This window comes from Klebsiella sp. 4_1_44FAA (assembly GCF_000238715.1).
GTDB classification, from domain to species: Bacteria; Pseudomonadota; Gammaproteobacteria; order Enterobacterales; family Enterobacteriaceae; genus Klebsiella; species Klebsiella pneumoniae.
Genome location: NZ_JH414800.1, coordinates 294,775 through 350,921, shown reverse-complemented (window position 1 = coordinate 350,921; position 56,147 = coordinate 294,775). Strand labels below are relative to the sequence as shown.

At 57.8% G+C, this 56,147-nt stretch carries 53 protein-coding genes and 3 pseudogenes (2 of these 56 only partly in view); 33 read left to right on the top strand and 23 right to left on the bottom strand.

What is annotated here, in order from left to right; all coding sequences use genetic code 11:
- A protein-coding gene (locus tag HMPREF1024_RS13730) for an EamA family transporter (protein ID WP_004900391.1) crosses the window boundary here: on the top strand, window positions 1-456 show its 3' portion. Its footprint begins 441 nt before the window's first position; 456 of the gene's 897 nt are visible here — the last part of the coding sequence; its start codon lies beyond the left edge, outside the window; the stop codon is at window positions 454-456.
- Window positions 457-551: 95 nt separating this feature from the next.
- On the opposite strand, the gene HMPREF1024_RS13735 is transcribed toward HMPREF1024_RS13730, so the two are convergent.
- Window positions 552-761: a DUF1471 domain-containing protein gene (locus tag HMPREF1024_RS13735; protein ID WP_002916131.1), complete on the bottom strand. Its 210-nt coding sequence runs from the start codon at window positions 759-761 to the stop codon at window positions 552-554.
- A gap of 705 nt (window positions 762-1,466) precedes the next feature.
- On the opposite strand from HMPREF1024_RS13735, the gene mrkA reads away from it, so the two are divergent.
- The 5 genes from mrkA to mrkF all read left to right on the top strand — a co-directional run bounded on the left by mrkA (window position 1,467) and on the right by mrkF (window position 7,002).
- The gene (gene mrkA / locus HMPREF1024_RS13740) at window positions 1,467-2,075 is read left to right on the top strand and encodes a type 3 fimbria major subunit MrkA (protein WP_002916128.1); all 609 of its coding nucleotides are present in this window, start codon (window positions 1,467-1,469) and stop codon (window positions 2,073-2,075) included.
- Between the two features lie 95 nt (window positions 2,076-2,170).
- A complete protein-coding gene (gene mrkB, locus HMPREF1024_RS13745; protein ID WP_000820818.1) occupies window positions 2,171-2,872 on the top strand; it encodes a type 3 fimbria chaperone MrkB in 702 nt (233 codons plus the stop codon).
- 11 nt (window positions 2,873-2,883) lie between these two features.
- The gene (gene mrkC, locus HMPREF1024_RS13750) at window positions 2,884-5,367 is read left to right on the top strand and encodes a type 3 fimbria usher protein MrkC (RefSeq protein ID WP_009308595.1); all 2,484 of its coding nucleotides are present in this window, start codon (window positions 2,884-2,886) and stop codon (window positions 5,365-5,367) included.
- The gene (mrkD, locus tag HMPREF1024_RS13755) at window positions 5,358-6,353 is read left to right on the top strand and encodes a type 3 fimbria adhesin subunit MrkD (RefSeq protein WP_009308594.1); all 996 of its coding nucleotides are present in this window, start codon (window positions 5,358-5,360) and stop codon (window positions 6,351-6,353) included. The genes mrkC and mrkD overlap by 10 nt, the downstream gene beginning before the upstream one ends.
- A gap of 13 nt (window positions 6,354-6,366) precedes the next feature.
- Entirely contained in the window at window positions 6,367-7,002 is a 636-nt protein-coding gene (gene mrkF / locus HMPREF1024_RS13760) for a type 3 fimbria minor subunit MrkF (RefSeq protein WP_002916122.1), read from the top strand.
- Window positions 7,003-7,036: 34 nt separating this feature from the next.
- Here mrkF and mkrJ read toward each other — a convergent pair whose 3' ends face one another.
- From mkrJ to HMPREF1024_RS13790, 6 genes are all read right to left on the bottom strand, one after another.
- The gene (gene mkrJ / locus HMPREF1024_RS13765; protein WP_009308593.1) at window positions 7,037-7,753 is read right to left on the bottom strand and encodes a phosphodiesterase MrkJ; all 717 of its coding nucleotides are present in this window, start codon (window positions 7,751-7,753) and stop codon (window positions 7,037-7,039) included.
- 143 nt (window positions 7,754-7,896) lie between these two features.
- Window positions 7,897-8,469 carry a transcriptional regulator MrkI gene (gene mrkI, locus HMPREF1024_RS13770; protein ID WP_002916079.1) on the bottom strand — a complete coding sequence of 191 codons (573 nt, stop codon included), beginning with the start codon at window positions 8,467-8,469 and terminating at the stop codon, window positions 7,897-7,899.
- 17 nt (window positions 8,470-8,486) lie between these two features.
- Window positions 8,487-9,191, bottom strand: a complete 705-nt coding sequence (gene mrkH, locus HMPREF1024_RS13775) for a transcriptional activator MrkH (RefSeq protein WP_004152886.1) — start codon at window positions 9,189-9,191, stop codon at window positions 8,487-8,489.
- Between the two features lie 382 nt (window positions 9,192-9,573).
- Complete coding sequence (locus HMPREF1024_RS13780) at window positions 9,574-10,452, bottom strand: aldo/keto reductase family oxidoreductase (protein ID WP_002916061.1); 879 nt, start codon at window positions 10,450-10,452, stop codon at window positions 9,574-9,576.
- A 118-nt stretch (window positions 10,453-10,570) separates the two neighbouring features.
- Window positions 10,571-11,800, bottom strand: a complete 1,230-nt coding sequence (locus HMPREF1024_RS13785; RefSeq protein ID WP_002916058.1) for an amino acid permease — start codon at window positions 11,798-11,800, stop codon at window positions 10,571-10,573.
- 123 nt (window positions 11,801-11,923) lie between these two features.
- A complete protein-coding gene (locus tag HMPREF1024_RS13790) occupies window positions 11,924-12,385 on the bottom strand; it encodes a multidrug/biocide efflux PACE transporter (RefSeq protein WP_002916056.1) in 462 nt (153 codons plus the stop codon).
- A 102-nt stretch (window positions 12,386-12,487) separates the two neighbouring features.
- On the opposite strand from HMPREF1024_RS13790, the gene HMPREF1024_RS13795 reads away from it, so the two are divergent.
- The 3 genes from HMPREF1024_RS13795 to ompK26 all read left to right on the top strand — a co-directional run bounded on the left by HMPREF1024_RS13795 (window position 12,488) and on the right by ompK26 (window position 15,598).
- Entirely contained in the window at window positions 12,488-13,357 is an 870-nt protein-coding gene (locus tag HMPREF1024_RS13795) for a LysR family transcriptional regulator (protein WP_004185510.1), read from the top strand.
- A 118-nt stretch (window positions 13,358-13,475) separates the two neighbouring features.
- Window positions 13,476-14,654, top strand: coding sequence for an acetyl-CoA C-acetyltransferase (locus HMPREF1024_RS13800; protein WP_002916052.1), 1,179 nt, complete (start codon window positions 13,476-13,478; stop codon window positions 14,652-14,654).
- Between the two features lie 248 nt (window positions 14,655-14,902).
- Window positions 14,903-15,598 (top strand): KdgM family porin OmpK26, encoded by a 696-nt coding sequence (gene ompK26, locus HMPREF1024_RS13805; RefSeq protein ID WP_004143995.1) that lies wholly within the window; start codon window positions 14,903-14,905, stop codon window positions 15,596-15,598.
- Window positions 15,599-15,733: 135 nt separating this feature from the next.
- On the opposite strand, the gene HMPREF1024_RS13810 is transcribed toward ompK26, so the two are convergent.
- A complete protein-coding gene (locus HMPREF1024_RS13810) occupies window positions 15,734-16,909 on the bottom strand; it encodes an oligogalacturonate lyase family protein (protein ID WP_009308592.1) in 1,176 nt (391 codons plus the stop codon).
- A gap of 143 nt (window positions 16,910-17,052) precedes the next feature.
- The gene (locus tag HMPREF1024_RS31975) at window positions 17,053-17,184 is read right to left on the bottom strand and encodes a hypothetical protein (protein WP_032412328.1); all 132 of its coding nucleotides are present in this window, start codon (window positions 17,182-17,184) and stop codon (window positions 17,053-17,055) included.
- Window positions 17,185-17,394: 210 nt separating this feature from the next.
- Here HMPREF1024_RS31975 and kduD point away from each other — a divergent pair, with 210 nt between their 5' ends.
- On the top strand, window positions 17,395-18,156 hold the full coding sequence (gene kduD / locus HMPREF1024_RS13815) for a 2-dehydro-3-deoxy-D-gluconate 5-dehydrogenase KduD (RefSeq protein WP_002916003.1): 762 nt from the start codon (window positions 17,395-17,397) through the stop codon (window positions 18,154-18,156).
- Between the two features lie 295 nt (window positions 18,157-18,451).
- Window positions 18,452-19,873: a sugar porter family MFS transporter gene (locus HMPREF1024_RS13820; RefSeq protein WP_009308591.1), complete on the top strand. Its 1,422-nt coding sequence runs from the start codon at window positions 18,452-18,454 to the stop codon at window positions 19,871-19,873.
- On the opposite strand, the pseudogene HMPREF1024_RS13825 reads toward HMPREF1024_RS13820, so the two are convergent.
- Window positions 19,870-20,864, bottom strand: a pseudogene (locus HMPREF1024_RS13825) (LacI family DNA-binding transcriptional regulator). The gene HMPREF1024_RS13820 and the pseudogene HMPREF1024_RS13825 sit on opposite strands and share 4 nt — an antisense overlap.
- Before the next feature lie 94 nt (window positions 20,865-20,958).
- On the opposite strand from HMPREF1024_RS13825, the pseudogene HMPREF1024_RS31300 reads away from it, so the two are divergent.
- From HMPREF1024_RS31300 to HMPREF1024_RS13840, 4 genes and pseudogenes are all read left to right on the top strand, one after another.
- Window positions 20,959-21,092: pseudogene (locus HMPREF1024_RS31300) on the top strand (hypothetical protein).
- Window positions 21,093-21,104: 12 nt separating this feature from the next.
- The gene (locus HMPREF1024_RS13830; RefSeq protein WP_009308588.1) at window positions 21,105-22,346 is read left to right on the top strand and encodes an MFS transporter; all 1,242 of its coding nucleotides are present in this window, start codon (window positions 21,105-21,107) and stop codon (window positions 22,344-22,346) included.
- Between the two features lie 19 nt (window positions 22,347-22,365).
- Window positions 22,366-23,799 (top strand): glycoside hydrolase family 32 protein, encoded by a 1,434-nt coding sequence (locus HMPREF1024_RS13835; RefSeq protein WP_032409538.1) that lies wholly within the window; start codon window positions 22,366-22,368, stop codon window positions 23,797-23,799.
- A gap of 121 nt (window positions 23,800-23,920) precedes the next feature.
- On the top strand, window positions 23,921-25,264 hold the full coding sequence (locus HMPREF1024_RS13840) for a carbohydrate porin (RefSeq protein WP_009308584.1): 1,344 nt from the start codon (window positions 23,921-23,923) through the stop codon (window positions 25,262-25,264).
- A gap of 59 nt (window positions 25,265-25,323) precedes the next feature.
- Here the strand turns inward: HMPREF1024_RS13840 and HMPREF1024_RS13845 are convergent, their stop codons facing one another.
- The 5 genes from HMPREF1024_RS13845 to HMPREF1024_RS13865 form a co-directional block, all read right to left on the bottom strand.
- A complete protein-coding gene (locus HMPREF1024_RS13845) occupies window positions 25,324-26,610 on the bottom strand; it encodes an ABC transporter substrate-binding protein (protein WP_009308582.1) in 1,287 nt (428 codons plus the stop codon).
- Window positions 26,611-26,626: 16 nt separating this feature from the next.
- Window positions 26,627-27,754, bottom strand: a complete 1,128-nt coding sequence (locus HMPREF1024_RS13850; RefSeq protein WP_004211903.1) for an ABC transporter ATP-binding protein — start codon at window positions 27,752-27,754, stop codon at window positions 26,627-26,629.
- A 12-nt stretch (window positions 27,755-27,766) separates the two neighbouring features.
- On the bottom strand, window positions 27,767-28,669 hold the full coding sequence (locus HMPREF1024_RS13855) for a carbohydrate ABC transporter permease (protein ID WP_002915996.1): 903 nt from the start codon (window positions 28,667-28,669) through the stop codon (window positions 27,767-27,769).
- On the bottom strand, window positions 28,662-29,552 hold the full coding sequence (locus tag HMPREF1024_RS13860; RefSeq protein WP_002915995.1) for a carbohydrate ABC transporter permease: 891 nt from the start codon (window positions 29,550-29,552) through the stop codon (window positions 28,662-28,664). Before HMPREF1024_RS13860 ends, HMPREF1024_RS13855 begins: the two co-directional genes overlap by 8 nt.
- A gap of 451 nt (window positions 29,553-30,003) precedes the next feature.
- Window positions 30,004-30,330, bottom strand: a complete 327-nt coding sequence (locus HMPREF1024_RS13865) for a cupin domain-containing protein (protein WP_002915993.1) — start codon at window positions 30,328-30,330, stop codon at window positions 30,004-30,006.
- 139 nt (window positions 30,331-30,469) lie between these two features.
- On the opposite strand from HMPREF1024_RS13865, the gene HMPREF1024_RS13870 reads away from it, so the two are divergent.
- Entirely contained in the window at window positions 30,470-31,183 is a 714-nt protein-coding gene (locus tag HMPREF1024_RS13870; protein WP_002915992.1) for an aspartate/glutamate racemase, read from the top strand.
- On the opposite strand, the gene HMPREF1024_RS13875 is transcribed toward HMPREF1024_RS13870, so the two are convergent.
- Window positions 31,149-32,075, bottom strand: a complete 927-nt coding sequence (locus tag HMPREF1024_RS13875) for a LysR family transcriptional regulator (protein ID WP_009308578.1) — start codon at window positions 32,073-32,075, stop codon at window positions 31,149-31,151. The genes HMPREF1024_RS13870 and HMPREF1024_RS13875 overlap by 35 nt on opposite strands.
- 136 nt (window positions 32,076-32,211) lie before the next feature.
- On the opposite strand from HMPREF1024_RS13875, the gene lysA reads away from it, so the two are divergent.
- Complete coding sequence (gene lysA / locus HMPREF1024_RS13880) at window positions 32,212-33,474, top strand: diaminopimelate decarboxylase (RefSeq protein WP_009308577.1); 1,263 nt, start codon at window positions 32,212-32,214, stop codon at window positions 33,472-33,474.
- On the opposite strand, the gene HMPREF1024_RS13885 is transcribed toward lysA, so the two are convergent.
- Window positions 33,467-34,468: a LacI family DNA-binding transcriptional regulator gene (locus HMPREF1024_RS13885; protein WP_004229436.1), complete on the bottom strand. Its 1,002-nt coding sequence runs from the start codon at window positions 34,466-34,468 to the stop codon at window positions 33,467-33,469. The two genes, lysA and HMPREF1024_RS13885, sit on opposite strands and share 8 nt — an antisense overlap.
- A gap of 299 nt (window positions 34,469-34,767) precedes the next feature.
- Between HMPREF1024_RS13885 and HMPREF1024_RS13890 the strand changes: the two genes are divergently transcribed.
- The 4 genes from HMPREF1024_RS13890 to HMPREF1024_RS13905 all read left to right on the top strand — a co-directional run bounded on the left by HMPREF1024_RS13890 (window position 34,768) and on the right by HMPREF1024_RS13905 (window position 38,857).
- Window positions 34,768-36,105: a PTS sugar transporter subunit IIC gene (locus HMPREF1024_RS13890; RefSeq protein WP_004174520.1), complete on the top strand. Its 1,338-nt coding sequence runs from the start codon at window positions 34,768-34,770 to the stop codon at window positions 36,103-36,105.
- A gap of 7 nt (window positions 36,106-36,112) precedes the next feature.
- Window positions 36,113-37,540: a glycoside hydrolase family 1 protein gene (locus HMPREF1024_RS13895; protein ID WP_009308576.1), complete on the top strand. Its 1,428-nt coding sequence runs from the start codon at window positions 36,113-36,115 to the stop codon at window positions 37,538-37,540.
- A 67-nt stretch (window positions 37,541-37,607) separates the two neighbouring features.
- Window positions 37,608-38,381 (top strand): GntR family transcriptional regulator, encoded by a 774-nt coding sequence (locus HMPREF1024_RS13900; protein ID WP_002915985.1) that lies wholly within the window; start codon window positions 37,608-37,610, stop codon window positions 38,379-38,381.
- On the top strand, window positions 38,378-38,857 hold the full coding sequence (locus HMPREF1024_RS13905; RefSeq protein WP_009308575.1) for a GNAT family N-acetyltransferase: 480 nt from the start codon (window positions 38,378-38,380) through the stop codon (window positions 38,855-38,857). The genes HMPREF1024_RS13900 and HMPREF1024_RS13905 overlap by 4 nt, the downstream gene beginning before the upstream one ends.
- On the opposite strand, the gene galR is transcribed toward HMPREF1024_RS13905, so the two are convergent.
- The gene (gene galR / locus HMPREF1024_RS13910; RefSeq protein ID WP_009308574.1) at window positions 38,818-39,834 is read right to left on the bottom strand and encodes an HTH-type transcriptional regulator GalR; all 1,017 of its coding nucleotides are present in this window, start codon (window positions 39,832-39,834) and stop codon (window positions 38,818-38,820) included. The two genes, HMPREF1024_RS13905 and galR, sit on opposite strands and share 40 nt — an antisense overlap.
- 93 nt (window positions 39,835-39,927) lie before the next feature.
- On the opposite strand from galR, the pseudogene HMPREF1024_RS31295 reads away from it, so the two are divergent.
- The 3 genes and pseudogenes from HMPREF1024_RS31295 to lplT all read left to right on the top strand — a co-directional run bounded on the left by HMPREF1024_RS31295 (window position 39,928) and on the right by lplT (window position 43,801).
- Window positions 39,928-40,192 (top strand): annotated as a pseudogene (locus tag HMPREF1024_RS31295) (hypothetical protein).
- Between the two features lie 263 nt (window positions 40,193-40,455).
- Window positions 40,456-42,615: a bifunctional acyl-ACP--phospholipid O-acyltransferase/long-chain-fatty-acid--ACP ligase gene (gene aas / locus HMPREF1024_RS13915; RefSeq protein WP_009308573.1), complete on the top strand. Its 2,160-nt coding sequence runs from the start codon at window positions 40,456-40,458 to the stop codon at window positions 42,613-42,615.
- Entirely contained in the window at window positions 42,608-43,801 is a 1,194-nt protein-coding gene (lplT, locus tag HMPREF1024_RS13920; protein WP_002915976.1) for a lysophospholipid transporter LplT, read from the top strand. Before aas ends, lplT begins: the two co-directional genes overlap by 8 nt.
- 103 nt (window positions 43,802-43,904) lie before the next feature.
- On the opposite strand, the gene HMPREF1024_RS13925 is transcribed toward lplT, so the two are convergent.
- From HMPREF1024_RS13925 to HMPREF1024_RS31290, 5 genes are all read right to left on the bottom strand, one after another.
- A complete protein-coding gene (locus HMPREF1024_RS13925; RefSeq protein WP_002915975.1) occupies window positions 43,905-44,945 on the bottom strand; it encodes an NADP(H)-dependent aldo-keto reductase in 1,041 nt (346 codons plus the stop codon).
- Between the two features lie 220 nt (window positions 44,946-45,165).
- Window positions 45,166-45,384, bottom strand: a complete 219-nt coding sequence (locus HMPREF1024_RS13930) for a YgdI/YgdR family lipoprotein (RefSeq protein ID WP_002915974.1) — start codon at window positions 45,382-45,384, stop codon at window positions 45,166-45,168.
- Between the two features lie 123 nt (window positions 45,385-45,507).
- Window positions 45,508-46,221 (bottom strand): TerC family protein, encoded by a 714-nt coding sequence (locus HMPREF1024_RS13935; protein ID WP_002915973.1) that lies wholly within the window; start codon window positions 46,219-46,221, stop codon window positions 45,508-45,510.
- A gap of 63 nt (window positions 46,222-46,284) precedes the next feature.
- The gene (gene mutH, locus HMPREF1024_RS13940) at window positions 46,285-46,980 is read right to left on the bottom strand and encodes a DNA mismatch repair endonuclease MutH (protein ID WP_009308572.1); all 696 of its coding nucleotides are present in this window, start codon (window positions 46,978-46,980) and stop codon (window positions 46,285-46,287) included.
- Between the two features lie 85 nt (window positions 46,981-47,065).
- Window positions 47,066-47,209, bottom strand: a complete 144-nt coding sequence (locus HMPREF1024_RS31290; RefSeq protein ID WP_004218186.1) for a hypothetical protein — start codon at window positions 47,207-47,209, stop codon at window positions 47,066-47,068.
- Between the two features lie 453 nt (window positions 47,210-47,662).
- Between HMPREF1024_RS31290 and rppH the strand changes: the two genes are divergently transcribed.
- From rppH to recC, 9 genes are all read left to right on the top strand, one after another.
- On the top strand, window positions 47,663-48,193 hold the full coding sequence (gene rppH, locus HMPREF1024_RS13945; protein ID WP_002915936.1) for an RNA pyrophosphohydrolase: 531 nt from the start codon (window positions 47,663-47,665) through the stop codon (window positions 48,191-48,193).
- Between the two features lie 12 nt (window positions 48,194-48,205).
- Window positions 48,206-50,452: a phosphoenolpyruvate--protein phosphotransferase gene (ptsP, locus tag HMPREF1024_RS13950; protein ID WP_002915935.1), complete on the top strand. Its 2,247-nt coding sequence runs from the start codon at window positions 48,206-48,208 to the stop codon at window positions 50,450-50,452.
- 245 nt (window positions 50,453-50,697) lie between these two features.
- Entirely contained in the window at window positions 50,698-51,573 is an 876-nt protein-coding gene (lgt, locus tag HMPREF1024_RS30630) for a prolipoprotein diacylglyceryl transferase (protein ID WP_002915934.1), read from the top strand.
- A gap of 6 nt (window positions 51,574-51,579) precedes the next feature.
- Window positions 51,580-52,374, top strand: coding sequence for a thymidylate synthase (gene thyA / locus HMPREF1024_RS30625; RefSeq protein ID WP_009308571.1), 795 nt, complete (start codon window positions 51,580-51,582; stop codon window positions 52,372-52,374).
- A 186-nt stretch (window positions 52,375-52,560) separates the two neighbouring features.
- Window positions 52,561-53,112, top strand: coding sequence for a prepilin peptidase-dependent protein (locus HMPREF1024_RS13965; protein ID WP_032451372.1), 552 nt, complete (start codon window positions 52,561-52,563; stop codon window positions 53,110-53,112).
- Window positions 53,109-53,666: a prepilin peptidase-dependent protein gene (locus tag HMPREF1024_RS13970; protein ID WP_009308569.1), complete on the top strand. Its 558-nt coding sequence runs from the start codon at window positions 53,109-53,111 to the stop codon at window positions 53,664-53,666. The genes HMPREF1024_RS13965 and HMPREF1024_RS13970 overlap by 4 nt, the downstream gene beginning before the upstream one ends.
- Window positions 53,663-54,070: a DUF2509 family protein gene (locus tag HMPREF1024_RS13975; protein ID WP_004181182.1), complete on the top strand. Its 408-nt coding sequence runs from the start codon at window positions 53,663-53,665 to the stop codon at window positions 54,068-54,070. The genes HMPREF1024_RS13970 and HMPREF1024_RS13975 overlap by 4 nt, the downstream gene beginning before the upstream one ends.
- Window positions 54,055-54,378: a prepilin-type N-terminal cleavage/methylation domain-containing protein gene (locus HMPREF1024_RS13980; protein ID WP_002915888.1), complete on the top strand. Its 324-nt coding sequence runs from the start codon at window positions 54,055-54,057 to the stop codon at window positions 54,376-54,378. The genes HMPREF1024_RS13975 and HMPREF1024_RS13980 overlap by 16 nt, the downstream gene beginning before the upstream one ends.
- Window positions 54,379-54,390: 12 nt before the next feature.
- Window positions 54,391-56,147: the 5' portion of an exodeoxyribonuclease V subunit gamma gene (gene recC / locus HMPREF1024_RS13985; protein ID WP_004149621.1), read on the top strand. Its footprint extends 1,621 nt past the window's final position; 1,757 of the gene's 3,378 nt are visible here — the first part of the coding sequence; the start codon lies at window positions 54,391-54,393; its stop codon lies beyond the right edge, outside the window.

Genomic DNA, 56,147 nt, shown 5'->3' with positions numbered 1-56,147 from the left:
CTGGGCATCGGCGCGGCGTTTCTCGGGGCGATCAGTATGGCGCTGGGCACCTGGCTTTCCCGGCGCTGGGCGCTCTCCCTGCCGATCGTCGCGCTGACCGGCTGGCAGCTGACGATCGGTGGGGTGGTGCTGGCCCCGGTGGCGCTGATCGTTGACCCTCCTTTGCATCAGGTAACAGTGCTGCAGGCGGCCGGCTATCTGTGGCTGTGCCTGGCGGGCGCCATGCTGGCCTATGGCCTGTGGTTTCGGGGGATTGGCCGCCTCTCACCGGTGGCCGTGTCGGCGATGAGTCTGCTGAGCCCGGTGACCGCCGTGGTACTGGGATGGATATTCCTCGGACAAAAGATCCAGGGGATGGCGCTGATGGGATTGATCGTGGTGCTGGCGAGCGTGCTGTCTATCCAGCTCGCGCTGGCGCGTCAGGCGGCGGGAGCAAAAACGAAAAAAGCCCCGTAACGGGGCTCGACATTGCTGCGTGCGGGGTGGGCGGCGGGAGCCAGACCAGCCACCCGCAGGCGGCCTGTCCGGCAGCTCCCTCTGCAACCATTCGCTTATTTAGACAGCTCGGCGGTCATATGGACCTGGTTGCCGGTGTACGCTTCGGTAATGTGATAGGAAGCGCCTTGTTCTTTCGCAATGGTTGCGATTTTCGCTTCTGCGCTGTCCAGGGTGTCTGCTGTCACGCTCACCGGATGAGCGAAGCTAGCGAAAGAGACCAGGGAGAGCATACCGGCAGCGGCGAGTAATTTTACGTTTTTCATGGTGTTTGTCCTTTTAACTTTTATGGTGGAAAGTATGTTTGCTTTCGATGGACTTATAATAAGCCTGCTAACTATAACGTGCGTGGCAAAAAGTGCGATTTAGATCACATTTTTATGGCGGTTTGATGGCGTAAACATGATCGTTTATCTATTTTTTAATTTAAAAACAATGAATTAATGATTTGTTTCTGAAAGGGGGGATCACATGGGCTGCCCTTGTTCAGGGAGAGGAATGCGCCTCATTCATGCTTTCATCATTCATTATGTGAATGGTTTGGTGCTGTTTTCACCACCGCAAAGGCAGATTCAGACTTATCGCGATGGCCTTCCGAGGGCTTTTTCTGCATGCTGTTGCGGTCACTTTCTCTCGCTCTGGCGTTAGGCTTGCTGCGCTGTAAACAACCACCCTCGCGTTTTCATCTATCAATGACTGTTTATTAATAGTCGATGGTTATCTGTTATATAACTTAATGAAACGTGAACAAATGTATATTTGTCGGCGAATAAATAGCATTCTTTGACGCCGATAGCACCAGCGAACTTATATTTTTAGGTTCGTTACCTGACGCCTTAAATATTGCGGCTCCCGGTCAGTCGAAGATTCTATTAGCAGTGGCATAAATCAGCATCGCCTGATGTTTCTGGTTCTATGCGAATTCACAGTGTGCTCATTGATTCGTAATTCACTCTGACAAGGAAATGGCAATGAAAAAGGTTCTTCTCTCTGCAGCAATGGCAACCGCGTTTTTTGGCATGACTGCTGCCCATGCAGCTGATACCACTGTTGGCGGCGGCCAGGTTAATTTCTTCGGTAAAGTTACCGATGTATCCTGTACTGTTTCCGTTAACGGCCAGGGCAGCGATGCGAACGTTTACCTGTCTCCGGTAACCCTGACTGAAGTTAAAGCGGCAGCAGCGGATACTTACCTGAAACCGAAATCTTTCACCATTGACGTCTCTAACTGCCAGGCTGCTGATGGCACTAAACAGGATGACGTAAGCAAACTGGGCGTGAACTGGACCGGCGGTAACCTGCTGGCTGGCGCAACCAGCAAACAACAGGGCTACCTGGCGAACACCGAAGCTTCCGGTGCTCAGAACATCCAGCTGGTGCTGTCTACTGACAACGCTACCGCGCTGACCAACAAAATCATCCCGGGTGACAGCACTCAGCCGAAAGCGAAAGGCGACGCTTCCGCTGTAGCTGATGGCGCGCGTTTCACCTACTACGTAGGCTACGCCACCAGCGCGCCGACCACGGTAACCACCGGTGTGGTTAACAGCTACGCGACTTACGAAATTACTTACCAGTAATTCCGTCAGAAAATAAAACTGCCCCGCGATGGGGCAGTTAATAACAATAATAAAGCGGCAATGTCCGCCGCTTGTATTTTTATTCTGAGGTCAGCATGAAGCGTATTGCCCTTTTTTTCTGTTTCATTTTTAGTTTTGCGGCCCATGCCAACAATATTATTGTTAACGGTACCCGCTTTATTTATCCAGGAAATGAAAAAGAAATAACGGTACAGCTTTCAAATAACGCCGACCGTCCGGCGCTGGCGCAGGCCTGGCTGGATAACGGCGATGCCGATGCCACACCGGATACCATTACCACCCCGTTTATTATCACCCCGCCGATTTCGCGCGTTGACGCCAAGAGCGGCCAGACGCTGCGTATTAAGCTCGGTAGCAGCGCCGGTCTGGCGAAAGATAAAGAGACGCTGTGGTGGCTGAATCTGCTGGAAATTCCGCCGGTGGTGGCCAATCAGAAAAATGAAGGCCAGAACGTGCTGCAGCTGGCGATCCGTTCGCGCTTTAAATTTATTTATCGTCCTGCCGGACTGGGCAACCGCGATGCGGCGGCCGAGAAGCTGACCCTGACCGCCAGCGGCAGTAGTCTCGCCATCAACAACCCGACGCCGTTCTACATTACCGTCAGCCGTATTTCCCGCGACGGCGGTAAAGCCCTGAACAGCAAAACCGTGATGCTGGCGCCGCAGTCCAGCCAGACGGTGGCGCTCTCCTCCGCCGTCAACCGCGGCGAAACCCTGACCGTTAACAACATTAATGACTATGGCGCCGATGTCGCAGTGAAAGTGGCCGTTAAATAAGGGAAAAGCTAATGAAGCAGAGGTCATTCTGCCCGGGAAGATTAAGCACCGCGATCGCCATCGCGCTGTGCTGCTTTCCGCCATTTTCCAGCGGACAGGAAAACCCGGGAACGGTATATCAGTTTAACGACGGCTTTATTGTCGGCAGTCGCGAAAAGGTCGATCTGTTGCGCTTTTCGACCAGCGCGATTACCGAAGGCACTTACTCCCTTGACGTCTACACCAACGACGAGTGGAAAGGGCGCTACGATTTACGCATCGCGCGCGATAAAGATGGTCGGCTGGGCGTCTGCTACACCAAAGCGATGCTGGCCCAATATGGCATCGCGGCGGAAAAGCTCAATCCGCAGCTGAGCGAGCAGGAGGGCTACTGCGGTAGCCTCAAATCCTGGCGCAACGAAGAAAACGTCAAAGACAACCTGGTCCAGTCCTCCCTGCGGTTGAACATTTCGGTACCGCAGATCTATGAAGATCAACGCCTGAAAAACTATGTCAGCCCGGAGTTCTGGGACAAAGGTATTACCGCGCTCAATCTTGGCTGGATGGCGAACGCCTGGAACAGCCATACCTCTTCGGTAGGCGGGTCGGATAACAGCAGCGCCTATCTGGGCGTCAACGCCGGTCTGTCGTGGGACGGCTGGCTGCTGAAGCACATCGGCAACCTGAACTGGCAGCAGCAGGGTAAAGCGCACTGGAACAGCAACCAGACCTATCTCCAGCGCCCTATCCCACAGCTCAACTCCATCGTCAGCGGCGGGCAGATTTTCACCAATGGTGAATTTTTCGACACCATCGGTCTGCGCGGGGTTAATCTTTCCACCGATGACAATATGTTCCCGGACGGCATGCGCTCGTATGCTCCGGAAATTCGCGGTGTGGCGCAGAGCAACGCCCTCGTCACCGTGCGCCAGGGCAGCAATATTATCTATCAGACCACCGTTCCGCCCGGACCGTTTACCCTGCAGGATGTCTATCCTTCCGGCTATGGCAGCGATCTTGAGGTCTCGGTGAAAGAAGCGGATGGCTCGGTAGAAGTGTTTAGCGTGCCTTACGCTTCCGTCGCCCAGCTGCTGCGTCCGGGAATGACCCGCTACGCGCTCTCCGCCGGTAAAGTGGACGACAGCGCGCTGCGCAACAAGCCGATGCTCTATCAGGCGACCTGGCAGCACGGGATCAACAATCTGTTGACCGGCTACACCGGGGTCACCGGTTTTGACGACTATCAGGCCTTCCTGGTGGGGACCGGGATGAACACCGGCATCGGCGCGCTCTCTTTTGACGTCACCCATTCGCGGTTGAAGAGCGATGCCCATGATGACTCGGGTCAGAGCTATCGCGCGACCTTTAACCGCATGTTTACCGATACCCAGACCAGCATCGTGTTGGCGGCGTATCGCTACTCGACGAAAGGTTATTACAACCTCAACGACGCGCTGTACGCCGTCGATCAGGAAAAAAATAGTCGCAGCAACTACACCCTGTGGCGGCAAAAAAACGGCATGACCTTCACGGTGAACCAGAACCTGCCGGACGGCTGGGGCGGGTTTTATCTCAGCGGCCGTATCTCCGATTACTGGAACCGCTCCGGGACCGAGAAGCAGTATCAGGTCAGCTACAACAATTCATTTGGTCGTCTCTCCTGGTCGGCGAGCGCGCAGCGCGTCTATACGCCAGACAGCTCCGGTCATCGTCGCGACGATCGTATTTCACTCAACTTCAGCTACCCGCTGTGGTTTGGCGATAACCGCACCGCCAACCTGACGTCGAACACCTCGTTCAATAACTCGCGCTTTGCCAGCTCGCAGATTGGTATCAACGGTTCGCTGGACAGTGAAAACAACCTTAACTACGGCGTGTCGACCACCACCGCCACCGGCGGTCAGCATGATGTGGCGCTCAACGGCAGCTACCGTACGCCATGGACCACCCTCAACGGCAGCTACAGCCAGGGCGAAGGCTATCGTCAGAGCGGCATTGGCGCCAGCGGGACGATGATCGCCCACAGCGGCGGCGTGGTGCTCTCACCGGAAAGCGGCTCGACGATGGCCCTGATTGAAGCCAAAGACGCGGCCGGGGCGATGCTTCCGGGATCGCCGGGCACCCGTGTGGACAGCAATGGTTACGCCATCCTGCCGTATCTGCGCCCGTACCGGATTAACGCCGTGGAAATCGACCCGAAAGGCAGCCATGACGACGTGGCCTTCGATCGCACTGTGGCGCAGGTTGTGCCGTGGGAAGGCAGCGTGGTTAAGGTCGCGTTCGGCACTAAGGTGCAGAACAACCTCACCCTGCAGGCGCGCCAGGCGAACCACGAGCCGTTGCCGTTTGCGGCAAGTATTTTCTCCCCCGACGGCAAGGAGATCGGCGTTGTCGGCCAGGGCAGCATGATGTTTATCAGCGATGCGAACGCCAAACGCGCGATTGTGAAGTGGAGCGGCGGGCAGTGTTCGGTGGATCTGGGACAGCAAACAACAAAGGATAGCGTATGTCGCTGAGGAAATTACTAACGCTTTTTATCGTCTTAATGGCGCTGGGAACCACCTCGTCCTGGGCCTCCTGTACGCGTCTCTCATCGCCAACGGTGATGCTGGACATGGTGGTGGGCAGGGTGGTGGTGCCCCCGGATCTGCCGGTGGGCTCGGTGATCCTTACCCACGACTGGACGATGAGCGCTCCCGGCGGGGCAAGCTATCGCTGTACTTCCGGCACCAACCGCTTCGCGGCGAAGATCGTGTCGCCAGGGGCCACGGACCTTGGAAATAAAATCTACTCCACCAACGTGCCGGGAATCGGCATGCGTTTCAGCCGCGGCGGCGCAACGGTAAATATCGTCTATCCCGACGTCTTTTCGTCCCGGGTATATAACACCACCGACTATTCCCTCGAAGGGTCGCGCTTTACGCTGGAGATTATCAAAACCGCGGCAACCACCGGCAGCGGCACCCTGGTGGCGGGTAAGTACACCTCCTACGACTGGGAGAGCGGCAGTAACCCGATCCTCGAAACCTATCTGAGCGCCAGCGCCATCACCGTGGTCTCGCCCTCCTGTTCGGTGCTGAGCGGGAAAAATATGAATGTCGATGTGGGTTCCATCCGGCGCACCGACCTGAAAGGGGTTGGCACCACCGCGGGCGGGAAGGATTTTAATATTGAGCTGCAGTGCAGCGGCGGCCTGAGTGAAACGGGATATGCCAACATTAGCACCTCATTCTCCGGTACCCTGGCCACCAGCACTACCGCTACCATGGGCGCCTTGCTGAATGAAAAAGCCGGCAGCGGGATGGCGAAAGGCATTGGCATCCAGGTGCTGAAGGATGGCTCCCCGCTGCAGTTTAATAAGAAATACACCGTCGGCCGCTTGAATAATCAGGAGACCCGCTACATCACCATACCGCTGCACGCGCGTTTTTATCAGTATGGCCCGACGACCAGCACCGGCGAGGTGGAGTCGCATATGATCTTTAACCTGACGTACGATTAATACGGGAGGGGGAATGAAGGGATTGCCGAAAAACACTATCGCGTGGCTGCTATTTTGCGGCAGCCTCGCCGCCCCCTCGGCGTGGGGTTTTGAGACCAATTACGATCGCGGACGGGTCGATTTTGCCGGGCGGGTGACGGATATTTCCTGTAGCGTCGCGCTAAACGGCGGCCAGCATGCCGGCAGCGGTAATGTCTGGCTGGCGCCGGTCAGCCTGGCGGAAGTCCACGATCGCGGGGCCGGGGCGTTTATGAAGCCGCAGCCTTTTACCCTGGCGCTGTCAAACTGCCAGCTACGTCATGATGGTGGAGCAGCTTCGCAGGATGAGGTGCGTCGGGTCAGCGTGCGCTGGGTCGATGGTTTTTTACTGACGGCGGTCGGTAACGAAAACGCCGGGTATCTGGCCAATACCTTGCCGGATGGAGCGCAGAATATTTATCTGGCCCTATCGACTAACGATAATAATACTCTGGATAAGAGTAATAAAATTGTCCCGGCGGACCCGCAGCAAAATCAGGTGCGTTTGCAGGAAAGCGCGGTCAGCGGCGGCCTGTTCACCTATTACGTTGGCTATGTTTCGCCAACGCCGAAAAGCGCCACCAGCGGGCCGATTACCAGCTGGGCAACGTGGGAATTAGTTTATAATTAAGTGACGTTAAAAAGCCGGGAATTCCCGGCTTTTTTTACATGGCAATATCATCGGCGACCAGTTGTTCAATACTGACTTCCCGCCAGTAATGTCCCTGGATAGCAAACCACTCCATTCCCTGCAGCCATTCTTTATGGGCTTCGCTTTCGACACCTTCAATAATCACATTATGATGGTTGCGCGNTAAAAAGGTCACCAGCGCATCCATCAGCTGGCGGCCGGACTCTTTGCGCATCAGGTGCCAGAAAAAATCCTTATCAATTTTCACATAGTCAAAGTGATAACCGCGAATAGCGTTAATTCCCGCGTAGCCGGAGCCGAAGTCGTCGAGCCACAGTGAGGTATCCTGTGGGCTCTGCCAGGCGGCAAGGGAATTATGCAGCAGATTCTCGGCGTTTTCGGTTACCTCGAAATGGACGCAGGTCAGGGCGGCGACTTTGGCTTTTATATCCTTCTGGCGCAACAGGTTCAGGATATGGTCATCAACGTTAATTGTTGCGGAAATATGGTTACGTAAAAACCAGGCTTTATGCTTTTCAATCAGTGCCAGTTGTTCGAGAAAAATACGTTCACGAACGGCGGCGGTAGCATGGCGGAAAAAATCTTCGGGGGAAATAGAAAGATTATCAAAGCGGCTTAAGCATTCCACCGCGACCAGAGTACCTTGTGGGGAAAACATTTTCTGAAAGACGTAGCGTACAGCGATATCATTACGAGATAAAATGTTGTCTTCGAATATTTTAGTGTTCATTATCCCTCTTCACGAGGTTAGTCAGACAATAGGCAGAGGATACATTAATTATAGGCTACCTGATGATTAATGGGAATGGCGGGAAATGTAAATCAACAGCGAATAAGTACGCTTTATCCGCTACTGATTTACCGGGAGAACATTTAGCATTGATGGAGAGCGGCAATACGCTGATTCATAGTGCGGGAATTATCTATACCCAGTTTTTGCATGATATGGATGCGGTGGCTATGAACCGTTTTATGAGCAATGCCGAGCAGGGCGGCAATACGCTTATTATTATTGTTGGCAATGAGCAGTTCGAGGATCTGACACTCCCGTGGTGAAAGCTGTTTGCGCAATCCTCGCGGCGGCAGTTCGCTGACGCCTTTGGCGCGCTGGACGATAGATGAAAAAAGAGTTAGCGGAGATTTCTCACTAATAATCATAGCGTTGTCAAAGTTTATCAACTCTCTGCACAGCCCGACAATGTCGCTTTTCACCATTAGCACCGGCTGCTGGCAGCGCAGCAGGGAAAGGCGGAGCGCATTCAGCAGATCGACGATTCTGATGGCAGAAATATCCTTATTAATTAAATTGAAAATAATCGTCTGGGCCAGTGGCAGATGTTTCTCATGGATGACATCGGCATAACTCAGACGGGTGGCATTTTCATGGCTATCAATAAGGTAGTGATAGATTGAGTGACCAATGAGATTGTCATTGGTGTACAGCAATATACTGTCCAAGGTTGTCAGATTCTCTTTTTGCGCTTGGCTTCTAAGATCAGGTCCAGCAGTATCTTCTCTATTCTGCGCTGGTCATCGAGATGGCGGAACTTAAACTGGCAGGATATCTGATAGTAGCTCTCACTCTCTTCATTAGCGTTATCCAGGGTGATAACAATGACATTTTTGACCACCAGGTCGATGGTGATCTCGCCATATTCTGCAAGCATAAGTACGGCGTTTTTCAGTAAGGCGTTGTGGCTGAGAAATTTAAGATTCGGCGTTTTGGTCATCAATGCGCAACCGCCATCTGAAATGTCTTTGATATCGAAAAGATAGTTTTCGCCGTTTTTATGGCGGCCGCGGCAATAAAAGTCATGCTCATGGCGTAAACGAAAGCGGGGATCGCGGCGACGCTGCACTACCTGCAGGCATTCAGGCAATGAAAAAGCGTAGCGGATACCTTTATCGACACCGCTATTGTCATGTTTTGTCAGGGCCGCATTAAACTCTATTTTCCCTGAATCGCTATGCAGGAGAAAGCGAATTTTATGCCCGGACGGGATTTTGCGATGGGTCTGAATATGAAACTCGGCAAAGTCCACGCGCGTCAGTTGGGTTATGATACTGGTGTTGTTAAAAAATATTTCAATTTCAGTACGTTTGCGCAACTCCTCTCTGAAAATAGCAATAATTTCATACTTACTGGTCTTTATCGTTCCCTCTGTCATATGCATCCCTTGTAAATAGTTGTCGTGAGGCGTTTGATTTTTCTTATAGCAATAGCAACATTCTGATTGGGTTAATCAGATGTTTTTATGAGCGTTTGATGTTATTGACTATCTTTGCAGCCAGATTGATATGTATAAACTTGGAATTTGATATTGTATTTCCTGTAATCAAGAGTTTCGAATTTTGGTCATGACAAAAACGACAACGGCCTCCAAGCTGGAGACCGGTCGAAGGATAAAAACTTAAGTTTAATTAACGGGGATAATGAGAGAACGATCGTCGATCACGCCCCATTTGTAGGATCTATAGTGCCAGTAGCGGTGAGGTTTTTCCAGGCAAATATTGAGGAGGGATAGGGTTCCCTCCATTTTGTCTGGCAGGTCAGCGGCGCGCGGCGGTGGCGATATTATCGAGGGTGCGCAGCGCTTCCGCGGGCAGGACCAGCTCGGCAGCGGCAATATTTTCCGCGAGGTGCGTGCGGGAGGAGGTGCCGGGGATCAGCAGAATATTTGGCGCTCGCTGGAGCAGCCAGGCGAGGGCGACCTGCATCGGCGTCGCCTCAAGCGAAGCCGCGACCTCGTTCAACTCCTGCGCCTGCAACGGCGTAAAACCGCCCAGCGGGAAAAAGGGCACCCAGGCGATGTGCTGGGCGGCCAGCGCATCCACCAGCGCGTCGTCGGCGCGATGGGCAACGTTATAAAGGTTTTGCACGCAGACGATGGGCGTCATTTTCTGCGCATCCGCGACCTGCTTTGCCGTCACGTTGCTGAGGCCGATATGGCGGATTAATCCTCGCTCTTTCAGTTCCAGCAGGGTGGCGAGTGGCGCCTCCAGCGAACCCTCCACCGGGCCGTGCGGGCTCAGCATACTGCGCAGATTAACCACTTCCAGTACCTCGAGCCCCAGGTGACGCAAATTGTCTTCAACGGCCTGGGTCAGTTCGGCGGGCGACATGGCCGGTAGCCAGTTGCCTTTCTCGTCACGGCGGGCGCTGACCTTGGTGACAATGCACAGATCGTCAGGGTAGGGGTGGAGCGCTTTGCGGATCAACTGATTGGTGACATGTGGACCGTAGAAATCAGAGGTATCGATATGGTTTATCCCGGCCTCGACGGCGGCCTGTAGTACGCGCACCGCTTCTTCAGGATCTTTGGGCGGGCCGAAAACACCGGGGCCGGCCAGCTGCATCGCGCCGTAACCTAAGCGATAGACCTGGCGATCGCCGAGCGTGCCGCGACCGGATAAGGTGACACTGGACATAAGAACTCTCCTCACGGTGGCTAAGCCGTAAGTGTAATCCGCTCACAAGGAAGGCAAGGGGGAGAATATTGTCAGAATGTGCGACAGCAGCTCAGGCAGCCGCTGTCGCCAGAGGGGATTAGCCGAAGAACATCACCGACACGCAGAGCAGACCAACCACCAGCGTAATGGCGTTACCCACCGAGCGGTACGGCTTCAGCGCCGGAATGAGCCATGTCGACAGCGTGGGCATAATAAACAGGATCATGGCGATAAGCGGTCCGCTGATAGCGTAGATCATTGAGATCGCATTCGGGTTGATAAAGCACACCGCAAAAGTGAAGGCGGAGACCAGCAGGATCGACATCGCGCGGTTGAAAGCGCGGCTCTTACGCACGCCCAGCAGGCCCAGCGAGCTTTTGACGATTTCGCTGGCGCCTTCAATCACTCCGAAGTAGGTTCCGAGAAACGATTTCGACATAGCGACGACGGCGACGATGATGCCGGTCACCGCCAGCCATCCCGGCGCGCCTGGCACCATCGACAGGGCGGAGAGGATAGTCACCCCCTGATCGCGGGCGGTCTCTATATAGGTTGCCGGGATCGCCAGCAGACAACTGAAGACAAAAAACAGCACGCTGGCGCAGATGATGGTGTAGGCCACCTTCATGATTTTTTTGCATTTACCCATGGCCAGGTCGCCGTGTTTCTCCTGCTGATCGATAGCAAAAGTCGAGATGATCGGCGTATGGCTAAAAGCGAAAACCATCACGGGAATAGAGATCCAGACCTGGTGGAGCGTCTGCGGGCTGAACTGCATCTGGCTGGTGAGATGCTCCGGATGCCAGTCGCGGATTAAATAGAGGGAGAGAAACAGGAAACAGGCGATAAGCGGGAAGACAAGAAAGCCCATCACCTTGATGGTGACCTGCCGTCCCATGAGAAAGATCAGGTTGAGGACCAGCACGACCCCCAGACTCAGCAGCGCACGCAGCCCTGGGGTCATCGGCGTGCGATGCGCCACCTGTTCGGCCAGCGAGTTGGTGATGGCCACGGCGTAGATGAGCACCACCACAAAGAAGGCAAGGAAATAGAGGCCGGTGATCAGGTTGCCAATTTTCTTACCATAGTAGTGATTAACTGCGCCGGTGATCCCGGTTCCCGGCGCGATATTGGCCGAGAGAATAAACTGGCTCAGCGCTTTGTGGGGCCAGTAAGTGAGCGGCCAGGCGACCAGCGCGGTGATGAACAGCACAATGGCGCCAGCCGAACCCAGCTGGATCGGTAGAAATAGCGTCCCAGCGCCTACTGCAGTGCCATATAAGGCAAAACTCCATAGAGTTTCTTCTTTAGACCAAATTTTAGACATTATGCGACTTTATCAACCGTCAAACCAAAAAAAAGGAGTGCAATTTACCATATTTATGGTTCGTCTGTTGCGATAGTTTTTGGTGATAAAGTCGCGGCGGATCGTCGAAGATCCGCGCCGGGATTAACCGCGCGCCGTCTGGCGCGGGCGGCGGTGACGAATAACGCGCTCGCGCAGGGTGTCCCATACCCAGTTAAAGGCCATGGTGTAGGGCAGGAAGAAAAGCATAAAACCGATCTCCAGCATAAACGCCTGCAGCAGCGAGACGCCCAGCACGATCGCCACCATGGTGACGCCAATGATGACGAATCCGGTTTCGAAACCGAGCGCGTGCAGGGCGCGTACTTTCAGCTGGCGGGGGAAGCGGGAGACCGGCCACAGGCGATCGAACGCCGCGTTATAGATAATGTTCCATACCATCGCCAGGGTGGCGAGCAGAATGCTCAGTCCGCCCATCTCCACTACCGAGCGCTGCATCAGCCAGGCGGCGGTAGGGGCGAGGATCAGCGTCGCCAGTCCTTCGAAGGTGATGGCGTGGATAACGCGTTCGGTGAGCGTCTTGCGCTGATGTGGGGTCTGTTGCATGGCGAGCTACCTCCAGTTTTAGCCTGAACAGGAAATTACCCGGCAGTTTATGGAAAAATATGATAAACAAAAGATAAGACCCATCGATATTGTAGATACATCATGCGTTATTCACCGGAAGCCTTAACCGCCTTTGTCGAGGCGGTCGACAGCGGATCGTTCTCCGCCGCCGCCCGCCGCCTGCGGAAAAGTCAGTCGACGATCAGTACCGCCATCGCCAATCTGGAGGCCGATCTCGGCGTAACCCTCTTTGACAGGGCAACGCGGCAACCGACGCTGACCCCGCAGGGGGAGCAGGTGCTGAGCTATGTCAAAGCGATTCTCGCCGCCAGCGAGCGGTTGGACGAACTGGCTGTGTCGCTGTCCGGCGAGACGGAGCCGCGGCTGACCTTCGTGCTCTCCGATACTCTGCACCCGGACGTGCTGGAAGATCTGCTGGTGCAGTTTGACCGCCGCTTTCCTCATACCGAGTTTGAGTGTTTGATTGGCGAAGACGAGGATGTGATCGATCTCCTGCAAAAATCCCGCGCCCAGGTGGGGCTGATTGAGGCGAGGGAGCGCTACCCCACCGATATCGGCAGCACCCGCCTGCCGCTGCAGACGGCGATGGGCATTTATGTAGCCCCTGGCCATCCGCTGGCGGCGCAGGGTAAGGTCGCCTGGGATGAGCTGCGCAGCTGGCGCGAGCTGCGTTTGAGCACCTTTCTGGCCAGCGCCACCGAACCTGCCGCAGGCCAGGTCTGGTCGGCGCCAAACTACCTGCTGCTGCTCAGCATGGCGGCGCAGGGGTTCGGCTGGTGCATTCTGCCCAGCGCGCTGGTGGCGGAGTTTGCGCCGCAGGGCGGGCTGGTGGCGCTCGATATCCCCGGCTGGCCGCGGGCGATTTCAGTCGATCTGCTGTGGAATAAGAAAGCGCCGCCGGGAGCGGCCGGCAGCTGGCTTCGTCAGCATCTGCAGCGGCGTGAACGTTAACGAATAGCTATTTCTTTGTGATTGGCTTCACTTTTTTTAAACAATTACAAAGTTTTTTGATAACAATTATCTAGTATATCGCTGTTTCTTTGCGCAAATGCATGGGCAGGGGTAGAGGATGAAGGATGTCGTGATCGTCGGCGCGCTGCGAACGCCGATTGGCTGCTTTCAGGGCGCATTATCGCGCCATTCAGCCGTCGAGCTGGGGAGCGTGGTGGTGAAGGCGCTGGTGGAGAAGACGGGAATCGATCCGCACAGCGTGGATGAGGTGATCCTCGGCCAGGTGCTGACCGCGGGGACCGGACAAAATCCGGCGCGTCAGTCCGCTATTCGCGGTGGGCTGCCTAACACCGTATCGGCTATCACCATTAACGATGTCTGCGGTTCCGGCCTGAAGGCTCTGCACCTCGCTACCCAGGCGATCCAGTGCGGGGAAGCGGACGTGGTGATCGCTGGCGGCCAGGAGAATATGAGCCGAGCTCCGCATGTGCTTACCGACAGCCGTACCGGCGCCCAGCTGGGCAACAGCCAGCTGATTGACAGTCTGGTGCATGATGGGCTGTGGGATGCTTTCAACGATTATCATATGGGCGTCACGGCGGAAAACCTGGCCCGGGAATTTGGCATCAGTCGCGAGCTGCAGGACGCCTGGGCGCTCAGCTCACAGCATAAGGCGCGCAAGGCGATTGATTCCGGTCGCTTTCGCGATGAGATCGTCCCGGTTGTCACCGAGCATAACGGCGCGGCGCGCACCGTGGATACCGATGAACAACCGCGGGTGGATGCCAGCGCGGAAGGGCTGGCCAGCCTGCAGCCCACCTTCGATCGCCTTGGATCGGTAACCGCCGGCAACGCCTCAAGCATCAATGACGGCGCGGCGGCGGTAATGATGATGAGCGAGGCTAAAGCGCTGGAGCTGGGGCTGCCGATCCTTGCGCGGATCCGCGCCTTCGCCAGCGTCGGCGTCGATCCGGCGCTGATGGGCATTGCCCCGGTGCATGCCACCCGTCGCTGTCTGGAGCGGGCCGGCTGGCGGCTGGACGACGTCGATCTGATCGAAGCCAATGAGGCCTTTGCCGCTCAGGCGATCTCGGTTGGCCGGGTACTGGAGTGGGATGAGCGCCGGGTCAACGTCAACGGCGGCGCGATCGCCCTCGGCCACCCCATCGGCGCCTCCGGCTGCCGGATTCTGGTGTCGCTGGTGCATGAAATGATAAAGCGCGATGCCCGCAAAGGTCTGGCGACGCTGTGCATTGGCGGCGGTCAGGGCGTGGCGCTGGCGGTAGAACGCGCATAGCGCTATACCTCGATTTCCATGGCCTCCTGCGGGAGGCCTTTTTTATGCGCCGTGCTTTGCCGAACCCTTATTTTTCCCCTCCCTCTTTCACTCTCCCCGGCGAAATTATTGAGCTTCGTCACGTCTTGTTGTGCCACCTTTTTTGAAACAAATAACTACGATCCTGGTCACTAAAACTATGGTGCCTAAAAAATAAAATGATGTTTCATAAAAACGAAATGTCATTTTATTTATTGTAAGGGTACCCTATGTTAAAACGCTCTCTGGTTCTCGCCGCCCTCTGCGGTATGTCTTTTGCAGCAACCGCGGTAACGATAGATTTACGTCATGAATTTATTGATGGCGGAAAGAGTGATAAAAGTAATGCTGACCGCGTCTCCGTTTCTCACCGCTTTGCCAACGGCTTAGGCTTTACCGTCGAGGCCAAATGGCGTTCGGGTGGCGACAACGGTTCGCAACCCTATTCGGACGTGGTGGGCAATGGTCATGAAGACACCATCAGCTGGCGCTGGAAAGCAACGTCGAACTTGTTCCTCACCCCCGGGTTTACCATTGAGAGCAACGACAGCCGCTCCATCTACAAGCCGCACCTGCACGCGCAGTACAGCTTCGACAACGGCTTCTATGTCGCCGCTCGCTATCGCTATGAATACACCCGCTATCCGAACAACGCCGGCAAAGATGATGACAAAGTTAACCGCGGCGACGCGTGGGCCGGATTTGTCCTCGGCGACTGGCGTACAGAGCTGAACTATGTCTATGCCCGCAGCTCGGAAGGGGTCAGCCGCAACGACAATAAACCCTACTCGCAGGAATATAACGTGAAGGTGGCCTATAAGCTGGATAATAACTGGTCGCCGTATGGCGAAATTGGCAACGTCGGGGTCAATGACCGCAGCGATCGCCAGACCCGCTTCCGCGTTGGGGTGGCTTACTCGTTCTGACCGACCATTCATCCCTCATCGTTTGTTTTCCCCGGCGCCGTCAGCCGGGGTTTTTTTATGGGGGAAAGAGAAGGGACAAAAAAAGCCCTCCGCGAAGGAGGGCAAGGCCAGTTACAGAAAAAAGTGTGGTGTGGATCAGGCGCTCAGCATTGACGGGTGCGCGGGTAATTTCGCGATATAGACGGCCGGTTTACCGTCTTTATCGGAGCTGAACAGAATGGCGCTATCGTCCGGGGTAAATGAGGGGTGCGGGTGCGTTACCTGGCGGCTGTTGGCCACCGTCGCCCACGAGGTATCATGGCGCGCGACGCGGAAGTAGCGCTTTTCCGCCACGTTAAAGACATACAGCCAGGGATCGTTATCAATGGAGTAGCCGCCGGTATCCTTGACATCCACCGGTGTACCTGAGCCATCGCCTACCAGCAGCGTGCCATCGAAATTGCTCATCAGATGCGAGCAGGCCGGCATCGTCATCAGGGCCTCGTTGACGCCGCTTTCGGGATCAAAGCGATAGATCGTCCGCCCCTGCTGGCCTTTCAGATAGGAGACGTAGATCAGCGCCGAACCGTCCGGCACCCAAAATTCATGAGTACAGCTTTCGCCTGGAGCATGCGCTTTGACTTTGCGAACATGGCTGCCATCCTCGTTGACCAGCCACATGCGGGCGTCCACCAGATCGTGCGGCCCTTCATGGCAGAAGGCGACGGTATGGTCGTCGAAGGGACGATAGATCGGGTGTCCCAGCCAGATTTTTTCCTCATGGATCACCTGGCTCTCACCGCTGCGCAGGTCGACGCGCAGCAGGCGGCAGTGCGGTCCTTTATGGAAGAAATCATGGAAAATCTGCCAGTCGTTGAGTGGCGTCCAGTCGCTTTTGGCAATCTCAATGCCCACCAGTTTGCTGCAATCGCTGTTTGCCACCCAGGTGCCATACCCTACCCAGTCATCGCTAACGCGATAAACTTCGCGCTCGGCGAGGGTAGTCAGGTTGACTTCCAGCAGGATACGGTCATTTTTCACGTAATAAAGCGACTTATCGTCCGGGGAGAGGAAGCCGCCGAAGGTGTTATCCCCGGCGCCTTCGGTTAGCTGGACGGCCTCGGCGCTGGCGATATTCAGCAGATAGTAGTTCCAGTGGCCGTCAAACTCGCCGGCGAACAGTAAATGGCTGCCATCGTTAAAAAAGCACTTCTGATAGAAGTAGTTGCGATGACAGGTGACCTCCGGGGGAGTTAAGCGGGTGACTTCCGCCCCGGTATCCGGATCGTGGCTGACGTGATAATTCAGTTTGACCCGCATGCCTTTAGCCATGTAGTGCTCCTTTCTTTCCTGCGATGCCGCTGGACCAGAGGCGTGTCGCTGAGTGATATGTTTTAAAAGACAGGTGTTAATTTATCAAAACATTGTTTCATTATTTGTGATGGCTCACGCAGTTCAGCGTAATTCCCGCGTTTTCAGCGGGCTGCTGGCTTCGCTTCGGCACCTCTGCAGACAAACGGTTGAATCTTTATCTTTTCAAAACCTTTTCCGGCCTGGCGCGTGCCGGGAGGCTCCTTCGCTTTTTCTTTTTTTGTAATCGTCATCATAAAAAATGAAACATCGTTTTAAATAATATTGAAAATGGCTGGGGGCGGGGCTAAGATGGCACCCATCAGCAAAACGGAACTCTGTTTTATTTTCATTATGGTGGGCTATGCCCGAGAGTTCGCCCCACGCTCAGTCGCGCCGCCGGCGCGGACCGGGCCGAGAGAACCTTGCCTGCAAACAGCAGGCTCTGAACGACTAAGGAACATAATATGATTCTTGATGCATTCTCCCTGCAGGGAAAAGTGGCCGTCGTGAGCGGATGCGATACCGGTTTAGGTCAGGGGATGGCCCTCGGGCTGGCGGAAGCGGGCTGCGATATTGTCGGTATCAATATCGTCGAACCGGTGGAGACTATCGAGCGAGTAACCGCGCTGGGACGCCGTTTTCTTAGCCTGACCGCCGACCTGCGCCAGATCGACGGTATTCCTCAGCTTCTGGAGCGGGCGGTGGCGGAGTTCGGCCATATTGATATTCTGGTCAACAATGCCGGCCTGATTCGCCGCGAGGACGCGCTGGCGTTCAGCGAAAAAGACTGGGACGACGTGATGAACCTCAACATCAAGAGCGTATTTTTTATGTCCCAGGCGGCGGCGAAACACTTTATCGCCCAGGGCAGCGGCGGGAAGATCATTAACATCGCCTCCATGCTGTCGTTCCAGGGGGGGATCCGCGTGCCGTCGTATACCGCATCCAAAAGCGCGGTGATGGGCGTCACCCGCCTGCTGGCCAACGAGTGGGCCAAACACAACATCAACGTCAACGCCATCGCCCCGGGGTATATGGCGACCAACAACACCCAGCAGCTGCGCGCCGACGAGCAGCGTAGCAGCGAAATCCTCGATCGCATTCCCGCCGGGCGCTGGGGGCTACCGGCCGATCTGATGGGGCCAGTCGTGTTCCTTGCCTCCTCAGCCTCCGATTACATCAATGGCTACACGGTGGCGGTGGACGGCGGCTGGCTGGCGCGCTAACCGTCCGCGATGGCCGGAGTCTGTGGTATCGCTCCGGCCATCTGAGCAATTATTGTCCATACGGCAAAGTGCGGATCGTCCATACTCCGGAACACGGGTATAATGTTACCGCTCTGTATAAACAGGGTTATTAACTATTGGAAACGCATTTTTTGTTACTTTGAAAGTTTAATGTCCATCACAAAACCCATCCTGCCAGCAATATAGTCCATATCTTTGGCTTATCCTGCCTGACCCATTCATCCACCAGTCACGTACTTTCGTCTTATGTCTTACTCTGTGTGGCAGGAAAAAAATGACTTCAATCAGTAACGACTCTACATTATCGCCGCGGACGCAACGTGATACCCGGCGGATGAACTGGTTTGTTTCCATCGCCGCGGCGGTGGCTGGCTTGCTCTTTGGCCTGGATATCGGCGTGATATCCGGAGCGTTGCCCTTTATAACCGACCATTTCACCTTATCCAGCCAGCTTCAGGAGTGGGTGGTTAGCAGCATGATGTTGGGGGCGGCGATAGGCGCGCTGTTTAACGGCTGGCTGTCTTTCCGCCTTGGCCGTAAATACAGCCTGATGGCGGGGGCCGTACTCTTTGTGGCCGGCTCTATCGGATCCGCTTTTGCCGCCAACGTGGAGGTGCTGCTGGTGGCCCGCGTGGTGTTGGGCGTGGCAGTCGGGATTGCCTCTTATACCGCGCCGCTGTACCTCTCCGAGATGGCCAGCGAGAACGTGCGCGGGAAAATGATCAGTATGTATCAGCTGATGGTCACCCTTGGCATTGTGCTGGCGTTTCTTTCCGATACCGCCTTTAGCTACAGCGGTAACTGGCGCGCCATGCTGGGCGTGCTGGCGCTGCCGGCGGTGATCCTGATCATTCTGGTCGTCTTTTTGCCGAACAGCCCGCGCTGGCTGGCGGAGAAGGGACGCCATATCGAAGCGGAAGAAGTGCTGCGGATGCTGCGCGATACCTCGGAAAAGGCGCGCGACGAGCTTAACGAGATCCGTGAGAGCCTCAAGCTGAAGCAGGGCGGTTGGGCGTTGTTTAAGGTCAATCGTAACGTGCGCCGGGCGGTGTTCCTGGGCATGCTGCTGCAGGCGATGCAGCAATTCACCGGCATGAACATCATCATGTACTATGCGCCGCGTATCTTTAAAATGGCGGGCTTTACCACTACTGAACAGCAGATGATCGCCACCCTGGTGGTGGGCCTGACCTTTATGTTTGCCACCTTTATTGCGGTGTTCACAGTGGATAAAGCGGGCCGCAAGCCAGCGCTGAAAATCGGCTTTAGCGTGATGGCGCTGGGCACTCTGGTGCTGGGCTACTGCCTGATGCAGTTCGACAATGGCACCGCATCCAGCGGCCTCTCCTGGCTCTCCGTCGGCATGACCATGATGTGTATTGCCGGGTATGCGATGAGCGCGGCGCCGGTGGTGTGGATCCTCTGCTCCGAGATCCAGCCGCTAAAATGCCGCGACTTCGGTATCACCTGCTCGACCACCACCAACTGGGTGTCGAACATGATCATCGGCGCCACTTTCCTGACGCTGCTTGACGCGATTGGCGCCGCCGGCACCTTCTGGCTCTACACGGCGCTCAACGTGGCCTTTATCGGCATCACCTTCTGGCTGATCCCGGAAACCAAGAATGTCACCCTCGAGCACATTGAGCGCAACCTGATGGCGGGCGAGAAGCTGCGCAACATCGGTAATCGTTAATGTGAGGCGCGCGGCAACCACGGGCTGGCGACTTTGCGCGTCTCCCGATGGTTGTCGCCGTGAATGATATGCAGGGCGCTCAGGCGCCCGATGTCATAATGCGGCAGTTGCACTGTGGAGAGCGGCGGTAGAAACAGATCGCCAATGCCCACCATGTTGTCGTATCCCACTACCGCCACGTCCTGTGGAATGCGTAACCCCTGGCCCAGCAGCGTCTGATAGACCATAAACGCGATGCGATCGTTGCCGCAGATCACTGAGTCAAAGCCAGGTTTACCCTCGCGGATATGCGCCAGCACCACCGCCGGGATATCGTGGTAATGCTCATCGCCCTGGCCCATATACGAATGGCTCAGATGATCCGGTTCGATACCGGCCTCCCGGCAGGCGCGCTCCAGCCCCCGGCGGCGGCGGATCGTCGCCGGCTGGCTGGCGGGTAAGTGCAGGCACAGCGGACGACGATAGCCAGCGGCAAGCAGGGCTTTCACCGCGTCGTACTGCCCCTGTTCATCGTCCGGGATATAGCTGGCCACCGGCTGGCTGAGGCTTTCGCAGTTGGCCAGCACGCAGGGCAGAGTCAGCAGTTTTTCCGGCAGTGGTACCTGGCGCAGGCCCATGGTGGTAAAGATAATGCCGTCCGGACGGTGGGAGAGGAGCAGGTCGACCACCGCTTCCGGACGATCGTCAGAAAACATATTGACCACAAAGCTGTTCCAGCCGTGGGCGCGGGCCGTCTCTTCGATCGATAAGGTGATTTCCACCGAAAAGGGCGTGGTGACGGTATCCAGCGCCAGCACGCCGATGGTGCTGGGGGTGGCGCGGCCCCGCGGATCTTCTTCGCCGACAGGTCGGGGACGTAGTTGGTCTCGGCGATGGCGGCCTGCACGCGGGCCAGTGTCTCGGGCTTCAGCCGCTCCGGGGTGTTCAGCGCCCGTGAGACGGTCATCAGAGATACATTCGCCAGTTTTGCTACATCTTTCAGGGACGCCATTTTTTCCTCCGCCATTGCCGCAGAGTACAGGCTATACAACTAAGTCGCTGATGTAAAAGAGTGAAACGATTTTCTGCTATCGCCGTCGTGAGCTATGTTGCGGTTGATTTTTGATCGCGATCGCATCTTCATTATGTTAACGTTAACTTTTGTGATTAACATCATATATCGCAGCGAATCCACCTGCGTTTTGTTTTTGTTAACGTTACCATAATTGCATTCCTCTAACACGAGAATGTCATGATGAAAGCGCCTCACTCACACAGCTACCCGTTGCTCAGTGCCTTACTGTTTTTCTTTTTCGTGACCTGGTCGTCATCCGGCTCCTTGCTCTCTATCTGGCTTCACCAGGAGGTTGGGCTGAAGGCAGGCGATACCGGTATTATCTATGCCGTACTGTCGGTTTCCGCGCTGTTTGCGCAAGTTTGCTATGGATTTATCCAGGACAAGCTGGGGCTGCGCAAACATCTGCTCTGGTATATCACCGCGCTGCTGATCCTCTCTGGTCCGGCGTATCTGCTGTTCGGCCACCTGCTGAAAATCAACGTCCTGTTGGGCAGCATCTTTGGCGGGATCTATATCGGTTTGACCTTTAACGGCGGCATCGGCGTGCTGGAATCTTACACCGAGAGGGTGGCGCGTCAGAGCCAGTTTGAATTCGGCAGGGCGCGGATGTGGGGCTCGCTGGGCTGGGCGGTGGCCACCTTCTTCGCCGGCCTGCTGTTTAACATCAATCCGCAGCTAAACTTCCTCGTCGCCAGCTGTTCCGGGCTGGTGTTCTTTATCCTGTTGGCGCGGCTGCGGGTCTCCTCGGCGCCGCATGCGATGCAGGAGGCGGTATCGGGCGGTAAGGTGACCCTCGAAGATGCGCTGCGCCTGCTGACGCTGCCGCGCTTTTGGGCACTGGTCTTCTTCGTCATCGGCACCTGCATTTACGGCGTCTATGACCAGCAGTTCCCGGTCTATTTCTCATCGCAGTTCGCGACCCTGCAGGAAGGCAATGAGATGTATGGCTACCTCAACTCCTTCCAGGTGTTCCTCGAGGCGGCCGGCATGTTCTGCGCGCCGTGGCTGGTGAACCGCATCGGCGCCAAAAACGGTCTGATTTTCGCCGGCATGGTGATGGCGATGCGCATGGTGGCCTCCGGTCTGGTGGAGGGGCCGCTGCTGATCTCCATCACCAAACTGCTGCACGCGGTGGAGTTGCCGATACTGCTGGTGGCTATCTTTAAGTACAACAGCCTCAACTTCGATAAACGTCTCTCCTCCACCCTCTATCTGGTGGGCTTCGCCTGCACCAGCTCGATTATCGCCAGCGTATTGTCGCCGCTGGCGGGCTACAGCTATGAAAAATATGGCTTCGCCCAGTCCTACCTGATCATGGGCATGCTGGTGTTCTGCACCACCTTTATTTCCATCTTCTTGTTGCGCTCCGGCAAATCCTCCGCCGATCCGCTGGTGTCGCAACCTACCGCTATCTGAATCAAAAAGAGTGAAAATGATGACTTACACAATCTCCCGGGCTGAACAGGTACTCCAGACACAACGCCAGGCGCTGAATCTGCGCTGGTATCCGCACTATCACCTGGCGGCCCGCGCCGGGTGGATCAACGACCCAAACGGTCTGGTGTGGTTCGACGGCTGGTACCATGCCTTTTATCAACATCACCCGTACTCCACCCAGTGGGGGCCGATGCACTGGGGGCACGCGCGCAGTAAGGATCTGGTGCACTGGGAGCATTTGCCGGTAGCCCTGGCGCCGGAGGGCCCGGAGGATAAAGACGGCTGCTTCTCCGGCTCGGCGGTGGTCGATGGCGATACCCTGGCGCTGATTTACACCGGGCATAAGTTCCACGGCGATCCTGGCGACGAAGCCAATCTGTATCAGGTGCAGTGTCTGGCCACCAGCCGCGACGGGATCCACTTTGAGCGCCAGGGGATGGTGGTCGACACCCCGCCGGGTATGCACCACTTCCGTGACCCGAAGGTCTGGCGTGAGGGAGACAGCTGGTACATGATCGTCGGCGCGCGCGAAGGCGATACCGGCCAGGTGCGGCTGTACCGTTCAGCCGATCTGCGCCAGTGGCAGGACGCGGGGGTGCTGGATGAAGCGGAAAGCACCATGGGCTATATGTGGGAGTGCCCGGACTTCTTCACCCTCAACGGCAAACGCGTTCTGATGTTTTCCCCACAGGGGATGCAGGCCGCGGGGTTCAGCAACCGTAATCTGTTCCAGAGCGGCTATCTGATCGGCGAGTGGCAGCCAGGCCAGCGTTTTATTCGCCATGGCGAATTCCGGGAGATGGATAACGGCCACGATTTCTATGCCCCGCAAAGCTTCGCCACCCCCGATGGCCGGCGGATCGTGATTGGCTGGCTGGATATGTGGGAATCGCCGCTGCCGGAGCAGCAGGACGGCTGGGCGGGCATGCTCTCCCTGCCGCGCGAGCTGAGCCTGAGTGCGGATGACCGCCTGCAGATGCGCCCGGCGAAAGAAGTGGAGAGCCTGCGCGGCGCCTGGTTCCCGTGGCCGGTCAGCACCCTGAACAACCAGCAGACGACGATGGTCGACAACTGCGAGGCGATGGAGGTGAATCTGCGCTGGGACTGCGCCCGCAGCAGCGCCGAGCAGTATGGTCTGCGCTTTGGCGATGGCCTGCGCATCTACGTGGATGCCCAACAGCAGCGTCTGGTGCTGGAGCGGCATTATCCGCAGTATGGCCTGTGCGGGACGCGCAGCGTGCCGTTGACCGCCGGGGCGGATCTCAACCTGCGAATATTTTTCGATAGCTCTTCGGTGGAGGTTTTTGTCAATGACGGCGAAGCCTGCCTGAGCAGCCGTATCTATCCGCAGGCTCCCCACCGTGAATTAGCGTTATTTGCCTGGAGCGGCTCGGCGGCATTAACCGAAGCCGGCGCCTGGCAGCTCGAATAATAATAAGGCTGTTGTCGTTAATAACCCGTCTTTGACGATGGGCGGGTTATTATTGCCTGCATCGTCGTGCGTTACCCATTAATAAAAAATTCAGTTCATTCCATAATAAAAGGGTTTACCGATGAATAAAATCTGGGTCGGGTGTTTTCTGACGTCTCTGTATCTGCCATCCGTTATGGCGCAGGCGCCGTTATCGCTGGAGGAGCGACTGGCGCAAATGGAGCAGCGGCTAAAGGCGACGGAGGCGCGCGCCGCCAGCGCAGAGGCGGAAATTAAGACGCTGAAAGGCCAGCAGCAGGCCGCGACGGTCGCCCGCGCGGAGCCTGCTTCGCCGCGTTTGCAGCTAAATGACAATGGCGAATTAAAATTTTATGGCGACGTCGAATTTAACCTCGATGGCGCCAGTCGCACCGGCAGTCTGACGTCGGTCAAAACCAGCGCGAATAAAAGCTGGGCGCCCGGCGATAAAGAGCGCTGGGATATTAACGGTCGTATTCTGCTGGGTTTCGATGGCAGACGGAATGGCGCCGACGGGCAATATGCCGGATTCAGCGTGCAGCCTCTGGCGGATATGGATGGCAAAATGAATCTTGATGATGCGGTATTTTTCTTCGGCCAGCAGGATGACTGGAAAATAAAAATAGGCCGCTTTGAAGCCTGGGATATGTTCCCGCTGAATCAGGATACCTTTATTGAATATTCAGGTAATACCGCCAACGATCTCTATTCCGATGGCTATGGCTATATTTACATGATGAAAGAGGGGCGCGGGCGCAGCAGCAGCGGCGGTAACCTTCTGTTTAGCAAAACGGTGGATAACTGGTATTTCGAAGTTAACACCCTGGTGGAGGACGGCAGTTCGCTGTTTGTCGATCAGAACTATCATGGTAACGCGCTGGAAAACCGCAAAAATGTGGTGTACGTGCGGCCGGTGGCGGCGTGGCAGTCCGGCGCCTGGTCGGCGGCCGCGGCGATAGAGAGCAATCTCGTCAACAATGCTTACGGCTATCAGAGCCAGAGCGGACGCTGGGTCGACCAGTCAAACCGCACCGGCTACGGGCTGACCATGAGCTGGAACACCCTGAAAAGCGATCCGCAGGATGGGGCGGTGGTTAATCTGAGTACCGCCCTGCTGGACGCGGCGGACGAAACCGACTTCAGCGCCGGGATCAACGCCCTTTGGCATCGCGTGGAGCTGGGCTATATCTATGCGCACAATAAAATCGACCAGTTCAATATGGCCGGGGTGACCAGCGAATGCGATGGCGATTGCGCTATCCTGGCGCCGGGGCGCTATGACATCCATACCCTGCACACCTCCTGGCAGTTGCCGAATATCATGGCGATGCCGAACTTCAATATTTACCTTGGCGCCTATGCCTCGTGGCTCGATTCCACGGCAGCGAAGAGCGGGAATCCCGATGACCGCTACGGCGCCCGGGTGCGCTTCAAATATTTCTTCTGACAGGATACTCAGGCAGGCTCTCCCGCGGCGGACGCCACGGGAGAGTTCAGGCGGGCAGGTTAGCGCATCGCGCGGCGCAGAATGCGGTCGGTCTGGCGCTGGAAGTCCTCGGCCGCTTCTTCCACCGACTTTTTACCGTAGTCGATGTACTGCAGGGTGGTGCCGAACTGGGCGACGATCTGCGGATCGTCGAAGTACGGGGAGACCGGCAGAGCGGTGGGCAGGGATTGCGCCAGCTTCAGGCCGGACACCGCCGGATCGTCGGCTTTGATTACCCCATCCTCGGTCAGGTAGGTGACCGCCGCTTTACTCAGCGGCACGCCGCGCTCCAGTCCAAGAATATCCACCCCTTCTTTGCTGTTCAGCAGGAAGTTAATCACTTTCGCCGCCGCCTGCGGGTTTTTCGTCGATTTGCCAATCGATAACATTTGCGCGGGCTTGAAGAACAGTCCGGCATCGGTGGCGCCCGGCAGCATCGGGTATTCCCCCAGCACCAGCTTCGCCGGCGGCTTCAGGTTATCGGAATATTTGTTGATGGTGGAGTTCCACATGTAGGTCCCGCCCCATTCGCCCTGGATCCACGGCTTCATTTCGTACATGTTGCTCTTGCCGAAGGAGGCATAGTAGCGGGTGTCCGGCATCACATGGCTGTCGATAAGCTTCTTATACATACCGAAGAAATCCGCCCACTGCGCTTTGCTGTAGGAGAATTTTCGCCCTTTCTCATCGATGGCCGGCTGATTGTATTTTTGCACCATATAAGAGTTGAGCAGGGCCAGCACGTCCTGGTGTTCGAGCACCACCGGGTAGTACTGTTTCCCGAGCTTGCTTTCGAAAGTTTTTCCCGCCGCCATGAGTTCATCCCAGGTTTTCGGGAAGGGGATGCCCGCCTTTTTCCATGCTTCGTCGTTAAAGTAGAAGACGCGGGCGGTGACGGAAATTGGAATACCGTTAAGCTTGCCGTTGACCGTGGTGGACTGCAGTTCTTTGGCGTCGAACTGGCTGAGGTCGATCTCGTCTTTCAGGGTATTCAGATCGTAAAAGCCATCGCCATTTTTCGAAAAGATCGGCAGCCAGTTCCAGTTGGTCTGCATCACGTCAGGCTCGGTACCGCCGGCAATCTGGGTGGTCAGGCGTGAAAGATGGCCGTCCCAGCCGGTGTATTCTGCTTTGACGTTGATGTCTGGGTTTTGTTTGTGGAATTCCTCCAGCGCCTTGAGGGTGACCTGATGGCGGCCGTTGCCCCCCCACCAGGACATACGCATGTCGACATCCTGCGCTAGCGAAGAGAAGGCGCTAAGGCCCAGGGTGGCGGAGAGGGTGGCGCTTATCAGCACGTTTTTCATTGTTATGCTCCAGGGTTCACAGAGAGAGGTTCTGTTCGGTTTTGGCGTCAAAGATGTGACACTTGTTGAGATCAAAGGTGAAATAGACTTTGCGATTCAGTCCCCTGGCAATCATCGGCTTCGCATCGTCCGACGGCACGCGGGCGGTCAGCTCATAATCAGCAACCCTGAGATAAACAAAGAATTCATGTCCCATGTTTTCTACGCGTACCATTTCACCCGCGCAGGAACCTTCGGCAAACGGTTCATCGGAGAGAGAGACAAACTCCGGGCGCACGCCAAAGAACACCTGCTGATTCTTATGGGTTTCAACTTTGCTTTGCAGCCGATCGTTGAGCGGCAGCCGCTGATCGCCCAGCGTCAAATGCAGGCGACCACCGTGCTCAACCAGCTGGCTGGGACGAATATTCATCTCCGGCGCGCCGATAAACCCGGCGACAAACATATTTTTCGGCTGGTGGTAGAGATTGTCCGGGGTATCAACCTGCATAATGTGGCCGAGCTTCATCACGCAGATGCGGTCGCCCATGGTCATCGCTTCCGTCTGATCGTGGGTGACGTAGACGGTGGTCGCCGGTTTGCCAGATTTTTTCAACTGCTTATGCAGATCGGAAATGCGGATCCGCATCGAGGCGCGCAGCTTGGCGTCAAGGTTGGAGAGCGGTTCGTCGAACAGGAAGACGTCCGGTTTTTTGACGATCGCCCGGCCCACCGCCACGCGCTGCGCCTGGCCGCCGGAGAGCTGGCGCGGCAGGCGATCGAGCAGTTCTTCCAGTTCGAGAATTTTCGCCGCTTCTTCCACCTGTCTGTCGATTTGCGCCTTCGGCAGCTTGCTCAGCTTGAGGCCGAAGGCGAGGTTTTCGCGCACCGTCATATGCGGATAGAGGGCGTAGTTCTGGAACACCATCGCGATGCCACGGGATTTAGGCGCCAGGTTGTTGACGATTTTGTCCCCAATCCGCACCTCGCCGCCGCTGATGGTCTCCAGGCCCGCCAGCATGCGCAGGGTGGTCGATTTGGCGCAGCCGGAGGGGCCGACGATCACCATAAATTCGCCATCGGCAATCTTCAGGTCGATACCATGCACCGCTTTAAACCCGTTGGAGTAGACTTTTTCCAGTTTGTTGAAAATCACTTCAGCCATGATATTTCCCTCTTAACCTTTGATTCCGCTGCTGGTCACGCCCTGCACGAAGTAGCGTTGAGCCAGGAAGAAGACAATGATGGACGGCAGAATGGAGATGCTCGCCATTGCCAGAATTTCGTTCCACGGCGCGCCTTCCGTGACGTCGATAGACATTTTTAGCGCCAGCGCGATGGGATACTTATCGACGCTGTAGACGTAGATCAGCGGACCGATAAAGTCGTTCATCGACCACATAAACTGGAACAGCGCCACCGAGATAATGGCCGGCTTGAGGATCGGCACCACCACATACCACAGCACCTGGATGGAGTTGCAGCCGTCGATCTGCGCCGCCTCTTCCATATCGCGCGGCACGCCGCGCAGAAACTGGATCAGCATGAAGACGAAGAATCCCTGGGTGGCGAAGGCCAGCGGCAAGTACAGCGGCAGATAGCTGTTCAGCATCCCCATTTCGCGGAACATCAGGTACTGCGGGATCAGCAGGACGGTGCTCGGCAGCAACATGGTGGTGATAAGCGTTGCGAACCAGAACTTCTTCCACGGGATCTCAAAGCGTGCGAAGCCGTACGCCACGATGGTGGAGGAAATGATCGTTAACACCACTTTCGGGATCACATACTTAAAGGTGTTCAGCATATAGTGGCCGAAATGGTATTCGGTGCCGGTCTTCCAGCCGTTGATAAACCCGTCCCAGGTGGCGTGGGCAGGCCACAGCCCGAGGGTGGTGAAGATCTCATGGTTCGGCTTGAACGAGGCGGAGAACATCCACGCCAGCGGGTAGAGCATCAGCAGGCCGACGAATATCAGCACGACGTAGCGCACCACCCGGCTCACCTTTTCCCGGCGCAGCGTACGGGCGACCTCACGATCGGCGTCGCTCATCACCGGCGCCATCTGTTGAATATCAGCCATTTTTGCCTCCCTTATCGGCGGAGTAGAAGACCCAGTATTTCGATGACTTAAAGGCGATCGACGCAAAGACCGCCACGACGAGGAACAGCACCCACGCCAGCGCGGCGCCATAGCCCATGTCGAAGTACTTAAAGGCGGTATCGTAGATATAGAGCGAGAACAGGTAGGTGTAATAGGTCGGACCGCCGCCGGTTATCACGTACGGGCCGGTAAACTCCTGGAACGCCTGGGTGGTCTGCATAATAAAGTTGAAGAAAATCACCGGGGTGATCAGCGGCACGGTGACCTTCATGAACATCTGCCACTTTGAGGCGCCGTCAATCATTGCCGCCTCATACTGCGACTGCGGAACGTTCTGCAGCGCGGCGAGGAAGATGACCATCGCGGAGCCAAACTGCCAGACGCGCAGCAGGGTGACCGACATCAGCGCCAGGGAGGGTTCCCCCAGCCAGTTGATGGCATCGATGCCAAAGACGGCGAGAAAACTGTTCAGCAGGCCGTCAATGGCGAACAGGGCGCGCCACAGCACGGCAATCGCCACCGAGCTGCCGAGGATCGACGGAATGTAGTAGGCGGTGCGGAAAAAGCCGATGCCGCGCAGTTTGAAATTGAGCACAAAAGCAATGCCGAGGGCGAAAGCCAGTTTTAAGGGGATGGTTAAAAAGACGTAGGCAAAGGTCACCCCCATCGATTTCCAGAACAGGCTATCCTCGGTCAACATATAGCGATAGTTTTCGATGCCGTTAAATACCGGCGGGCTCATCAAGTCGTACTCGGTAAAACTGAGAAAGAAAGATGAAACAAAGGGAAAAGCGGTAAAGACGATCAGCCCGATGATATAGGGCGATATCCATGCCAATCCCAGCAGCTTGTTTTCATTCATACATACCTACCTGGCTTACGAGTTGTAATACGGATCCGGTGACGCCGCGCTGTCGGCCTTTTACGCCTGACAACGCAAAAATGTCTGAACGCTTCCTCTGCTTAACATGTCCTTGTTAATTAATGGGTTATTCTTTAACTGGTCTAGCAGGTAAGGGCTGTCAGCCCTTTTTTTATGCTGAACTGTTTTTTATAAAACACCGTTTTAATTTCATTTTATTGCGATTTGTTTCTGCGTCATGCAGATCAGGATGGAAATGTGATCAAAGTCGAAACGATGTTTCAAAAAGGTGAGGTGGTAAGCATTTTGGCCGTAAAGGGCGCCTGAAAGGAATGAAAAATTAGGCTTAACTGAGCGGGAAATATAATTACCAGGATAATGATTGTGGCCGCATCTTTTTATTGAAGGGCGCCGGGCAGTAACCGGGGACGGCGAACGCCCCCGTTATGGATTAGCCTTCAAGAAAATCTTCGCGAATGGGAGTAAAGGTATCGAGCAGCGTGCCGGGCTGCAGGCAGACGCAGCCGTGCATAATCCCCGGCCGCTTATACAACGTATCGCCGGCGCTGACGACGCGCGTCTCCTCGCCGATGGTGAACTCGAACTCGCCGGAAAGCACATAGGTGAGCTGTTCGTGAGGATGGTTATGCATCGGGCCGACGGCGCCGGCGGCAAAATTCACCTCCACGGCCATCATTTTGCCGTCGTGGGCCAGAATGCGGCGGGTTACGCCATTGCCGAGGTCTTCAAGGGTGGTGTCTTTATGAAAAATAAACATCGGGCGATCCTGTTGTTAAAGTGAAACATTGTTTCATTTAACTTATCCCACTCTTCATGCAAAAGAAATACGCGGCCAGAGAAGTGGAAAGTTGATCACAAGTTTGCTTCACTGGCAGAAACGACATAAGGAGCAGAAGATGAAAACCATTGGCCTGTTAGGCGGCATGAGCTGGGAGTCCACGATCCCCTATTATCGGTTGATCAATGAGGGCGTTAAGGCGCGACTGGGCGGCCTGCACTCTGCCAGCCTGGTGCTGCACAGCGTCGATTTTCACGACATCGAAGCCTGCCAGTCCGCCGGCGACTGGGATCGCGCCGGGGAGATCCTTGCTGAGGCCGCGGTCGGGCTGCAGCAGGCGGGGGCCGAAGGCATTGTCCTGTGCACCAACACCATGCATAAAGTCGCAGATGCCATCGCCGCCCGCTGCCAGGTTCCCTTCCTGCATATTGCCGATGCCACCGGACGGGCGATTGCCGCCAAAGGTCAGCGCCGGGTCGCGCTGCTGGGCACCCGCTATACCATGGAGCAGACCTTTTACCGCGGTCGTCTGCAGGAGCAGTTTGCCATCGAGACGCTGATCCCTGAGGCTGACGATCGGGCGCAGATCAATCAGATCATCTTCGACGAACTTTGTCTCGGCACTTTCAGCGAGGCGTCGCGGGATTATTATCTGCAGACGATCGCCGCCCTGGCGGAGCAGGGGGCGGAAGGGGTTATTTTCGGCTGTACGGAGATTGGCCTGCTGGTGCCTGCCGAGCTCAGCCCGCTGCCGGTCTTTGACACCGCGGCGATCCACGCGGAAGACGCGGTCAACTTTATGCTCTCTGCAGGACCGACGCCAGCGGCGTGAGGATCTGCGGCAGACTCTGCTGCAGGTGGGCAACAAAGGCGTCGACCAGCGCCGAGCGCGGGCGGTGGAGAGGGCGGATCAGGCTGACGGTAAACGGCACCTCGACGCTGAAGCGGCGCACCACCACGCCGCTATCGGCATAGTCCAGGGCGGTTAACGGATTCACCACCGAGATCCCGGCGCCGGCGCGCACCATGGCGCAGATCGAGGCCGCGCTGTGGGTTTCGACCACCATCCGCCGTTTAACCTGATGCTCAAGGAACAGGGCGTCGAGCAGCTGGCGATAGCTGTCGGTGCGCGACAGGCTGATGTAGTTTTCGCCCTGAAAATCGGCGGGGGTCAGCGTCGCCTGCGCCGCCAGCGGATGGCCGGCGGGCAGCACGCAGACTTCATTCAGCGTCAGCAGCGGGGTGCGTTCGGTGCCCGCGGGGGTATGCAGGGTCTCCGTCAGGCCAAGGTCATGGCGCTGGGCGGAGAGCCACTCCTCCAGCAGCGGCGACTCCTGGGGGACGATCTGCAGGCTGACCTCCGGATAGCGAGAGAGAAACGGCGGCAACAGCAGCGGCAGAAAGGACTGGGAAAACACCGGCAGACAGGCGATCGACAGCTCGCCCTGGCGGAACTCGCGCAGGCTCTCGGCGGCGCTGACGATACGGTCCAGGCCATACCAGGAGCGCTGAACCTCCTCAAACAAACGCAGGCCCTGCACCGTCGGCTGCAGGCGACCGCGGGTCCGCTCAAACAGCTGCAGGCCGAGCACCTTCTCAAAGCGCGCCAGCTCGCGACTGACGGTGGGTTGCGAGGTGTGCAGCATTCGCGCCGCTTCGGTCAGGTTGCCGGTGGTCATCACCGCGTGAAAGATTTCGATATGACGCAAATTGACGGCTGGCATGCGGTCTCCGTGAGGCTCGGCTGGAACCATATCATTTTTGCATAGAGTCGCGATAAAACGATATTTTTTATTCGTCTGTCACTGTGGCGTAATCAGAAAAAACAGCGACCAACACACGCACTGCACCGGAGTTCTTATGCCACACTCGCTTTACGCCACCGATACTGACCTGACCGCGGACAACCTGCTGCGCCTGCCGGCGGAATTTGGCTGCCCGGTCTGGGTCTATGATGCGCAGATTATTCGCCGCCAGATAGCCCAGCTCAGCCAGTTCGACGTTGTGCGTTTTGCGCAAAAAGCCTGCTCAAACATTCATATTCTGCGTCTGATGCGTGAGCAGGGGGTGAAGGTGGACTCGGTGTCGCTGGGGGAGATCGAGCGGGCGCTGGCGGCAGGCTACGATCCGCAGCAGAATCCCGAGGATATCGTCTTCACCGCCGATCTGATCGACGACGCCACCCTCGATCGGGTGAAGGCGTTACAGATCCCGGTGAACGCCGGCTCGATCGACATGCTGAGCCAGCTGGGCGAGGTGTCGCCGGGCCATCGCGTCTGGCTGCGCGTCAACCCGGGATTTGGTCACGGCCACAGCCAGAAAACCAATACCGGCGGTGAGAACAGCAAGCATGGCATCTGGTACAGCCACCTGCCGGCGGCGCTGGAAGTGATGCGTCGCTATCAGCTGCAGCTGGTCGGGATCCATATGCATATCGGCTCTGGCGTTGACTATGGTCACCTGGAGCAGGTGTGCGGCGCGATGGTGCGCCAGGTCGTCGACTTTGGCCAGGATCTGCAGGCCATCTCCGCCGGCGGCGGTCTGTCGATTCCTTACCGCGAAGGTGAAGAGGCCATCGACACCGCCCACTATTATGGCTTGTGGAACCGCGCCCGGGAGCAGATCGCGGCCCATCTGGGGCACCCGGTGAAACTGGAGATTGAGCCAGGACGCTTCCTGGTGGCCGAGTCCGGCGTGCTGGTGTCGCAGGTGCGCAGCGTGAAAGAGATGGGCAGCCGTCACTTCGTGCTGATTGACGCCGGCTTTAACGACCTGATGCGCCCGGCAATGTACGGTAGCTATCACCATATCACCGCTCTGGCGGGGGATGGCCGGGATCTCAACGCCGCGCCGCAGGTCGAAACCGTGGTGGCCGGGCCGCTGTGCGAATCCGGGGATGTCTTTACCCAGCAGGAGGGGGGCAAAGTCGAGACCCGCCTGCTGCCGGCGGTAGCGCCTGGGGATTATCTGGTGCTCCATGACACCGGCGCCTACGGGGCTTCGATGTCATCCAACTATAACAGCCGTCCGCTGCTGCCGGAGGTGCTGTTTGATGGCGGCAAGGCGCGGCTGATCCGCCGTCGCCAGACCATCCAGGAGCTGCTGGCCTTAGAGCTTATTTAAAAAAAGGTCCCGTCGTCACCGACTCGCGAAGCACCAGCGTGCCGGTAAACGGCGGGATCGTTTCTATCGGCTGCTGATTGGCAAGCTTGATCGCCTGGTCGATAGCCGTAGTGATCATGTTGTCGATCGGCAGATAAACCGTCGACAGCCCCGGCTCCAGCCATTTCGCGCTTGGCGCATCGTCGAAGCCAAACAGCGACACATCCTGTGGAATACGCAGCCCCGCCTGATGCAGCGCCTTTGACGCCCCCAGCGCCATATCATCGTTACAGGAAAACAGCGCGCTGAAGCGGGCTTTCTCGTCCAGCAGTTCCCGGCACAGTTCGTAGCCGCGGGTCATCGTCGAGTCCCCATACTTCACCCGGCTCGGATCCCACTCAATACCATGTTTTATCAGCGCGTTGCGGTAGCCCTGCAGGCGAGCCTGGCCGGTAGGGGTATGCATCGGGACGGTGATGCAGGCGATATCGCGGTGGCCCTGGGTAATCAGATACTCCACGGCCTGGAAGGCGGCTTCCTGCTGTTCGAAGAACACGCAGCGTTCGCGGGCCTGCGCCACATCGCGGTTAATCACTACCAGCGGCATGGCGATCGAGTTAATCAGCGACATGATCGCCTTCTCGCTCATGTGCCGGGTATAGAGGATGATCGCATCGCACTGCCGGTCGGCGAGCATCTGCACCGCTTCCTCTTCGCGCTCCGGCGTATCATGGCCGTCGGTGACGATAAGCTGCTTTCCCCAGGCTTCGGTCTGGCGTGACGCCTGCTGCAGCAGACGGCCAAAGTAGAAGCCGTCAAAGGTGGAGACGACCAGCCCGATACTATTGCTGGTCTGATTGGCCAGCGAGCGGGCAAGGAAATTGGGCCGGTAGCCCAGCTCTTCCATCGCTTTAAAGACCTGTTGGCGGGTGCTCTCTTTCACCTGACCTGTGCCGTTCAACACGCGGGAAACCGTCGCTTTCGAGACGCCTGCGCGAATTGAGACATCCAGCATTGTAGCCATTCATCGATTCCTGATTTCACGTGGTAAAGCGCAGTTTATCACAGACCGAAAAGGGACATATCGACGGGGCGGGGCGGAAAAACCATCGCGATCACGCTTTTGGCAGGAACTGACGAGCCGACAGACTTTGGTATGCCAATGTCGATTTTATCGGATATTTGGGATACCACTGTGCGCGTTGCGAGCGCTGTCACAGAACTATTTTTGCCTGGCGACTATGTTTTGGTATGCCAAAAGTCTCTGGCTGTTCACCTGGCCGCAATAAGCCCTTTACACTGAGGTACTCTTTTATGGCATTACAGGACAAACTGATCGACGCGCTGGGGCGTTTCGCGACGACATTCAACAGCTATCGCTACATTATGGCGATCAAATCGGCGTTTATTACCCTGATGCCGGTGATCATCGTCGGGGCCTTTTCGGTGCTGATCTCCAATATGGTGCTGGATCCGAAGAATGGGCTCGCCAGCTTTTCCTCGCTCTCCTTTCTTGCGGCGCTGAAGCCGATCACCAGCGCGCTTAACTACGCTACGCTCAACTTCCTCAATATCGGCGCCGTGTTTCTGATCGGTATTGAGCTGGGGCGGATCAACGGCATCAAAAGCCTGTTTCCCGGCCTGTTGGCGGTGATCTGCTTTATCTGCGTCACGCCGACCACGGTGGAGATGATGGTCGATGGCCAGATGCACGTGGTGAAAGATGTCCTGCTGCGCCAGTTTTCCGATACCCGCAGTCTGTTCCTTGGGATGTTCATCGCCATTCTGTCAGTGGAGATTTACTGCTGGCTGGAGGGGCGCAAGGGACTGAAGATCAAAATGCCGGATACCGTGCCGCCGAACGTCTCTGCCTCTTTTTCCGCGCTGATCCCGGCGATCATCACCACCACCGCGATCGCCACCTTTGGTTTTCTCTTTCACCAGCTGACGGGAATGTATCTCTACGATGCGGTCTACCAGGTGGTGCAGCAGCCGCTGGAGCGGGTGGTGCAGAGCCTGCCGGGGATCCTGCTGCTGATGTTCGTCGCCCAGCTGTTCTGGGTGATCGGCATTCACGGCAACCAGATGATCAAGCCGATCCGCGAGCCGCTGCTGCTGGGAGCGATCACTGTCAATATGAGCGCTTTTGAGCAGGGGAAAGAGGTACCGAACATCATCACGATGCCCTTCTGGGATGTCTACATGAGCATCGGCGGCTCGGGGCTGACCATCGGCCTGCTGATTGCGGTGATGATCGCCACCAGGCGCAAAGAGATGAAAGAGATCGCCAAGCTGTCGATAGGCCCGGGGCTGTTCAATATTAACGAGCCGGTGATCTTCGGGATGCCGATCATGCTTAACCCGATCCTCGCCATCCCGTTTATCATCACCCCGCTGGTGACCGGCAGCATCGGCTATTTCGCCACCCTGACCGGCTTCGCCGGCAAGGCGGTGGTGATGGTCCCCTGGACCACGCCGCCGCTGATCAACGCCTGGCTCTCCACCGCCGGCTCGATGGGGGCGGTGGTGACCCAGCTTATCTGCATCGTCGTCGCGGTGCTTATCTATCTGCCTTTCGTCAAAATCGCCTCCCGCCGTGCCGATGCCGCGCAGCGTCAGGTAGACAATCAACAAACCGCCAACCCTGTCTGAGGAGCCTATGACTACCGTACGGATGACCATTCCCGATGATTTTATCCTTGGCGCGGCGGCTTCCGCCTGGCAGACCGAAGGCTGGAGCGGGAAAAAACCAGGGCAGGACTCCTGGCCCGATCTCTGGTACAAAAACGATCGCCACGTCTGGCATAACGGCTATGGCCCGGCGGTGGCCACCGATTTTATCAACCGCTTTCAGGAAGATGTGCAGCTGATGAAGCTGGCCGGGCTGACCCACTACCGCACCTCAATCAACTGGTCGCGCTTTCTGACCGACTATGAAAACGTCACGGTGGATGAGGAGTATGCGGCCTATTACGACCAGCTGTTCGATGCGCTACTGGCCAACGGCATCACGCCGATGATCTGCCTTGAGCATTATGAATTGCCCGGCTATCTGCTGGAAAAGTATGGCGGCTGGGGGTCGAAAACGGTGGTTGAGCTGTTTGTGCGCTACGCGGAGAAGGTGTTTGCCCGCTACCACCCGAAGGTGACGCGCTGGTTTACCTTTAATGAGCCAATTGTGGTGCAGACCCGGGTCTATCTGGATGCTCTGCGCTGGCCCTATGAGCAGAACACCAGCACCTGGATGCAGTGGAACTATCATAAGGTGCTGGCGACCGCCAGCGTCGTGAAGCGGTTTCGCGAGCTCGGCTATCCCGGGACCGTCGGCTGCATCCTCAATCCGGAGGTGACCTACCCACGCTCACGCGCCCCCCATGACCTGCGCGCGGCGAAGATCTACGATCTATTCTACAACCGCATGTTCCTCGACCCGCTGGTGCACGGCGTCTGGCCGCCGGAGCTTCTCGCGCTGCTCGAGCAGCATCAGGTGACGTGGGAGACCAGCGAGGAGGATCTGGCGGTTATCCGCGAGCACACCGTCGATGAGCTGGGGATTAATCTTTACTACCCGCACCGGGTCAAAGCCCCGTCGCGGGCCTGGCATCCGCATACCCCGTTCCATCCGGCCTGGTATTATGAGCCGTTTGAGCTGCCCGGCCGGCGGATGAACGCCTCCCGCGGCTGGGAAATCTACCCGCAAATCATCTTTGATATGGCGATGCGGATAAAAAATGACTATCGCAACATCCCGTGGTTCGTGGCGGAGAGCGGGATGGGGGTGGAAAACGAAGGCCAGTTCCGTAACCGCGAAGGCGTCATCGATGACAGCTACCGCATTCGTTTTATCAGCGAACATCTGTGGCACACCCTGCGCGCCCGCGAGGCAGGGGCCAACTGCCAGGGCTATATGCTGTGGGCGTTTACCGACAACGTATCGCCGATGAACGCCTTTAAAAACCGCTACGGGCTTATCGAAATCGATCTGCAAAACCATCGCGCCCGGCGACCCAAAGCCTCGGCGCACTGGTTTCGTCAACTGGGCGAACGGCGTGAACTGGTGCTGGATATCGATGATGAATACCGCTAGCCGGGGGCAATATTTGCTAAGATAGCGGCGTATTTGACTCGCAGGCATGTAACGCACAGGTGATTTTGTGGAAAAAGCGATAGTTCCGCCGGAAAAGAAGCCCTATCAGGAGATTGGTGATGACCTGCGCGCCCAGATCGCGCAGGGGCGCTACCCGGTCGGGTCGCGTTTGCCGCCGGAACGCCATATTGCCGAAACCTATGGCGTCAGCCGGACCATCGTGCGCGAAGCGCTGCTGATGCTGGAGCTGCAGGGGACGGTGGATATTCGTCAGGGATCCGGGGTGTATGTCATGCGCATTCCCCACGAGAACGACAGCGAAGAGGAGCAGCTGCTCAGCAGCGACGTCGGCCCGTTTGAAATTCTCCAGGCGCGCCAGCTGCTGGAGAGCAACATCGCCGCCTTTGCCGCGAAAATGGCCACCCGCGCCGATATCGACAATCTGAAGCGGATTATTGAACAGGAGCAGCGGGCAATCGCTCTCAACGACACCGCGCAGGATAACGCTCGTCTGTTCCATCTGGTGCTCGCCGGGGCGACGCAGAACCAGATGCTGTTGGCGACGGTAGAGCGGATCTGGCTGCAGATGGACAGCAGCCCGCTGTGGCAGCAGTTCAATGTGCATATTGCCAGCCGCGCCTGGCGGCTGAAATGGCTCGGCGACCGGCAGACCCTGCTCGCCGCGCTGCGGCGTCGCGATGTGATGGGCGCCTGGCAGGCGATGTGGCAGCATCTGGAAAACGTCAAAAACAGTCTGCTGGAGCTGTCCGATGAAGACGCCCCCGACTTTGACGGCTATCTGTTCGACTCGGTGCCGATTTTTCAGGGGAAGCTGGTATGACGATCCTGCCGCTGTACGCTGCGCCGCAGTACGCCCCGCAGGTGACCGACTGGTTGTGGCAGGCCTTTGGCGGCGAGACGCTGCCGCGGCAATTCTTCGCCAGCATCGTGCAGCATAGCCAGTCGGCGGAGGCGCTGCCGTTGACCTTTATTGCCGTGGAAGGCGAGCAGTTGCTCGGCACGATTGGCCTCTGGCGCTGCGATTTGATCAGCCGCCAGGATCTGTTTCCCTGGCTGGCGGCGCTGTACGTCGCGCCCGCCGCCCGCGGTCAGGGGCTGGCCGGAAAACTGCAGCGGCATGTGATCGATTATGCCCGCCGCGCGGGCTTTCGGGAGCTCTATCTCTACTCCGCCTGCCGGGATTTCTATGAACGCTTCGGCTGGCGCTACATCGGCGAGGGGCTGGATTACCCGGCCACCGCCGTGCACCTCTATCGCTATGACTTATCGCCTTCCTGCGGGGCGACCACCGAGTGACGACGGACCAGCGTCGGGCTGAACAGATGGGTGATCTCCGGCGCCGGCCGCTGCTCCGCCAGGGATAAAGCCAGCTCGGCCGCCTGGGTCGCCATCGTGACGATCGGATAGCGGACGGTAGTCAACCGCGGGCGGACATAGCGCGAAATCAGGACATCGTCGAAGCCAATCAGCGAAATCTCCCGCGGAACGTCGATGCCGTTGTCATTCAGCACCCCCATCGCGCCGGCGGCCATCGAGTCGTTATAGCAGGCGACGGCGCTAAAGTGGCGACCGCGGCCAAGCAGTTCGGTCATCGCCTGTTCGCCGCCGCTTTCATCCGGCTCGGCAAACGTGACCAGCCGGTCGTTGCACGGCAGGCCGCTCTCCTCCAGCGCCGCGTAGTACCCCTGCAGCCGATCTTCCGCATCGGAGATATCGTGGTTTGAGCACAGATAGCCGATACGCGTGTGTCCCTGCTGGATCAAATGGCGGGTCGCCAGCCAGGCGCCGTAGCGGTCGTCCAGCGCGACGCAGCGGGTTTCATATCCGGGCAGGATGCGGTTGATCAGCACCATACCCGGGATCTGTTTCATCAGCCCGGCGAGTTCCTCATCGGGGATCATTTTGGCGTGCACCACCAACGCCGCGCAGCGATGGCGGATCAGCTGCTCTATCGCCTGGCGCTCCTTCTGCACGTTGTGGTAGCCATTGCCAATCAGCAAAAAATTGCCGGTGCGGTAGGCCACCTGTTCGACGGCTTTGACCATCGCGCCGAAGAAGGGGTCGGAGACATCGCCCACCACCAGACCGACGGTTTCCGTTGACTGCTGGGCCAGCGCCCGGGCGTTCGCGTTGGGGTGATAGTTCAGGGTTTCCATCGCCGCGCCCACGGACTGACGCGAAGCTTCGCTGGCTTTGGGAGAGTTGTTGATGACGCGGGAGACGGTAGCGACGGAGACTCCTGCGAGTCGGGCTACATCCTTAATAGTCGCCATACCATGCCTTTTCTAGGGTAAGCGTTTACATACTGCTATGTTACGGGAAAGAGCGGCAGATTCAAGGCGCGGCGGCGAAGGAATGGCGCAAATGTGATTCAGCGCGGGCTTATCGGTGACCTGTTTACATTGACGCGATCGGTAATTGAAACCGGCGCAGGGAAATACAAACCTTTGCTTACACTTTGCGATGCGCTGTTGCGAATGTTCGCTGGTTTGTTCGCGGATCCGGTTGATATTCTGGCTATCCCAGAGGTATTGATAGGTGGAGTCAACGTCACGTTGACCACTTTACTTACACCAGCCTGCGCAGATGCGCAGGTTTTTTTTTGCCCGCTATCGGCGTTGTTACAGATAGCGAAAATCGTAATACCTCGTTGCACTTAGGCTCACTCCCTTGCGTTTTCCCGCTGGCCCGTTACGGCCAAAAAACGTGACAATCGAGATCCCAGAGGTATTGATAGGTGAGTTTCTCAGGTACGCTCTTCGTACTGAACGTCTTACACCGACCTGCGCGGATGCGCAGGTTTTTTTTATTCCGAAAATCCCCCCGCTGCACTGCTTTCCCATGCCTTCTCGTGTAACCTGCTTTGACTCATCAACCGGTCACATGGAGTTGTTATGCTTTTGGGATTTTTCAGACTGCTGTTCAAGGGGTTATACCGGGTCAGACTGACCGGCGACACGCAGGCTTTATACCAGCAAAAGGTCTTAATCACCCCGAACCACGTCTCTTTCCTCGACGGCATTCTGCTGGCGCTGTTTTTGCCGGTCCGACCGGTTTTTGCGGTCTATACCTCAATCAGCCAGCGCTGGTTTATGCGCGCGCTGACGCCGATTATCGATTTTGTGCCGCTGGACCCGACCAAGCCGATGTCGATCAAACATCTGGTGCGCCTGATTGAGCAGGGGCGGCCGGTGGTTATTTTCCCGGAAGGGCGAATTTCGGTCAGCGGCTCGCTGATGAAAATTTATGACGGCGCCGCCTTTGTCGCCGCCAAATCGCAGGCGACCATTGTGCCGCTGCGTATTGAAGGCGCCGAACTGACGCCCTTCAGCCGGCTGAAGGGGCTGGTGAAACGTCGCCTGTTCCCGCGTATTCAGCTGCATCTCCTGCCGCCCACCCATCTGCCGATGCCCGAGGCGCCGCGCCCCCGCGACCGGCGGAAGATCGCCGGGGAGATGCTGCATCAGATCATGATGGAAGCCCGGATGGCGGTGCGCCCGCGGGAAACCCTGTATGAGTCGCTGCTGGCGGCGCAGGACCGCTTCGGCGCGCGCAAACCCTGCGTGGAGGATATTAACTTCCAGCCGGATACCTATCGCAAGCTGCTGACCAAAACCCTGTTTGTCGCCCGCATTCTGGAAAAATACAGCCAGCCGGGCGAGAAGATCGGCCTGATGCTGCCTAACGCCGGCATCAGCGCGGCGGTGATTTTCGGCGCTATCGCCCGCGGGCGTATTCCGGCGATGATGAACTATACCGCCGGGGTGAAAGGGCTCAGCAGCGCGATAGCCGCCGCGGAGCTCACCACTATTTTCACCTCGCGCACCTTCCTCGATAAAGGCAAACTCTGGCACCTGCCGGAGCAGCTGACCCAGGTGCGCTGGGTATTCCTGGAAGATCTTAAAGGCGATATCACCCTCGCTGACAAACTGTGGATTTTTGCTCATTTGCTGGCGCCGCGTCTGGCGCAGGTTAAGCAGCAGCCGGAAGACGCGGCGATGATCCTCTTCACCTCCGGTTCCGAGGGCAATCCGAAAGGGGTGGTGCACAGCCATAAGAGTCTGCTGTCCAACGTCGAGCAGATCAAAACTATCGCCGACTTTACCGCCAATGACCGCTTTATGTCGGCGCTGCCGCTGTTCCACTCTTTTGGCCTCACCGTCGGCCTGCTGACGCCGCTGCTTACCGGGGCGGAAGTGTTTCTCTATCCCAGCCCGCTGCACTATCGCGTGGTGCCGGAGCTGGTCTACGATCGCAACTGTACGGTGCTGTTCGGCACTTCGACCTTCCTCGCCAACTATGCCCGTTTCGCCAATCCGTACGATTTCTACCGCCTGCGCTACGTGGTCGCCGGGGCGGAGAAGCTGCAGGAGAGCACCAAACAGCTGTGGCAGGATAAATTCGGCCTGCGCATTCTCGAAGGCTATGGCGTGACCGAGTGCGCGCCGGTGGTCTCGATTAACGTGCCGATGGCGGCGAAGGTCGGCACCGTGGGCCGCATCCTGCCGGGGATGGACGCCCGCCTGCTGGCGATGCCAGGCATTGATCAAGGGGGGCGGCTGCAGCTGAAAGGGCCGAACATCATGAAAGGCTACCTGCGGGTGGAAAACCCCGGCGTGCTGGAAGCGCCTGCGGCGGAAAACCAGCACGGCGAGATGGAAGCGGGCTGGTATGACACCGGGGATATCGTTACCTTCGACGAGCAGGGCTATGTCCGCATTCAGGGCCGCGCGAAGCGCTTCGCCAAAATCGCCGGCGAGATGATCTCCCTCGAGATGGTGGAGCAGGTGGCCCTCGGCGCGTCGCCGGACAAAATGCACGCCACGGCGATTAAACAGGACGCCAGCAAAGGCGAGGCGTTGGTGCTGTTTACCACCGATAATGAACTGACTCGTGAAGCCCTGCTGCGCTACGCTCGCCAGCACGGCGTACCGGAGCTGGCGGTGCCGCGAGATATACGCTGGCTGAAACAGCTACCGGTGCTCGGCAGCGGCAAGCCAGACTATGTCACCCTGAAAAATATGGTCGACGAGGCGGAAACAACCCATGAGTGAGTCAGTACATACTAACCCTTCGCTGTACTCGAAAGGGATGCTGGCGGTGATCTGCGCTCAGTTCCTGTCGGCCTTCGGCGACAATGCGCTTCTCTTCGCCACCCTGGCGTTGATGAAGCAGCTCTATTATCCGGAGTGGAGCCAGCCGGTCCTGCAGATGTTGTTTGTGGGCGCTTACATCCTCTTTGCCCCCTTTGTCGGTCAGTTCGCCGATAGCTTTGCCAAAGGCCGGGTGATGATGGTGGCCAACGGCCTGAAACTGCTCGGCGCCGGCTGCATCTGCTTCGGCGTCAATCCGTTTATCGGCTATACGCTGGTGGGGATTGGCGCCGCCGCCTATTCGCCGGCCAAGTATGGCATTCTCGGCGAACTCACCACCGGCGATAAGTTAGTGAAGGCTAACGGACTGATGGAGTCCTCGACCATCGCGGCGATCCTGCTGGGCTCCATGGCCGGCGGGATCCTCGCCGACTGGCACGTGCTGGCGGCGCTGATCGTCTGCGCGCTGGTCTACGGCGGGGCGGTAGTGGCTAACCTGTGGATACCCAGGCTGCCGGCAGCGCGTCCGGGGCAGTCGTGGCGTTTTAAGCCAATGACGCACAGCTTCTTCAGCGCCTGCCGGACGCTGTGGCGCAACGGCGAAACCCGCTTTTCGCTGATGGGCACCAGCCTGTTCTGGGGCGCTGGCGTGACCCTGCGTTTCCTGCTGGTGATCTGGGTGCCGGTGGCGCTGGGCATTACCAGCAACGCCATGCCCACCTATCTTAATGCGATGGTGGCGGTGGGGATTGTGCTGGGTGCCGGGGCGGCGGCGAAGCTGGTGACCCTGGAGACGGTGTCGCGCTGTATGCCGGCCGGGATTTTGATCGGTATCGCGGTGATAGCCTTTGCGGTGCAGCAGTCGCTGCTGCCGGCGTTCGGTCTGCTGCTGCTGCTCGGGGTGTTCGGCGGGTTCTTTATCGTACCGCTGAACGCGCTGCTGCAGGAGCGTGGGAAACATTCGGTCGGGGCAGGTAACGCCATTGCGGTACAGAACCTCGGTGAGAACGTGGCGATGCTGCTGATGCTGGGGCTCTATTCCCTGGCGGTGAGCGTGGGCGTTCCACCGGTCGCCGTGGGGATAGGCTTTGGCGCGGTATTCGCCGTGGCCATTGCCGCGCTGTGGGTCTGGGGGCGGCGTAAATAACCTCCCGGCTTGCGCTGCGCTTGACTGGGCGAGGGGGTCGCCAATATCTGCTCTTCAGTAGCCCGGGTAAGGCGTATACGCCGCTACCCGGGGCTTTGCTTTCTTACGGCGCCGGGTAGGTATAAACCTGATGCACCGCCTCAATCTCCGCTAATACCTCTTCGCTCAGCTCAAGCTGCAAACTTTCCACGTTGGCCTGCAGCTGCGTCATGGTCGTCGCCCCCAGCAGGGTGCTGGCGACAAACGGCTGCCGACGCACAAAGGCCAGCGCCATTTGCGCCGGATCGAGGCCGTGGCGTTTGGCGATATCCACATAGGCCGCTACCGCTTTCTGCGACTGCTCGCTGCTGTAGCGCGTAAAGCGGCTGAACAGCGTATTGCGCGCCCCTGCCGGCTTCGCACCGTTGAGATACTTGCCGGTCAGTGTGCCGAAAGCCAGACAAGAGTAGGCCAGCAGCTCCACGCCTTCGAACTGACTCACTTCCGCGAGGCCGACTTCAAAGCTGCGGTTCAGCAGGCTGTAAGGATTCTGAATAGTCACGATCCGCGGGAGGTCGTGCTTATCCGCCAGGTGCAGATAACGCATCACGCCGAAGGCGGTTTCGTTCGACACGCCGATGTAGCGGATCTTCCCGGCGCGCTGGAACTCGGTCAGCGCTTCGAGGGTATCCAGCAGCGTCACGGCGGGCGCGGCGTCGGCCCAGGTATAGCCCAGCTTGCCAAAGCAGTTGGTTGGCCGCTGCGGCCAGTGAACCTGATATAAATCGAGATAATCGGTCTGCAGCCGCTTCAGGCTGGCGTGCAGCGCCTCGCGGATATTTTTGCGGTCCAGGACGTGATTGGGCCGAATGCTGCTGTCGTTATTGCGCGCGGGCCCGCTGACTTTCGAGGCGAGCACCAGCTTTTCGCGATTGCCGCGTTTCGCCAGCCAGTTGCCGACGTAGGTTTCAGTCAGCCCCTGGGTTTCCGGGCGCGGCGGGACCGGGTACATTTCAGCGACATCGATCAGGTTGATGCCGTTGGCAACCGCGTAATCGAGCTGCTGGTGGGCATCGGCCTCGCTATTCTGTTCGCCAAAAGTCATGGTTCCCAGCCCGAGGGTGCTGATTTCAAGAGAACTGTGTGGGATACGGTGATACTGCATAGCCAGCTTCCTTTTTATTTATAAGGTCAGGCATTCCCCGACAAAGGAGTATCAACATGGCAGAGGGTGAGAAAAAGAGGAAGTAAAAAATCAAAAAAGCCGGGTGACGAGGAGGGGCGGTGGGTGAAACCCGCGGCGTCCTGGTATATCCCGACTCTTCTCAAAAGACTGGTGGTCGGTAAGCGCAGCGTCAACAGAAGCTGGGGCCGACAGGGAAAGATTAACGCTTAATGATTTGCGAAACGTCGTCACGATTGATCTGCATTTTATTACCCTGCTGATCTTCGTAACTGATTAAACCGGTATCGTCATCCACGGTAGGTTTACCGTCGGTCAGGATCATTCGCCCATCTTTGGTCGCCATGACGTAATCGCTGCTGCAACCGGAAACCGAGAACGCCAGTCCTACGGCGGAAATCAATACTGCCCATTTCTTCATCGTCAACACCTCTTCAGTAGCTGCACCCCATACCCGTCTATTAATAGCCTGATTTGTGAGACATAAAAAGCAGTAAAGTCTGAAAAAGGGTTGCAGCCTGTGACCAGGCTGCAATTTTGTGGTTTACAGCGGGTTTTTCTTATTACGCAGCAGGTTAAGGCTCTCCACCGCGATAGAGAAGAACATGGCGAAATAGATGTATCCCTTCGGCACATGGACGTCGAAGCTTTCCAGCATCAGGGTAAAGCCGACGAGGATCAGAAACGACAGCGCCAGCATTTTCACCGAAGGATGACGGTCAACAAAATCGCCGATGGGTCGCGCGGCGAACATCATCACCCCCACCGCGATCACCACTGCCGCCATCATGATGAACAGATGATCCGACAGGCCGACGGCGGTGATCACTGAATCGAGGCTAAAGATGATATCCAGCAGCATGATCTGCACGATGGCGCCGAGGAAGGAGTGGACGTTGGTCTTCAGCCCCTCCTCTTCACCTTCGATAGATTCATGGATCTCTTTACTGGCTTTCCAGATAAGGAATAGCCCGCCGAGCAGCAAGATCAGATCGCGAAACGAGATCTCCTGACCGAAAACGGTAAAGAGCGGGTTGGTAAGCTTAACGACCCAGGCGATTGAGGCCAGCAGCGCCAGACGCATGACCATCGCGCCCATCAAACCGATCCGGCGCGCATGGGCGCGCTGGGCGGTGGGGAGCTTAGCCACGACCAGAGAGAGGAAAATAATATTGTCGATCCCGAGCACGATCTCCAGCAGCGTCAATGTGCCCAGCGCCAGCCAGGCGTTAGGATCGGTTATCCATGCAAATAACATTGTTCAAAGTCCTGCAAAATAGAAAGCAGCAATTATATGCAACCCCCAACGCAGAACAAAAAATTAATCGTGTTGTAACAAGAAATGGCGGGCAAGCAGAGCGGCGGTAAAATTCTTTTTCAGATAGAAACCGCGCGGCAGCGTGAGGATTGTCTCCCCGCGGGCGCCGATGGCTTCGGTCAGCGCCTTGCTGTTGGCGGCTTTCGGTCTTAACTGCAGCACCTCGCCGTGGCGGGCGGTAATGCGCTCGACCTCACCGAGAACAATGAGATCCATCAGCTCTTCCCAGTCCATGCGCAGCTGGCGCTCCTCGTCTTCGTCCGGGCTCCACAGCAGCGGTGCGCCGACGCGCCGCGCCGCCAGCGGGATGGTGCGTTCACCCTCCACCGGGATCCACAGGACGCGCTGCAGCTTATGCCGTACATGGCTGCTCTCCCAGGTGACGCCGCTATTGCCGGTTAACGGGGCGACGCAGACGAAGGTGGTCTCCAGCGGGCGTCCCCGGCTGTCGATGGGGATCGTTTTGAGCTCGACCCCCAGCGCGGCGAAATCCTGCTCGGGTTTACTGGCTGCGCTGGCGCCCAGCCACAGCTCCAGCAGAATGCCCGTCCAGCCTTTATCGCGCTTCAGATCGCGCGGAATGGGGATCCCCGCCAGCGCCGCCAGCTCGCCCAGCGAATAGCCGGCCAGCTGGCGGGCCTGGGCCAGCAGCTGTTCCTGACTTTGCGGCGGTGAGGCGAGCGGAGCGATAGCGGGCATAGGGTAATACCTTTGGTTAAAAAGTGAGCGCTAATTTTGCGCGTTGTGGATAGAGTTTACCGTTTTCTGAGTAACTATACCAATCTCATGATTTATATGGCTTTTTAAACTCATCATGCGGCTTATGAAAACGGTGTAAACGGGTTTTCCAGAACTGGTCACTGACAATAAACAGGATCTTACACCATGTTATCCACAGAAAAGTGGGATAACTGGGGAAAAGACTCACTACTGGTTCGATTTACAGCCTTGACGTGCGACGAAAATCGAATTTTTAGAGAAAATCTGCCGGTGGCCTGCGCGTAATCTGTGGATAAAATCGACATTGCTCGATCTTTCATCAGTCGGCGGATCGCATGTGTGATGATCGTCACGTTATGCTGTAATGTGTGAAAGGAATATATTCTAACTTTATGAATATGATACTATTATTTTCAGATGCTAGCGATGCGATGTTCGGATTACTCTGGGTTTTCCCGGGTTAATTCCGTACTTCTTCACAACTCTATCCACAGAAAAAGTGAATAAAATCGGCTGTCACGCGCTTTCATTGTTTATAACTCTGGCAATTACTGTGAGTTATTCAAATGTTATCCGTTCTCAGTGTGCGAACAGAGTGGTTTACCGTTTCCGGCGAGTGTGAAACAATCATTCACATTGAAGCTTATCTTGAGGTAGTCCGGTGATTGATGACGATGGCTACCGCCCAAATGTCGGTATTGTAATCTGTAATCGTCAGGGCCAGGTGATGTGGGCCCGGCGCTATGGTCAGCACTCGTGGCAGTTCCCGCAAGGGGGCATTAATCCAGGAGAATCCGCAGAGCAGGCGATGTATCGGGAATTGTTTGAAGAGGTCGGGTTAAGCCGTAAAGATGTGCGGATCCTGGCCTCAACCCGTAACTGGCTGCGTTACAAGTTGCCTAAACGTTTGGTGCGTTGGGACACAAAGCCGGTTTGTATCGGCCAGAAACAAAAGTGGTTTCTTTTGCAGTTGATCGGCAACGATGCGGACATCAATATGCAAACCAGCAGTACACCTGAATTTGATGGTTGGCGCTGGGTGAGTTACTGGTACCCGGTTCGCCAGGTGGTGTCGTTTAAGCGCGACGTCTACCGCCGGGTGATGAAAGAGTTCGCCAGCGTGACCATGTCGCTGGCGGAGAGCGCACCTAAGCCGCAAAACGCGCCTGCTTATCGACGTAAAAGAGGTTAAGCCACGCACATTATGCTCACTCGGTTGCGAGAAATAGTCGAGAAGGTCGCGAGCGCGCCGCGTTTAAACGAGGCGCTGGATATTCTGGTGACGGATGTCTGCCAGGCGATGGAGACGGAAGTCTGCTCGGTTTACCTGGCTGACAATGACCGACGCTGCTATTACCTGATGGCCACCCGCGGGTTAAAAAAACCTCGCGGGCGCACCGTTGCGCTGGCGTTCGATGAAGGCCTGGTGGGGCTGGTTGGCCGCCTGGCGGAACCCATCAACCTCGCCGATGCGCAAAAACACCCCAGCTTCAAATATATCCCCGCCGTCAAAGAGGACCGCTTCCGCGCCTTCCTTGGCGTGCCGATCATTCAGCGCCGCCAGCTGCTGGGCGTGCTGGTGGTCCAGCAGCGCGAGCTGCGTCAGTTTGATGAAAGCGAAGAGTCTTTCCTCGTCACCCTCGCCACCCAGATGGCGGCGATCCTCTCCCAGTCCCAGCTGAACGCCCTGTTCGGCCAGTATCGTCAAACGCGCATTCGCGCTCTGCCGGCCTCTTCCGGGGTGGCGATCGCCGAGGGCTGGATGGACGTCAGCCTGCCGCTGATGGAGCAGGTGTATGAAGCCTCGACGCTGGACACCGCCTCGGAACGCGAACGCCTGACCGGTGCGCTGGAAGAGGCGGCCAACGAGTTTCGTCGCTACAGCAAACGCTACGCCGCCGGGGCGCAAAAAGAGACGGCGGCGATCTTCGATCTCTACTCGCACCTGCTCTCTGACGCCCGCCTGCGTCGCGAGCTGTTTGCCGAAGTTGACAAAGGCGCCGTCGCCGAGTGGGCCGTCAAAAAGATCATTGAGAAGTTCGCCGAACAGTTTGCCGCGCTGAGCGACGGCTATTTGAAAGAGCGGGCCGGCGATCTGCGTACCCTGGGCCAGCGTCTGCTGTTCCATCTCGACGACAGTATTCAGGGGCCCAACACCTGGCCGGCGCGCATTATCCTCGTGGCGGACGAGCTGTCGGCCACCACCCTCGCCGAAGTGCCGCAGGATCGCCTGGCCGGCGTGGTGGTGCGCGATGGCGCCGCCAACTCCCATGCCGCTATTATGGTGCGGGCCCTCGGCATCCCAACGGTGATGGGCGCCGATATTCAGCCCTCGCTGCTGCATGGCCATACGCTGATTGTCGATGGCTATCGCGGTGAGCTGCTGGTGGATCCTGAACCTGTCCTGTTGCAGGAGTATCAGCGCCTTATCAGCGAAGAGAACGAACTCAGCCGCCTGGCGGAGGACGATCTCCAGCGCGCGTCGGAGCTGAAAAGCGGCGAGCGGGTGAAAGTCATGCTCAACGCCGGCTTAAGCCCGGAGCACGAAGAGAAGCTCGGCAGCTTTGTTGACGGCATTGGCCTCTACCGCACCGAAATTCCCTTTATGCTGCAGAGCGGCTTCCCCTCAGAAGAGGAGCAGGTCGCCCAGTATCAGGGCATGCTGCAGATGTTTAACAGCAAACCGGTGACCCTGCGTACCCTGGACATCGGCGCGGATAAACAGCTGCCGTATATGCCGATCAGCGAAGAGAACCCGTGCCTCGGCTGGCGCGGGATCCGCATCACCCTCGATCAGCCGGAGATCTTTTTGATCCAGGTGCGGGCGATGCTGCGCGCCAACGCCGCCACCGGCAACCTCAGCATTTTGCTGCCGATGGTGACCAGTCTGGAGGAAGTGGATGAGGCCCGTCGGCTGATCGATCGCGCCAGCCGGGAAGTGGAAGAGATGATCGGCTACGCCATCCCACGTCCGCGCCTGGGGGTGATGCTGGAGGTCCCGTCGATGGTCTTTATGCTGCCGCAGCTGGCCAGCCGGATCGATTTTATCTCGGTAGGGACGAACGACCTGACCCAGTACCTGCTGGCCGTCGACCGCAACAATACCCGGGTCGCCAGCATGTATGACAGCCTGCATCCTGCGGTATTGCGGGCGCTGGCGATGATCGCCCATGACGCGGAGCGCTTTGGCATCGATCTGCGCCTGTGCGGCGAGATGGCGGGCGACCCGATGTGCGTGACGATCCTTATCGGCCTCGGTTACCGCCATCTGTCGATGAACGGCCGCTCGGTGGCGAGGGTGAAGTATCTGCTGCGCCGCATTGATATCGAAGAGGCGCAGGAGCTGTCGCGTCGCAGCCTCGATGCGCAGATGACCGCCGAGGTGCGCCATCAGGTGGCGGCCTTTATGGAGCGTCGCGGTCTCGGCGGCCTGATCCGCGGCGGGCGGTAGCGCCAGCCCGGGTGAGGCGTAAGCCGTAACCCGGGGATCCTCTGCTCGCCCCCTCCGGCAAAATAGGGTACCGCCGGGAAAACGGCATTCTGTTAGCATCCGTATACATATCTTTTACACGTTCGGCGCGGATCGCTCTAGTGGCTTATGCTATGATTCGCCTCCTTCGGCGTGCCCGTTTTGTTCGGGCATGGATCATCACCGCTGTCCACTTTCGGCGGAATAACAAGTCTTTATGGTGACAGATGAATAGTGGCTACCTGCATTTTCCGGAGTTCGATCCGGTCATTTTTTCTCTAGGCCCGGTCTCCCTCCACTGGTACGGTTTGATGTACCTGGTGGGCTTTGTCTTTGCGATGTGGCTGGCCACCCGTCGGGCGAATCGTCCGGGCAGCGGCTGGACGAAAAATGAAGTGGAAAACCTGCTCTACGCGGGCTTTCTCGGCGTCTTCCTGGGCGGCCGTATCGGCTACGTGCTGTTTTACAACCTGCCGGTATTTCTTGCCGATCCGCTGTATCTGTTCCGCGTCTGGGACGGCGGCATGTCGTTCCACGGCGGCCTGATCGGCGTGATCCTGGTGATGATTATCTTCGCCAGACGCACCAAACGCACCTTCTTCCAGGTCTCCGATTTTATCGCGCCGCTGATCCCGTTTGGTCTTGGCGCCGGGCGTCTGGGCAACTTTATCAACGGCGAGCTGTGGGGCCGCGTAGACCCGAGCTTCCACTACACGATGATTTTCCCGGGCTCCCGTGCCGAAGACCTGGCGCTGCTGCCGACGCATCCGGAATGGCAATCGCTGTTCGATACCTACGGCGCGCTGCCGCGTCACGCGTCGCAGCTGTACGAGCTGGCGCTGGAAGGCGTGGTACTGTTCCTGATCCTCAACCTGTTTATCCGTAAACCGCGCCCGACCGGCTCCGTTTCCGGTCTGTTCCTGATTGGCTACGGCCTGTTCCGCATCATCGTGGAATTCTTCCGCCAGCCCGACGCCCAGTTCACCGGCGGCTGGGTGCAGTACATCAGTATGGGGCAGATTCTTTCGATCCCGATGGTGCTTGCGGGTATCATTATGATGGTTTGGGCTTACCGCCACCGTCCGCAGCAACAGAATTCTTGAGGAACCATGAAACAGTATCTTGATTTGATGCAGAAAGTGCTCACCGAGGGCACGCCAAAAAATGACCGCACCGGCACTGGCACGATCTCCATTTTCGGCCATCAGATGCGTTTTAACCTGCAGGAAGGCTTCCCGCTGGTGACCACCAAGCGCTGTCATTTACGCTCCATCATCCATGAACTGCTGTGGTTCCTGCAGGGCGACACCAACATCGCCTATCTGCACGAGAACAACGTCACCATCTGGGACGAGTGGGCGGATGAGAATGGCGACCTGGGGCCGGTCTACGGCAAACAGTGGCGTTCCTGGCCTGCGCCGGACGGCCGCCATATCGACCAGATCAGCACGGTGATGAACCAGCTGAAAAACGACCCGGACTCCCGCCGGATCATCGTCTCGGCATGGAACGTCGGCGAGCTGGATAAAATGGCGCTGGCGCCGTGCCACGCCTTCTTCCAGTTCTACGTCGCCGACGGCAAGCTCTCCTGCCAGCTGTATCAGCGTTCCTGCGATGTGTTCCTCGGCCTGCCGTTCAATATCGCCAGCTATGCGCTGCTGGTGCATATGGTGGCGCAGCAGTGCGATCTGCAGGTCGGTGATTTCGTCTGGACCGGCGGAGACACCCATCTGTACAGCAACCATCTTGAGCAGACTCACCTGCAGCTAAGCCGCGAACCGCGTCCGCTGCCGAAGCTGGTCATCAAACGCAAGCCGGCGTCGATCTTCGACTACCGCTTTGAAGACTTCGAGATTGAAGGTTACGATCCGCACCCGGGCATTAAAGCGCCGGTGGCGATTTAACCCCCCAGCAGAGATGACTAACCGGCGCCCGATGGCGCCGGTTTTTTTATGCCCTTTACACCCCATCCCGATGGGGGGATCTCCCTTGCCACAGGGACAAGGTCGTTTCCACCCGCCCCAGGTCACAGGCGGTTGCGGTAGGCGAAGTTGGATAGACGTTCGCAAAAAAATGTTCTGCTGGTGGTAATACAAACCTTTTTTGCGTATCTGGCCGGGAAAGCTATTTTCCGTCGTCGCGCCAGAGCCAATCGCCGCGGCATACTCGACGCCATGAACAGAGAACATGGCTACACCCTGATGGAAACCCTGGTAACGCTGACACTGATGATGATCCTCAGCGTCGGCGGCCTGTACGGCTGGCAGCGCTGGCAGCAGCAGCAACGACTGTGGCAAACCGCCGTCCAGGTGCGGGATTTTCTGCTCTTTCTGCGCGATGACGCCAACGCCTACAACCGGGACCGCGTGCTTCGCGTCGGCCAGGACGAAGTGGGCTGGTGCCTGAGCGCGGAGGGGGAGGGGCCTGACTGCGCCTCGGGGACATCCTTCACGCTGCGCCCGCGCTGGCCGGGGATCACGCTGGCTGGCGTTACGCCTGGTCTGGGGTTTTATGGTCTGCGCAGCACCGCCTGGGCGGGTAATCTGCGGCTGCAGAGCGCGGCCGGCAGCTGGAGCATTGTGATCTCACACTGGGGGCGGATTCGTTTATGCCGCAGCGACAGCGCAGGAGGGTGTCAGTGAGCCGCCGCGGATTTTCCCTGGCGGAGGCGCTTATCGCCATGGCCATCGGCTCGCTGCTGCTGATGGGGGCCTGCCGCTTTCTGCCTGCCCTGCAGCGTCATATTCTGCGCCAGGGCGAACAGCTGGCCCTGGAGAACGAGCTGTGGCAGCGCGTGCATGCCGTGGGAAAACATCTGCAGCGCGCCGGGTACTGCCGGGGATCGTGCGGCGGAGCCGGGCTTGAGCTAGCCGCTGGCGGCGAGTGTCTGATTGTGCGCTGGGATGCGAACAGCAACGGGAGATGGGAAACCTTCCCCGCGGCAGCGGCGGAGAGCACCGGCTTTCGCCTGCGCGACGGCGCGCTGGAGACCCTGCGCGGGGCCAGCGACTGCCGCGGCGGCGGATGGGAGAAAATCACCAACCCGGCCGCCATCGTGGTGACGCGCTTCTCGGTACAACGTCAGGTCACCCCGGGCTTCGCGCCGGAGCTGAGCGTGACGCTGGCGGCGCGCTCCGCGCAACAGACGGGCCTGACGAGCGAGGTTGAGCAGCGGGTGACGGGGTATAACCTGTGATCCGCCAGCGTGGAATGTCGTCGCTGCTGATGGTGCTCCTGTTGCTGACCCTCGGCAGCCTGTTACTCGAGGGGCTTAACCTGCAGCAGCGGGCGCTGCTGGCGCAAACCGCCAGCGAAACGCAGGCGATCCGCGATACGGCGATAGCCCATTCCGCGCTGCAGTGGGGAAAACAGCAGGTCTGGTCGGCGCAGGTGGCGCTGGCCTGCCGGGAGCAGGCGCCGCAGGGCTGGCGCGCCTGTCTGCGTATCTTCGGCGACGGTTCACTGGTGCTCAGCAGCGCCAGCGGCGAGGTGCAGGTCTGGCAGTCCGGCGAGGTGCGCGGCGGGCAGGTGCGTTTTTCCGCCCACGGCTGGAGCGATTTTTGCCCGCTCAGGGAGGCGAGCTTATGTCAAATGCCCTGAAGCGTCAGCGGGGGTTTAGCCTGCCGGAGACCGTGCTGGCGATGGCGCTGATGGTGCTGACGGTCACCGCGCTGGGCGGCTATCAGCGCGGAATGGCGCAAGGAATTGTCCAGTTGAACCAGACCCGTCAACTGTGGCGCGACGCGTGGCGCTATAGCCAGCTCTCCGCGCCGCCGTCGCCGGCACGCGGGCAGGTAAGCCGTATGCAGACATCGAGGCAAAGATGTGTCAGCATCACGGTAACGATCAGTAGACCCGTTGCAAAGCGGGTGCAGATGACCCGGCTGCATTGCCCGGTCAGCCAGTAGTCAGGAGCAATTATGTTAAGGGTATACCACTCAAACCGGCTGGATGTTCTCGAGGCGTTGATGGAGTTTATCGTCGAGCGCCAGCGGCTGGATGACCCTTTTCAGGCCGAAATGGTGCTGGTGCAGAGTACCGGCATGGCGCAGTGGCTGCAGATGACCCTGGCCGCGCGCTTCGGGATTGCCGCCAATATCGAGTTCCCGCTGCCGGCGAGCTTTATCTGGGATATGTTCGTGCGCGTCCTGAAAGATATTCCGGGCGAAAGCGCCTTCAGCAAGCAGAGCATGAGCTGGAAGCTGATGACCCTCCTGCCGCAGCACCTGGAGGAAGACGATTTTATCCTGCTGCGCCAGTATCTGAGTGATGACGGCGACAAGCGCAAGCTGTTTCAGCTGGCCGCCCGGGTGGCGGACCTCTATGACCAGTACCTCGTCTATCGCCCGGAGTGGCTGATGCGCTGGGAGGCCGGCCAGCGGGTGGAAGGTCTCGGCGATGCCCAGCAGTGGCAGGCGCCGCTGTGGCAGGCGCTGGTGAGCTATACCGCCGAGCTGGGGCAGCCGCAGTGGCACCGCGCCAATCTCTACCAGCGCTTTATCAGTACCCTGGAAAAAGCGGACGAACCGCCCGCCGGGCTGCCGTCGCGCGTCTTCATCTGCGGGATTTCCGCGCTGCCGCCGGTCTATCTTCAGGCCCTGCAGGCGCTGGGTAAGCATGTCGATGTCTACGTATTGTTTACCAACCCCTGCCGCTACTACTGGGGAGACATTAAGGATCCGGCGTTCCTGGCGAAGCTGCTGTCGCGCCAGCGGCGCCATCACCGCGAGGCGCGCGCGCTACCCCTGTTTCGCGACACCGAGCAGGCGCCGGGGTTGTTTAATGACGCCGGGGAACAGGATGTCGGCAACCCGTTGCTCGCCTCTTGGGGGAAACTGGGGCGCGACTATATCTACCTGTTGGCGGGGCTGGAGCGCTATGAGGAGCTGGACGCTTTTGTCGACATCGCCCCCGATAACCTGTTGCATAACCTGCAGTCGGATATCCTTGAACTACGCAACGCGGCGGTGGCCGGGCAGAGCGCAGAGGCATTCGCCCACAGTCGCGACAAACGTCCGCTGACGCTGGATGACCGCAGTCTGAGCATTCACGTCTGCCACAGTCCGCAGCGCGAAGTGGAGGTTCTGCACGATAGGCTACTGGCGATGCTGGAGGCGGATCCGACGCTCACGCCGCGGGATATAATCGTCATGGTGGCGGATATCGACAGCTACAGCCCCTATATACAGGCGGTGTTTGGCGCCGCCAGCGGCGATCGCTGGCTGCCGTGGGCGATCTCCGACCGTCGCGCCCGAGAGTCGCACCCGGTGCTGCAGGCGTTTATCACGCTGCTCTCGCTGCCGGACAGCCGCTTCGCCAGTGAAGATGTGCTGGCGCTGCTGGACGTCCCGGTGCTGGCGGCGCGCTTTAATATCACGGAAGAAGGGCTGCGCTACCTGCGCCAGTGGGTGAACGAGTCCGGCGTCCGCTGGGGAATGGATGACGACAACGTCCGTGAACTGGACCTGCCGGCGACCGGGCAGCATACCTGGCGGTTCGGCCTCACCCGCATGCTGTTGGGCTACGCGATGGACAGCCGCGAGGGAGAATGGCAGTCGGTGCTGCCGTATGACGAATCCAGCGGTTTGATCGCCGAGCTGGTGGGCAACCTCGCGTCGCTGCTGATGCAGCTTAATCTGTGGCGACGCGGCCTGGCCCAGCAGCGGCCGCTGGCGGA

What these genes read in the sequence shown, in the direction of transcription:
- HMPREF1024_RS13735 (WP_002916131.1), bottom strand. Translation starts at nt 761, where the DNA reads ATGAAAAACGTAAAATTACTCGCCGCTGCCGGTATGCTCTCCCTGGTC.
- mrkA (WP_002916128.1), top strand. Translation starts at nt 1,467, where the DNA reads ATGAAAAAGGTTCTTCTCTCTGCAGCAATGGCAACCGCGTTTTTTGGC.
- mrkB (WP_000820818.1), top strand. Translation starts at nt 2,171, where the DNA reads ATGAAGCGTATTGCCCTTTTTTTCTGTTTCATTTTTAGTTTTGCGGCC.
- mrkC (WP_009308595.1), top strand. Translation starts at nt 2,884, where the DNA reads ATGAAGCAGAGGTCATTCTGCCCGGGAAGATTAAGCACCGCGATCGCC.
- mrkD (WP_009308594.1), top strand. Translation starts at nt 5,358, where the DNA reads ATGTCGCTGAGGAAATTACTAACGCTTTTTATCGTCTTAATGGCGCTG.
- mrkF (WP_002916122.1), top strand. Translation starts at nt 6,367, where the DNA reads ATGAAGGGATTGCCGAAAAACACTATCGCGTGGCTGCTATTTTGCGGC.
- mrkH (WP_004152886.1), bottom strand. Translation starts at nt 9,191, where the DNA reads ATGACAGAGGGAACGATAAAGACCAGTAAGTATGAAATTATTGCTATT.
- HMPREF1024_RS13780 (WP_002916061.1), bottom strand. Translation starts at nt 10,452, where the DNA reads ATGTCCAGTGTCACCTTATCCGGTCGCGGCACGCTCGGCGATCGCCAG.
- HMPREF1024_RS13785 (WP_002916058.1), bottom strand. Translation starts at nt 11,800, where the DNA reads ATGTCTAAAATTTGGTCTAAAGAAGAAACTCTATGGAGTTTTGCCTTA.
- HMPREF1024_RS13790 (WP_002916056.1), bottom strand. Translation starts at nt 12,385, where the DNA reads ATGCAACAGACCCCACATCAGCGCAAGACGCTCACCGAACGCGTTATC.
- HMPREF1024_RS13795 (WP_004185510.1), top strand. Translation starts at nt 12,488, where the DNA reads ATGCGTTATTCACCGGAAGCCTTAACCGCCTTTGTCGAGGCGGTCGAC.
- HMPREF1024_RS13800 (WP_002916052.1), top strand. Translation starts at nt 13,476, where the DNA reads ATGAAGGATGTCGTGATCGTCGGCGCGCTGCGAACGCCGATTGGCTGC.
- ompK26 (WP_004143995.1), top strand. Translation starts at nt 14,903, where the DNA reads ATGTTAAAACGCTCTCTGGTTCTCGCCGCCCTCTGCGGTATGTCTTTT.
- HMPREF1024_RS13810 (WP_009308592.1), bottom strand. Translation starts at nt 16,909, where the DNA reads ATGGCTAAAGGCATGCGGGTCAAACTGAATTATCACGTCAGCCACGAT.
- HMPREF1024_RS31975 (WP_032412328.1), bottom strand. Translation starts at nt 17,184, where the DNA reads ATGATGACGATTACAAAAAAAGAAAAAGCGAAGGAGCCTCCCGGCACG.
- kduD (WP_002916003.1), top strand. Translation starts at nt 17,395, where the DNA reads ATGATTCTTGATGCATTCTCCCTGCAGGGAAAAGTGGCCGTCGTGAGC.
- HMPREF1024_RS13820 (WP_009308591.1), top strand. Translation starts at nt 18,452, where the DNA reads ATGACTTCAATCAGTAACGACTCTACATTATCGCCGCGGACGCAACGT.
- HMPREF1024_RS13830 (WP_009308588.1), top strand. Translation starts at nt 21,105, where the DNA reads ATGATGAAAGCGCCTCACTCACACAGCTACCCGTTGCTCAGTGCCTTA.
- HMPREF1024_RS13835 (WP_032409538.1), top strand. Translation starts at nt 22,366, where the DNA reads ATGACTTACACAATCTCCCGGGCTGAACAGGTACTCCAGACACAACGC.
- HMPREF1024_RS13840 (WP_009308584.1), top strand. Translation starts at nt 23,921, where the DNA reads ATGAATAAAATCTGGGTCGGGTGTTTTCTGACGTCTCTGTATCTGCCA.
- HMPREF1024_RS13845 (WP_009308582.1), bottom strand. Translation starts at nt 26,610, where the DNA reads ATGAAAAACGTGCTGATAAGCGCCACCCTCTCCGCCACCCTGGGCCTT.
- HMPREF1024_RS13850 (WP_004211903.1), bottom strand. Translation starts at nt 27,754, where the DNA reads ATGGCTGAAGTGATTTTCAACAAACTGGAAAAAGTCTACTCCAACGGG.
- HMPREF1024_RS13855 (WP_002915996.1), bottom strand. Translation starts at nt 28,669, where the DNA reads ATGGCTGATATTCAACAGATGGCGCCGGTGATGAGCGACGCCGATCGT.
- HMPREF1024_RS13860 (WP_002915995.1), bottom strand. Translation starts at nt 29,552, where the DNA reads ATGAATGAAAACAAGCTGCTGGGATTGGCATGGATATCGCCCTATATC.
- HMPREF1024_RS13865 (WP_002915993.1), bottom strand. Translation starts at nt 30,330, where the DNA reads ATGTTTATTTTTCATAAAGACACCACCCTTGAAGACCTCGGCAATGGC.
- HMPREF1024_RS13870 (WP_002915992.1), top strand. Translation starts at nt 30,470, where the DNA reads ATGAAAACCATTGGCCTGTTAGGCGGCATGAGCTGGGAGTCCACGATC.
- HMPREF1024_RS13875 (WP_009308578.1), bottom strand. Translation starts at nt 32,075, where the DNA reads ATGCCAGCCGTCAATTTGCGTCATATCGAAATCTTTCACGCGGTGATG.
- lysA (WP_009308577.1), top strand. Translation starts at nt 32,212, where the DNA reads ATGCCACACTCGCTTTACGCCACCGATACTGACCTGACCGCGGACAAC.
- HMPREF1024_RS13885 (WP_004229436.1), bottom strand. Translation starts at nt 34,468, where the DNA reads ATGCTGGATGTCTCAATTCGCGCAGGCGTCTCGAAAGCGACGGTTTCC.
- HMPREF1024_RS13890 (WP_004174520.1), top strand. Translation starts at nt 34,768, where the DNA reads ATGGCATTACAGGACAAACTGATCGACGCGCTGGGGCGTTTCGCGACG.
- HMPREF1024_RS13895 (WP_009308576.1), top strand. Translation starts at nt 36,113, where the DNA reads ATGACTACCGTACGGATGACCATTCCCGATGATTTTATCCTTGGCGCG.
- HMPREF1024_RS13905 (WP_009308575.1), top strand. Translation starts at nt 38,378, where the DNA reads ATGACGATCCTGCCGCTGTACGCTGCGCCGCAGTACGCCCCGCAGGTG.
- galR (WP_009308574.1), bottom strand. Translation starts at nt 39,834, where the DNA reads ATGGCGACTATTAAGGATGTAGCCCGACTCGCAGGAGTCTCCGTCGCT.
- aas (WP_009308573.1), top strand. Translation starts at nt 40,456, where the DNA reads ATGCTTTTGGGATTTTTCAGACTGCTGTTCAAGGGGTTATACCGGGTC.
- lplT (WP_002915976.1), top strand. Translation starts at nt 42,608, where the DNA reads ATGAGTGAGTCAGTACATACTAACCCTTCGCTGTACTCGAAAGGGATG.
- HMPREF1024_RS13925 (WP_002915975.1), bottom strand. Translation starts at nt 44,945, where the DNA reads ATGCAGTATCACCGTATCCCACACAGTTCTCTTGAAATCAGCACCCTC.
- HMPREF1024_RS13930 (WP_002915974.1), bottom strand. Translation starts at nt 45,384, where the DNA reads ATGAAGAAATGGGCAGTATTGATTTCCGCCGTAGGACTGGCGTTCTCG.
- HMPREF1024_RS13935 (WP_002915973.1), bottom strand. Translation starts at nt 46,221, where the DNA reads ATGTTATTTGCATGGATAACCGATCCTAACGCCTGGCTGGCGCTGGGC.
- mutH (WP_009308572.1), bottom strand. Translation starts at nt 46,980, where the DNA reads ATGCCCGCTATCGCTCCGCTCGCCTCACCGCCGCAAAGTCAGGAACAG.
- ptsP (WP_002915935.1), top strand. Translation starts at nt 48,206, where the DNA reads ATGCTCACTCGGTTGCGAGAAATAGTCGAGAAGGTCGCGAGCGCGCCG.
- lgt (WP_002915934.1), top strand. Translation starts at nt 50,698, where the DNA reads ATGAATAGTGGCTACCTGCATTTTCCGGAGTTCGATCCGGTCATTTTT.
- thyA (WP_009308571.1), top strand. Translation starts at nt 51,580, where the DNA reads ATGAAACAGTATCTTGATTTGATGCAGAAAGTGCTCACCGAGGGCACG.
- HMPREF1024_RS13980 (WP_002915888.1), top strand. Translation starts at nt 54,055, where the DNA reads ATGTCAAATGCCCTGAAGCGTCAGCGGGGGTTTAGCCTGCCGGAGACC.